Here is a 57,671-nt window from a genome sequence, read left to right on the forward strand (position 1 = left end):
TGGATACATTTTTTCATTTGTCATATAAATAAGTGGTTGGAATAAATCGTTCCAGTTACTTACAAATGCGAACGTTCCAACAGTAGCAATGGATGGAAATGCTAATGGCATATAAATTTTTCGAAAAACATGAAAATCGTTTGCTCCATCCATCCTTGCTGCTTCATCTAATTCCATAGGAATGCCCTGCATAAATTGACGTACTAAAAATACACCCATAATTGCCCAAAGCTCAGGAACTATCAACGCTTGATATTCATTAATCCACCCAAATTTTGAAAACATGATAAATTTCGGAATAATCAGCAATTGCGATGGAATCATGATGACAGCCATGAATGTCCAGAATATAAATTCCCTTCCATAGAATTGCTTTCTTGCAAATATATAGCCTAATAACCCCGCAAAAAACATTTGTGAAAATACCGGGATAACAGTTATAACAACAGAGTTCATAATCCATCGTAAGAAGTTATCATTCCGAAAGAGGTACGTAAAGTTATTGATCGACGGATCACTAGGAATCCAAAATAATGGGTCCATTGCTGCAAATGTCGTTTCTTTAAATGAACTTAACACCATGATCAAAAATGGAAGGAGAAAGCAAAACCCCAAGAAGATCGTGACAATATATTTTATTATTTTAGTAAACAAGTTCTTTCATCTCCCTTACAACTCTCAACTATTAATAGATCCCTTGATCTTTACCAAAATATTTTCTCTGGATAAGCGATATGATTAAGATTATCGCGAATAATACGTAAGATAAAACGGCTGCGTAGCTAAAGTTCAAATTCGTGAAACCTATTTGATAAAGATAAAAAACTATGGTACTTGTCGAGAAATTTGGTCCCCCGTTTGTTAATAGGAATGCAGAATCAAAGATTTGGAAAGAACCAATTGTCGTAATGATTAACACATAGAAATGAATTGGTTTTAATAATGGGAAAGTAATTAACCAAAAGGATTTTAAAGGTGAAGCACCATCGATTTTTGCGGCTTCATACATATCTTTTGGAATGGACTGTAGCCCTGCAAAATAATAAATCATTGTACTTCCAGATACTTTGAAAATACTCAAACCAGCCAATACAATTAGGGCTTGTGAAGAATCAGATAAAAATAATTGGGCATCAACACCTATAAAGCTTAGAAGGTAGTTGATAAATCCTGATTCCGTTCCTGAAAACAACCATTCCCAAATCCCTGCCACAACAACGAATGATGTTACAACAGGTAGGAAAAATATCCCTTTAAAAATTTTCGTAAAACGAATTCCTGATTTTATGACAAGTGCTAGAATCAAACCTATTGCCATTGTAGGGACTATATAATAGAAGGAAAATAAAACAGTGTTCCAAATTGATTTTAAAGCAATCGGATCATCAAATAATTGCTTCCAGTTTCGTAATCCAACGAACTCGGAAGTACCAATAATTCGATAATTAAGAAACGTTAAAACGAAGCTATAAACAAATGAAATGACTTGAAAGATTAAAAAATGGATTAAGACTGGTGTCAGTACAATATAAACAATACCATTTTTTTTCAATTCTTCTTTTATCCTGTTTTTTAAAGGAGGCTTGACCTTTTTAAGAGTTTCTAGAGGTACCTTGTTATGAGTTTCTATGACCTTTTCCAAGCTATCACCTTATTTCTTAATTAATTAACAAAAGTTTTTGTAAACAAAGGACCTTTTAATAAATAGAGAGTCTTATTCACCTAGGAATAAAACTCTCTTTTCGTAAGAAGCTATTTGTTTACGGCTTAGCTAATTCAGCTTCAATTGCTTCAGCTGCTGCATCTGCTGCTTCTTGAGGAGTTTTTTCTCCTGCCATCATTGTTTGTATTTCAGCTTGAATAAATGGCATGATTGCACGGCCTTTTGGATGAATGACACCAGGTAATGCAAATTCTGTGTATGTTGCTAGTTGGCTCATGTATTTGTTTGAATCAAAGATATCTTTTGACTCTTCTTGAGTTGGGATATACTGTGTAACCGTATTGAAAATACGTTGGTTTTCAGCATTCGTAACAGATTTTACAAATTCTGCTGCTGCATCAGGATTATCACTGTTTGAAGGCACAACGAACATTCCTGTCGTACCATATGTTAATTGCTTTTCACCTGTTAAAGGTGGAGCAATAGCAAAATCGAATTTACCTTCTTTTTCCATCATCGTAATACTTATTCCAGATCCAAGTTGTGCCATTATTTTTCCGGCGAACCATAATTCATCTTGTGTGGTTGCTGTAATAGAATCTTCTGGAATATATCCTTTTTGATAGAAATTATTCACCATCTCGAATGCTTTCACACTCTCAGGGCTATTGATTAACACTTCATTCTCATCTGTTACAACATCTCCACCAGCTTGCCAAACCCAAGGATAGATTGTTCCGTTCATGGAACCTCCTCCTAAATAGTTTAATCCATAGAAACCTTTTTCTTTTGCTTTTGCTGCCCATGCTTCAAATTCTTCCCATGTTTTTGGAAGGTTTGCTGGATCTTCACCAATTGCTTTCACGACATCTAGATTATAAATGAATGTATAAGCTTCTTGCAGGATTGGTAATCCATACTTCTTGTCTTTCCAAGTAGTAGATACTAATGCAGTATCAACAAACCCTTCAAGATCAGATTCTTCTAAGTATGGGTCTAATTCTAGAAGCATTCCCACATCTGCATATTGTGGCATTTGGTCAGGAATGGCATAGAATACATCCGGCCCATTGTTTGCTGCTAAAGCCGTTAGTACTTTTTGGTCTCGGTTTGCCCATGGGATTGTTTCTATATTTACCTCTACATCTGGAAACTCTTTGTTGTAATTAGCAGTGATTTCTTTCCACATTTCCTCTTCTTTTGTAGCATCACCTGTATATGGATGTACCCATACTGTGATTTCACCATCAACTTTTCCATCTTCTTTTTTAGGCTCTGTACTTGAGTCATTACTACAAGCTGAAAAAAGTAAGCTACCTGAAAGCAAAAGTGCCATGAACGAAAAACGTTTCTTTTTCATCTACGAATTACCCCCTATTAAGTTCAAAAATAAAATTTGTAAGACTAAAAACCTACCATTATATCTTTTAGCAATCCCCCCTTTACCTAAACCATTTGTCTGAAAACACACATAATTGAAAGCCTATACATTAGATGTTAAAAAAATTCTGCAATTTCAAATACTTTTACTAACCTTATTCTAGTTCGTTTGTAATATTGTGACAAGTCTATAAACTGTCTTTAATAAAAAATTGGAATTAATTTAGTGCCCTTACAATTAAATAGCGATCACACATAATTCAAACCTTGTGGAAATGGATATGGAATCGGAAATAGTTCCTGTATTGATGAATCTAAATCTTTGTTTCCTTTTAAGATCAACTCTTCCAGGTCCCGATTACTGATCGTAATAGATTCCATCGCATATGTAAGACGTTTATTGTTTTCATCTAGATCTGAAATCTGTAGCTTATCTTTAAAATATGGGGCAAGCTGCTGCAAGAGTAACTCAAGATTCATAATCCTGATTGTTCCTGGAAATGGTTGTTCTACTTTTTCCAGTAATGGGTCATCAAGCTTTTGTATCAACTCTTTTTCATAAGTAGGTATATTAAATATTAAGGATTCAATCCCGTATGTAAATGCTTCTTTAAGCAAACTCACAATAGCTATGGGATCCCCTCCCCACTCGATAATTCTAGATTCCACATTTTCTTGTTCCAGGTAAGGTACTCCGAAAATTAAAAATGCTTTAACTTCCTTGTTCTCTTCAGCGACAAGAACCTTGTGCTTCATTTTGAATATACTAGCGAATCCCGCTGACTCATTTAGTTGAGCCATTTCAAATATACTTTGTTCATATCGTATGGTTCGACTATGACTTAGTTTTCTCATTTGAAACCAGTCAATTGACTGAAGCTCACGAACATGATAAGCCTTCTCCGATTTTAGGTCATATTGATGAAGCTTAAATTGATTCAGCTTGCCATAAAATGTACAACCTTGTTTGATGTAGAGTGGTAAATCTCCTGAAATAAAGAGAATGGAAGCACCTGCTTTGTTGACATGATCAAAAATCATTTGTAAAAGGGTGTTGGCTAACCCTCTTTTCCTATATTCTGGCTCGGTGCAAACAGCACCAATTGAATAAGCTTGAACTTCCGCACCTTCTATATGAAGTACAGATGGTACCAATCCAATAAAAGAAACTAATGTCCCATCCATAAATGCACCATAGGATTGATGAAAGGCATGTGAGAAAACTTGTGGAAACGCAATCCCCATGGATACGTGACCTTCCTTACGAAACACTTTATCAGCCAACTCAATTGCCTGTTGAAAATCGCCTTCTTCTAGTAAACGGTATTCAACCATTTAATTCACCTCATCTTTTTACATTTCACTTTCGAGTAACATTTTATAGGAGACAACCTCTTTTCCTTTTGCAAAAAATGTAATCGCTAACAGTTTGAATCATGTTATAATACAACTAATCTTTCTGACTTACTTTCTATTTTATTTGAAATTTATTAGGTGACAAGTCTATTAAGTGTCTTTAATTAAATCCATGTTCATATTTTTTATCATAATGAGGTGGCATATATTGGGTGGCTGGGAAAAATTTAATAATTATGCGGTATGGATGGTAAAAGCGGCTTATGTAAATTTACTGTGGATTGGCTTTACGATTGTTGGATTAGGCGTATTTGGTTTATTCCCTGCGACAGGTGCCATGTTTGCAATTGTTCAAAAATGGCTGCAAAACGAACCAGTTGATCGTATCTTTCATTCATTTTGGAAAACCTTTAGAAAAGAATTTATCTCACTTAACAAGTTTGGCCTATTCTTTATCGTGATAGGCTATGTATTAGTGTATGACTTTATGTTTGTATATAAGAATGTGGACAAGCTACAGTTGCTGTTTCCAATCCTTTTGTTTTTAGCAATTTGTTATTTACTAACGTTACTCTATTTCTTTCCTATATACACACAATTTAAAATGAAATTCTTTCAATATATTAAACAATCATTCCTAATTGGAGCTAGCTCTGTGTTAGAAACTATTCTCATTTTCACAGCATGTATGCTTCTTGGAATTATAATAAACTTAATTCCTGGAATAATCCCATTGTTTACTGGAAGTGTACTAGCCGTTGCGATTACTTGGTGTAGCAACAGAGCCCTAATTAAAATAAAAAGCAAGAAAAAGAGTTTTATTCATCACTAAAATTAGCAGTATGTTTAAGAGGGTCTATCAATGGACACTCTTTTTTTCGTGGGCAAATATGCAGATACATTTTATATCTAGATTTAAAGTCCGTTAAAAGTCTTGATTATTCCTACTATTCTTTTACACTTTAAGTAAGTTTGAAGAAATAGTAGGAATTTTCCATCTAAGGAGGACAACAAAATGGATTTCAGTCAGTTATATTATTATGTACCTACCCCGAAAGCTAGTGAACCAAAGACAATCACGAGAGATTTAATTATCTATGGTGCAACACCCGCTGGAATTACGGCGGCCATTCAGGCAAAACGAATGGGACTTTCTGTTGTCATTGCTGAATTTGGCAGACATGTTGGCGGAATTACAGCAAGTGGTTTAGGAGCCTCTGATATTGGTGCAAAAGAGGCAATTGGTGGTTTATCGAGAGAATTTTTTCAGGAATTAGGAAGTTATTACAATACAAATGAACAGTGGACCTTTGAACCGAAGGCAGCCAAATATGTATTTGAGAAATGGCTCAAGGAGAACGATATTGAAGTTGTTTATAATCAGCATGTAGTTGAAGTTAAAAAAGAGAATAGCAAAATAACAGAGTTAATTATGGAAGATGGAACTTCATATATAGGCGACTTTTTCATTGATACTAGCTATGAGGGTGACGTAATGGCCAAAGCAGGTGTTACTTACTTTGTAGGTAGAGAATCGAATGCCACTTACAAAGAGAGATATAATGGAATCCAATTTGGACACCCCCACCATCAGTTTGAAAAGTGGATTGATCCGTATGTAGTTGAAGGTGACACGTCAAGTGGAGTATTGCCTGGTATTACCGAAACTACTCATGAAACTCTTGGCTATCAAGGTCAGGGTGACACGCGAATTCAAGCCTATAATTTTCGAATATGCTTAACCAAAAACCTTGAAAATCGTGTTGTATTTCCGAAGCCTCCCTCCTATAACCGCGAGCGTTATGCGTTGTTATTACGTTATATCAATGCGGGGGTATGGGATGCAATGAATCTTCATACCTTGTTACCTAATGGAAAAACGGACTTAAATAACTACGGCGGATTCTCTACGGATAACATTGGAATGAATAATGTATGGCCAGAAGGAGATTTTGAAACTCGTGAAAGAATCTTCCAAGATCACTTTACATACAATCTCGGCATGCTCTACTTTTTAGCTAATGATGATCAGGTTCCAAAAGCGATTCGGGACGAGGTCTCTCAATGGGGATTAGCTCGAGATGAATTTGAAGAAACTGGACATTGGCCTCACCAGTTATATATTCGTGAAGCAAGAAGAATGATATCGGATTATGTGATGACAGACCACAATTGTTTGGGAGATCGTAAGGTGGAAGACTCAATTGGACTAGCTTCCTATCAAATGGATTCTCATCATGTTAGAAGATTACTTATTGATGGGCGAGTCTACAATGAAGGTGATGTTGAAGTACCGATATCACCTTATCCAATCTCCTATCGTTCAATTCGTCCAAAAGCTGAAGAGTGCACAAACTTACTCGTTCCTGTTTGTTTATCAAGTTCACATATTGCCTATGGTTCTATACGGATGGAGCCCGTGTTCATGATTTTAGGACAATCAGCAGGAGCTGCAGCCGCTTTAGCCCATAAAAATAATACAACCGTACAAGGCATCTCTTATGAACAATTAAAGAATGAATTACTATCATACGGACAAGTACTACAATGGGATGATTCAATTGAAGATGACCCTGTGTTACGAATGAAAGAAACGTTTGGGAAGAAATAAAGAGAAGGACTACATTTTAATGGGAAATGTAGTCCTTTTTTTCATGTTACGGTAAAACTCTCACCCTAATTGTTTGGCTCCCTTCAATATTTAAGAAATCTTTGCTATTTAAGGAAGAAACCTTAGATTTTTCCAGAATAGAAATACTAGTTGTTTCTATTTTTTTGTTTGCTTTGAATCGAAGTACAGCAATTTTTCCATCTTTTTCGAGTGACTTTCCTGTAGGCAATGTAGCTGAAATCTTTACCTTACCAGACTCCCTTGCCACTTTAAATATTGTACCCTTTTCACTAAATGAACCAGTTCCTTTTGCCTGAATGAACTTTATGTCTTTAGCATTATAATTAAGTCGAGCTATCACTTTATCAAGTTGATTTACCTGATTGGCGTAGAGCTCTATCTCGAATATGTCACCTTTATCAATATTTAACGGACCATTAAGATGTAATTGTCCTGGATGTGTTTTATCAGTAATGCTTACCTTATACATCAATGTTCTATTAGAACGTGGTGAATAATAAAGATGTCCATCTTCTCCTATCGTGAATGCTTCAGAATCCTCAAAGTAATGAAAATCAAGGGTGATCGGATCAATTGCTACTAATCGGCGACCAAGCTGCATGTAAAGAATATCTTGATGCCATTCGACATTATAAGCGCCCCATTGACCCCAAGAACCATCAGATGGGAATAGATTTTTATACTTTATTAAAGCAAGTGATTCAGGATCCAGCGCAAACACAATTCCATTTACAGCTCCCCATAATAACCCATCAGGACCAATTGAAAGTCCGCCAATTGCAGGAGGACTATAAAGCCCAGGAATATCTAAAGAAATTTCTTTGAGTTTCTTTTCATTTTTGATATCCCATACGAAGATTTTAGCTTCAGTCGCCGTTGTTTCAGAACTTAATCCCCCATTAATACTAGTAGAACCATAAATTTTTCCGTCTTTATGTGCTAAAGAAATGATGCTTTGATTTTCAACGATATTACGGTGCACTTTATAGGATTCATTTGGATATTCACCAGCAGTGTCATAGACCATTAATGCCCCACCAAGTTCTCCATAGTCAGGGATCGATCCTAAATAGATTTTTCCTTCGACGTCAATTCCACTGATTGGACGGTCTTGTGTTTCTCCTATATTAAATAGTTTCTTAGGATTATCACCGCTTGCTGGGATATATTCCTCAAATGCTCCTCCGGGATAAACTCCGAAGTAGACTTTGTCTTGATAAGGAATGACTGCTCCAGCTTGCCCCATTGGAAAAAGCTTCAATTCTTTCGTAAACACATCATATTCAGCTGCCTTTGAAGCCTGCATACCTGTAATATAAACTTTTCCGTTTGCCCCCTTCTTAAATACGTGAGTGATAGAAGGTGATGGCGGCAAGAAATTAGTAATGGTTTTTATTTTTCCAGTAGTCGGATTAAAAAAGATATAGCTCCCAGCAAAATTCATCGTAACCAAACTTACACCTGGAAGTTCAGGGTCCGGTGATTCTACCCAATTTACCCCTCTAAATCCTGTTCCGAAATCAACAATTTCAACTAACTCAAAAGTATTGACATCGAAGGAAGCTATTTTCCCGTTAACTGGCATGTAAATTTTCCCATCAAAAGAAGTTTTCGGTAGATGGAGACCGGAACTACTGTTTTCAATTTTAATATCTTCCCATTTTTGCGTCTCTAAATTATACACATACCTTGTTTGTGAAGTTTCAAAGCGTGCAATTAACAGTCTGTCATCGACAATATCTAAATCATATACATAGCCTTTTTCATTAAGAGGAGAAGCTATTTCAACCTTCTCGCCTGATTTCACATCGAGTTTATAAATCTCTCCAAGTGATGTTCCGCCATACACATATCCATTGCTATAATCAATCGAACGGACATATTCTTGGCTAATATGACCCATTAATCGTCCATAATCATGTGCTGTTTGAGTAGATGGATCATACTTAATAATTTTCCCAAGTGGACCTGTAGCTATATATACATTGCCCTCTTCATCATGCTCAAGTGCCCAAAAAACATTCTCGGTACTGTGTGTGTAGACCTTTTTAATATTCTTTGTGACAGGAGAATACACCCACAACTGTCCACCTGCAGCCACATATACGTCACCATTCGGTACAACCGTATGGCTCCAAACATCTCCTGCCCCTTCCATAGGTAAGCTGCGGATAAGTTTGTGCTCATCAATATTGATTACATGGAATACAGGTGGAATTCCTTTAACGGTTGTATACATGACATTAACACCGTCTTCTACACCAGTTCTTCCATCAAACAAACCAATTGTATCAGCAATCGGCGGTTGGAGATTTTCTGGCTGACTAAAAGACAAGTTTCCAAGTTTTTCATGTATTTCGCCAATTGTAATCAAAGACGTTTGATCCCGTTCTAGCTGAAATTTTTTATTCATAACTGTTTCTTTACTTAAGACTGTCCAAGCTTGCCCGGACTCAGAACCCGCTTTGAATTGTAACTGAACAATACTTGAGTCAGATTTTACAGGTTGCTCTTGATTTGTAGAAGCTACAACGCTCAATCTTCCGTTAGACTCCTCAACGATTACTGAAGAAGAATCTATTGCAAAATCCCCTAGTGGTTCATAGCCAAGAAATTGTAGGTTTTCCCGGTCATAATAGACATACCCTTCAATATGATGAAGCTCTTTTACTTTTGAAGCATCTAACGTAACTGTAAAGGTCTCACCTTCAGCGATTTGTGCAGGAGCTGATATCGACAGATTTGCTGGTGATTGATCTGCCTCATGTAGTATAGTTACATCATCATAATAAGCTTCAGCAATTTGATACGATGTAGAATATAAGACGATTCGTGCATAAGCTGCATCATCCGGAGCAACAACTTCTCTGGTATAAATATCGCTCCATTCCTCTACCGGAACGTCTTTTCCAGATGCATAATGCATTTCAGTTGCACCTACATCAATGCGAACATCATCTTCACTATAGAAACGAATATCAATACTTGCTGTACCACCATCTTTGAGATACAACTTGCTGGAACCTGTGTACGTATCTCCGGGAGTAACAGAAACATAATCACTAATTAAAGCTACTGACCCGTTTCTTACCTGGTCATATATCTTCAGACTATAATCACCCGAAGCACTAATTTCGTTATTCAATTCATAATAAAAATCAGATCCAACATTAAATAATGATTCCCAGTATTGAACGTTCCCATTGTACAAAGGCTTTTCAAAACTCGGATTTCGCACATCTTTTCCGATTGGTTCTAATACTATTTCTCCCTCAATTGCTACATCATCAAAGTATGCCTGTGCAATCGCATAGCTTGTTGTATAAACGACTACTTTTGCATATTTCGCATTACTTGGTGCAGGAGCTGATGGTGTAGAGACCTTTGTCCATTGCTCGATTGGAAAGCCTTTTGAGGTTTCACTATGTGTTACATACTCAGTAGTTTGAATCTTACTATTCTTTTCATCATAAAACTCTAAACGAATACTAGCTGTACTATCCGCTTTCATGAACAACATAGCGGTACCGGTATATAAATCCCCTGGTTTAACTTCAACTGAGTCACTCAATAAACCAACTGATTTATCTCTATACTCATCTGAAAGATAAAGGCTGTATTCTCCGGTTGCACTTTGTTCATTCGTTACAGCATAATTGTGTCCTTCTCCAGATTTGAACATAGATGTCCAGCCCGTGATTGTGCCATCGACTACAGGCTCTTCAAAACTACCATTCTTTAATGGGTCTGGGGTATGTGGTTCATCCCCGTCTCCTTGATTAGGCGAATGTACCACCTTCACGTCATCATAATAAGCTTGAGCAATTGCATAACTTGTAGTAAAAACGACAACTCTAGCAAATTTTGCTCCTCCAGGTGCAACGGCAGTAGGCGTTACAACCTTGGACCACTCCTCTACGGGAAATCCCTTAGATGTTTCACTATGTGTTACATACTCTTCTGTTTTAATTTGATTATTATTTTCATCGTAAAATTGAATCCGGAAGCTTGCCGTACTATCAGCCTTTAAATACAACATAGTTGTTCCTGTATACGAATCACCAGGTTTAACTGCAATAGGATCACTTAGCAGTCCTACCGATTGTCCCCTAATCGTATCTGATAGATATAGACTATTTTCTCCTACTGCACTTTGTTCTTTTGATACTTCAAACGTAAATCCATCCCCTGTCTGAAATAATGATGTCCAGCCCGTGATTTTGCCATCGACTACAGGCTCTTCAAAACTACCATTCTTTACTGATATCGTACTTGATGTAGAAGCTGCACTTACTGTTTCTAAAAATAGTGGTGTTCCTTGAAATAAACCTGTAAGCGTTAACAAAACACAAAGCATTAACAATGTTACCTTCCTTTTCCTCGCCAAAAACATAACCCCTCTCCCTTTCTAAATAGAAACGTTAATATCTACAAATCTACTTCATTGTATTGATTTCACAAAAGTGAGACAAGTCTGAAAACGGTCTTTAAGTGTGAATATACTTAAACCCGTCTTTCGTATGATAACAGGATTCTACATCCCTCCTACTATAGACCTAAAATCATTATGGTCATTTTAAAGACTAAGTTCTTTCATTATCCTTTTAATGTAGTCAGAAAATTTTTAATAGTTTATCACCCTCCTTTACACAAAGGGAGTGATGGAGTGAAAGAATGGAGGTGTATTTTGGAATTATATTTTGTGCGGTTTCATTAAAGGAGAGCGGAACAACAGTGAATTTATTTCAAATTGATGCCTCCCTCCCTATCAAAACATGAAAGGATGAAAAGCGCTGAAAACAAAATCAATCATGTATTCTTTGATCACAGTTTTAGTCTTATCGTTATTTTCCAGTGTAATTGGTAATAATCAAACCTTTGCTGAAGAGGGAAATATTCGTGAGATTGGAACTGTTCTTAATTCAGTTTCTGTTCCCGCAGCTGATTATGGAAAAGGTCCAAATGGTGAAGATTGGGTATACGCGGTGGCTAACGGCTCCCCTGCTGTATTTAATGTTCTAGATGCAAAAACGGGAGAGCGTGTTGCGAGTTTTCCACTTGATGGAGCTAGTGGTGCATGGGGTGTCACAGTTGACCCTAAGGGAAATGTCTATATCGGAACAAACTCTAACGGCACATTGTTTAAATATGTTCCAGGTGCAGATCATGTAGAAAACCTAGGAAAACCAATCCCAGGTGAATCGTTTTTATGGCGTCTAAAATCAGATGAAGACGGTCGCATATATGGAGGAACCTTTCCGAGCGGAAAAGTATTTCAATACGATCCTGAGACTAAAAAGTTTCGTGATTATGGTCAAGTAAAGGAAGGCCAGCAATATGCTAGAGGTCTTGATATTTATAAAAACAAAATTTATGTAGGACTTGGAACTCAAGGAGCAAATCTAATCGAAGTTGATATACATACAGGTGAAAAAGTAGAGATTCCACTACCTGAAAAGTATGCGGAAAGAACCTATGTATATGATATTGATGTAATTGGCAATAAAATGTTTGCTAGGGCAACTGGTTCCAGTAATACAATACTCGTTTTTGATTTAAAAACAATGAAAATCGTTGATGAAATTGATGGTGCAAATGGACTTGATGTTTCCGAACCAGGGCCTGGAAACTTGGTCTATTTTATCAAAAACGAACAACTATACTCTTATGATTTAAACTCTTTAAAATTAACACCAACTGGATTTGACAATCTGTTTTCTGCAAGAGATTTTGGTTGGGCAAAATTTGAAACCAGTGAATTCCCTGGAAAGACATTAGTGTCAATTGCTTGGGATGGAAAGATTCGTCACTATAATCCAATCACTGGGAATCATCGTATTTTACAAGGTCAATTGAGTGGTCAACCTGTTAGTATCCAATCCCTAACGCAAGGACCAAACGGCAATATTTTTGTTGGTGGCTATTTATCTGGTGGGCTTGCCCAATATGATTATAAAACCGGTCAAGTTACTGAAAATAAAGGACTTGGGCAAATCGAAGGAATGATTGCCCATCAAAATCGTTTATATATGGGAATTTATCCTGGTGGGTTGTTATATTCCTATGATCCTGCTGAAAACTATGAAATGGGTATTAATCCAGTTGAACATTTCGGCTTGAAATCGGAAGGTCAGGATCGTCCCTTTGCTTTAGCATCAGCTGGAGATTTATTGGCGATTGGAACGGTTCCGGATTATGGACAACTTGGTGGTGCACTAACGATATTTAATCCAGCAACAAATGATTATACTCTTCAACGGAATATCGTAGAAAATCAAAGTGTTATTTCATTGGCTTATCAGGATGGACTTCTCTATGGTGGCACTTCTGTTTGGGGTGGTCTAGGGATTGCTCCAACTGAGGAAGAAGCGAAATTGTTTGTCTATAATGTGCAAACAGGTGAAAAACAATTTGAAACCATTCCTGTTCCTGGTGAAAAAGCCATTTCCGCTCTAACTTTTGATAATGACGGAAACCTATGGGGGCTTACATCAGGCATCTTATTTAAATACGACACGACAAGTAATCAGGTCGTTGAAACGAAGGAATTGTATCAAGTTGATTGGAATTCGATAGGCCATTTATGGCGAGAAGGATTTCTACAATTTGCTGATGATGGCTATTTATATGGTCAAGCTCGCGGAGATATCTTTAGAATCAATCCTAATACATTGGATCATGAAGTCTTAGCAGAAGATACAAAACTTTTTGCAATGGATCCAGATGGAAATATTTATTTTGCTCGAGGAACTAAGCTATATCAATACGAAAGATAGATTAGTAGGCATAGCATTTATACTGCTATCTTTCCTATTACGATTGATTTGAAAAACTGACAGGCAATTTCGTTTTGCCTGTCAGTAATAATTACGAATTCAGGAGGAACATGCTTTGAAAGAAAAATTGAAACTATTTTCTATTATACTACTTGCTACAATACTCGTTTTCTCCACTCTTCCCTATTTTCAGCAACCGAATGTATCAGCTGCAGATGATCAATGGAAGGAATTGAATGTCGAGAATGGTGATTTTGAGGCAAAAACAGCCTCCGAAATTGAACTGCCATCTTGGGTGTATTGGACCGGTGGCTTTAAGACTGGAATGAGTATTTCAGATGAAGTTGTAAAAACCGGAAGTCAGAGTCTTGCTGTCAATAATAACGGGGTTGTTGGCTTGTTCAGTCAAGGTATTGATATAAAAGCAGATAATCAATATAAATTAAATGCTCAGCTATATGTCGAAGAATTAACTGGGAAACCAGGAATTTGGCTTCGCTGGATAGATGAAAATGGCACAAATATTTCAAACGCTGTAAAGTATTTCGATATACAAGAACTTAATAAGTGGCAAACTGTGGAGATTGAGGCAACTGCTCCTGCGGGTGCTAAAAAAGTAAAAATATTTATCTATCAAGCATCCACATCTAATATGAAAGGATACTATGATGATGTTAAATTATTTGAGAAAGAATCGAATATTTTAGACTTTCCAATTGAATACGGAAAGCCTATTAATCACGGGCCAGCTGCATTAGCAGCAAAATCTCAAGGGGTAGCAATTGGAGATGGTGAACTCTACTATGCAACAAATGGTTCACCTGCAACATTTTATGCTGCCGATGCTGAAACAGGTGAAAAAATATTTTCTGAAGCCTTGCCTGGAAGTGATGTTGTGTGGGCAATGGTTGTAGGCCCGGATGGAAATGTCTATTTTGCAGGTACCTATAATGGCATTTTATACAGATATGTCGTGAAGGAAAAACGTTTAGAACAGCTTGGGAAAAATCCATCAGATAATTGGGTTTGGCAACTAGAGGCTTCACACGATGGAAAAATCTATGGGGCAACCTATCCAAATGCAAAAGTGTTTGAATACGATATTGAATCTGCTCAATTTAAAGATTTGGGCACCTTTTACGAGGGTCAGCAATATGCACGTGGACTTGGCATCACGGAAGAAAGTCTATATGTCGGAACGGGTACAACAGCATATTTAATGAAAATGGACCTTGCATCCGGTGAAAGAACGGAAATACAATTACCAATCACAGGTGTATCGACATCTATCTCAAATATTTGGGAATATGGAAATAACATTTTTGTTGCCTATGGAACTTCATTGGTAACGATTGACAAGGAAACGGGTGAAGAAAAGAATACAATGGATTGGCAAGATGAGCATACCTTTGACGGGCTTATCTCATCCCCTTCCCCATATGATGAAAATATTCTTTATTACATTAATAAAAATACACAGCAGTTATGGACCTATGATATGACAACACATGAAACAGCAAAAGTAGAACCGACGGTACAACTTCCTGCTACTCCTGCCAAAGCGATGCGTTGGATTAAGGATAGCGGTGGTAAAGATGTATTAGCCATTTTACATCACCAAATTGAATATTCTATCTATGACCCTACTACAAATAGTGTGAAAGTCAGCTACCCTGAAGTCGATATGCAAGGACTTTTAATGCAAAGCTTAGAGATTGGTGAAGACCAAAAAATCTATATGGGCGGTTATCAAGGTTCCTTTGGAGTCTTTGATACTTCGATTGACCAATACATCCTTCAGGAACGTGATCCACACCAAATTGAAGGAATAGGATTTTTAAACGGCGAAGTCTATTTAGGAACATATGGTGGCGCTAAAATATATAAATATGATCCAAACCAACCATTTACCTTCTCGGGTGGTAAAGCCGGCGAAAATCCAGAGTTGGTACAAGACATCGACGATGATCAAAGCAGACCTTTCACTTTTACATCAGGAGATAACAAACTCTTTGTTGGAACCATTTCTGATTATGGTAGATTAGGTGGAGCGCTTACCATCTATGATGCTAAAACAAATAAATGGAATACAATCCGAAATATCATTAAAAATCAAAGTATCATTGGGTTAGCTTATCATGACGGAAAAGTCTTTGGAGGTTCTACGATTTCTGGAGGTCTAGGTATTGACCCAACTGAACCAAAAGCGAAAATGTTCGAATATGATGTGGCAATGGGTAATCATGAAGCATTCGACCTTCATGTAGATGGTTTAGAAAAGCCAGAAATGATTGGTGAATTGTCTGTTGGTCCCGATGGTAACATCTGGGGTGTAGCATGGGGATTAGATAAAGCTGGTTCCTTTAACACTGTGATTTTTGCCATGAATCCTGATAATCGAGAAATCGTAAAAAGTACTCAACTATACAAAGGAGTTAATCGTGGAAGCCAATGGCGACCTTTCTTCATTCGTTGGGATAACCTAGGATATTTATACACAACAGCTGGTCGTACATTAACGGTTATTGATCCAGAGACAATGAAGAGCAAGCAATTGGTTACAGGTAATGTCAATTTAATGGATGTAGATAAGGAAGGAAATGTTTACTATTCAGCAGATCATAACTTATATCAGCTTACTGTTCCCCTTGAAAGTGGAACATTAACAGTCGATAGTGAGATGATATTACAAGGTACTGAGCAAGAAATTGATTTAACTGTTACACTTGCTAACGGAAATAAAATCGATTTAGCAGGAGCTCAAATAGATTGGATTAATTCAAATACAGATGCAGTTAGCCTTCAGGATGGAAAAATTCGTGGAAAAAATGCCGGAACTACAGAGATATACGCAACTATTTCATACAACGGCGAACAAGTCAAAACGAATACAGTCGTTGTTACAGTCGAAGTTACAACCGAAACGTTAGCTGAGCAAATCAATGAGCTTGAAAAAACAGAAAGCATTCCACATTCAGTGGCTCAACAATTAACTAACCGATTAGCCCAAGCAAAACAGCACTACGATAAAGGTAAGAAAGAACAAGCAGTAAAGCATCTTGAGGATTTCCGTAAACAACTTGACAATAGCAGTATCGATCGCGCGCTCAAAATCACATTACTCAATAATGTTACAGCTATTGAAGAAGCATTTAAAAGATAATCAATGAATTAAAAAGGTCCTCTCCCAATTAATTTGCACTCTTAATCGAACGACGACAATCGATATTGTCAAGTTTGCGATTAAGGGTGCATTACTTTATTATTTTGTGTCCATTTTAAAAAAGTTGTTATAGTAACGAATACATTGATGCCGTCTACTCGATTAAAAGGATGCTAGTTCTTATGCTAACTACAATGTTTCTCCACAAAAACGAAACTATATCTGCTAACGAATTAGCTTTATTGAAATCATTTCTTCCTTTTCTTGGATTCTGCGCATTGTTCTATACTCTTATTTTATATAAAAGCATACGCATCTCTTTTTTCGTATGCTTTTATTGTTTTATTACATAAAAACAAAACACAAATGGATAATTATTGAATTTTTTAGCCTTTTTAGTATCGCTTCTACCTTTTTTTGGTCTTGCGAATGGTTCAATACTCTAAGTCTATAAAAAAGCATACACATTTCTTTTTTGCGAATGCTTTTTTCGTCTTCTCACCTAAAAACAATACACAAATGGATAATTTTCACTTTTATTAGCTTTTTTAGTATTGCTATCACTATTTTTCGGTATGGTGAATGGCTTTATTCTAAAAATCTATTTAAAAGCATATTTATATAGATAGTTACATACAAGATTATAATTAAAAACTAGAGGGGATTGGAACATTCCCTCTAGCTTTTTTGTTAGTACACAATATTCATAACTTAGAACGATCCTTAATTACCAGGATTGTTTGATTTTCCTGGGTTGTTAGGTTTCCCAGGTTTATCCGGTTTCCCTGGTTTCCCAGGTTTAACAGGTTTACCAGGCTTACCTGGTTTATCTGGTTTATCTGGTTTCCCAGGTTTATCTGGCTTGCCTGGTTTACCAGGTTCTTCTGGCTCATCTGTCCAAACAATTGTATACGTTATGGATGATTTTCCATCTATTGCCGTTACTCTTATTTCAGTCTTATCTGTAGAATGTACGATTTCTACAGTGCTACCTGCTTGAGTAGCCTCGGCCACTATATTTTCAGTTTGCTTACCATACAACGTATAGTTTGTAGCACCAGGTTGAAAACCTACAAGTGCTTCCCCATCTATTGAAATCGATTTTAACGTTGCATCTGTTTCAGGCACTGCAATTTTATGAAGCTCACTACCTACTGCATAATAAATGCTTCCATCATTTCCTAGAGTCATGCTGTTTACGAAATCTTCGGCAAGCACTTTATAATTTAGTGTTTCAGGGTCAATCGCAATTAGTTTTCGAGATAAAGTTGTATAAAGCATGCCATCTGGACCCCAAACGAGTTGGTAAGGGAACCATTTACTACTATTATATAAACTTGGTCGAATCACTCTGCTATCCACAACTTCATAGGTTTCTGGATCCATTTTAAAAATAGTTCCTTCAACAGCACCCCATAAGTAACCATCTGGACCGATTGATAAATCACCAATCATGCGAGGTGTAACATCAATTCCAGGAATCTCAGGTGTGAATTCTGTAATCTTCTCACCTTTCTCAACATCCCATACGAAAATCTTAGCTTCAGTTGCTTTCGGATCGATTCCTAAACCACCCCATACCGAAGTACCACCAAATAATTTTCCATCATGATAAGCTAAACTAATTATACTTTGGTCCTGAACAACATTTCGTTGTTGGAACCATTCACCAGTATTCTCATCATAGATGGCTAGAGCCCCACCTAGTACACCATAATCAGGGATTGTTCCAACAAATAGTTTGTTATCCCCTGACGTAATCGCGAATGGACGATCTTGTTCATCCTTAATATCATATTCAAGCTGTGGATTGCTATTTAAGTCTACAGGCAGAGTTGGATCATAACTGTACATAATCGCACCGACATATGTGCCAAAATACACTTTATCATTCAAGAAGCCAATCCCCTCTGGTTGAGCGAAGGAAGAAATATTGACTTCGATTTCATTTGTGAACGGATTATATACACTCATACCACGTTGATAGCCGCCCATATATAGTTTTCCATCTGGGCCAGTTTCAAGTGACTGAATCGCTACTGCTGTTGCAGCTAGATCTAAAATGACGAAATTCAGTTCATTTGTTTCCGGATTATATAACATATATTCTCCGTATTGTGTGACCATTGCTAATACTGTTTCACCGGTAGTTAATTTAATCCAAGCCATGTCCTTTACTCGAGGAGTATCCGGAAGAATTGGAAGACCTTCGATTAGTGTTTCTACGTTTGTATTAAGGTCATATTTGAATAATTGTGTTCCATTTTTATAATAAATCATGTTCGGTTGACTAGGATCTGGTTCAGAAATCATATTACTAAATGAGAACGAACCTTCAACTTCCAAAGTCTCTGGATTTACGACAATCATGCTAACTGTCGAAACGGCCACGAGAAGCTTCCCATTAACAACCCATACATCTTGGATGAATCCATTCTCACCTGAGTGCCCTTCTAGAATAATCTCCTCTTTTTCACCTGTATGTCTATTAATCTTATACAAATGTTTTATTGTCCCAGTTCCAACGTAAATATAATCCCCATCTACAGCGAGTCCACGTGCATAATCCTGGTCTGAAACACTACCAAAATCTTTGAATTTACCAGTTTCTGTGTCATACTCGAATACACCAGAACCAGGATATGTGGCACCATAAATTTTACCATCATCTGTTGCTTCGATATCCCATACCCAAGCTGCGGACGGATTGGCTCCAAGGTCTTGAACTACTTTTAATTCTGGGACATATCGGTATAACTTCCCGTCAGAAGTACTAGCGAAGTATACATTTTTATCTGAACCAATGGTAATCGCCCAAACTGCCTCGGTATTCTGAATAACTTTGGAAAACTTTAGTTCCCCCGTCTCAGCATCCAATACTGAAAACGTACCTGGAGCGCCATTTGAATGATAATATACTTCATTTTCACCTAGGCTATTTTCCTGAATCGCTCCTGCTTGTCCTAATTGGACATGAACCATCTCTCCTAGATTAATAGGAGCCGTATATTCGCGTTCAAATTTACCATCATCCGTCACTTTTTCGAAGGTAACATCGTCAAAATAGACTTCTGTAAAGCTAATTCCTCCCGAATAGAATGCTAGTCTTGCATACGCTGCATTATCTGGAACTACACTAAATACTTTTAAATCCGTCCATTCATTTTTCGGTAGGTTCCCATTTAGTTCTCGATGTTCTGTAATTCTATTATTATCCGCATCAAAATAACGAATTTCAGTTACCACGTTATGGGTCTGACTAACAACATTTGAATAAACCGTTAATAAATAAGATGCACCAGCTTCAACTGCAATTTTGTCACTTAAAGCACTTACACCCGATTGGTCAGTAGTATCATGTAAGTGCAGGCATTGTGCCCCAGTACGAGCTCGGTCCGTACTTACATTAATTCCTGGACCCTCAAATTCGGATCTCCAACCAGGAATGCTTCCATCAACTACCGCTTCTTCAAAGCTAGGATTCAATACTTCCGTATGGATATCGTCAGTTGGAGGCTCTTCAATAGAAGTACCTTCGATCGTTACATCATCAAAATAAGCCTCTGTAATTGAAGGGTGACCCGAGTTGAAACGAAGTTCAACTTGTGTTGCTCCCTCTGGCACCTCAAAAGGCACTTGAATTTCAGTCCACTTGTCTTTACCTAACACAGCAGCACCAAAATTAATAAAAGTTGCACTGCCTACTCTTTGCCCTTCACCGTTATAAAAATGAACCTCATACCCAATACTGTGGGATTGTCTAACAACGTTCACATATGCTTTCGCTAGATAGGAGACACCTTTTGTAACAGGGATTTTTTCGCTTGTTACCTGCAAATTCCCACCTGGATTATTGCTATTTTCATCTTTAAAGTGCAAGCTCCTGATTCCAGTATGAGCTTTTTCATCAGTAAAACTAATACTTGTCGATGGATTATTGGTTACAAGACTCCACCGTGGATTATCAACTTCTTCGAAACTACCATTTGGCACGTCGATTTGTACCGTTTCAGCAGAAACAGGTAGCGAATTAGCAGTAGTAAATGGAGCGATTACACCAAATATTAGAGTAAAACAAAATATGAGCATGATTGATTTCTTCAAGTTTCTATCTCTCAAACAACAAACCTCCCTTTAATTATGTAAAAGTAAAATGTTAATGAACCTCCTTTCTCTATATATTAGGAAGCGATTACAAAGTTTTGAAGGCTAGTAAAAACTTCCTTATTTTGATTCTACTTAACTAATTCACTCATAAAAATAGGTCTTTCTTCCGATACTCTGTCGTAAATAAGACTTTAAATCAAAATGAAGCCTAATTAGCGTTAATGCCAAAACATCATAATAAAGAGGCTGCATTTATGCAACCTCTTTCTATCAAAATGGAAATTAATGTATGGGATAAGGGACCTGTCCCTCTGACCCACTGCATCTGACCGACCTGGCCAATGCCAATTATTTGGTTTGGGCGGTGCGGTCTTGGAGTTGGTGGACGGAGACGTTGCCCCAGCTTAGGTCCTTGACGCGGTAAGTTTCGATTAGGTTTTCGTCTAGTTCGATTCCTAGGCCAGGTACATTACGGTCTGGGACATGGAGATAGCCGTCTTGATATTGAATGCGATTTTTTACGACGTCTCCGATATAGAGTTCCGGTCCTGTTGGATCAGACGTATAATTCAGATTTACTAGATTTGCTCCTAAATGAGCCATTGATGCAGTACCGATTGATAGTTCTTGTGTGGTACCTAGGATGACGCTTTTTCGAGCTACTTCGGCAACTGCCGCTGCTCTTTTTGCTGCGGTTAATCCACCAATAAAGATTGGCGATATATTAAAGATATCTACTGAATCGTGCTTGATCATTTCGTACTGATGTTTCGTGGACCAAACATGTTCGCTGATTGGGTAATCGGTTCTCATCCGTATATGATGCAAGCCCTCGTAGTCATTGGCAAAAGCAGGGCTTTCAATCATCTCAAGACCTAAATCATACTTGGTTAGTCGTTTGACTGCTTGTAATGTTGCTTTCCAATCGAGTAAGTGACTAAAATCAAGGGACTTGATTTTTACTTCGTTACCAAACTCGCTTTTAACAGCTGCTAAAAACGCTTCATCGGCGTCAATATTCTTACCAACATATAAGCGGAATGTATCAAATCCTTGGTGTAATCGTTGACGTACGACCTCTATGTTCTCTTCTACCTCTTCCATAAATCTCATTCGGAAAATCGGGTAGCATACTTTAATTTTTTCTCTTATTCTACCACCAAGCATATCAGCAACCGAAATACCTAGGTACTTCGCACATAGGTCATAGAGGGCAACATCGACTCCATTACGGATGAAGCTCCCCTTTTCATAATAATACATAGCTTCAGGGAAATTACCAGAAAGCTCTTGGTTAAGCTTCATAATATCAAATGGATTTTCCCCAATCAGAATAGACTTTAAGACATTCGTTAAATCCTCAACATCGGGTGCGTAGCGTGGGAGATGCGAAAAGTCGGACATCTCACCAATCCCTACGATCCCCTCGTCAGAAAAAATCTTAACAATAATATGCTTATTCACAAAACCGGTATGACGTGGAATACCAACAACTGTTAATGTAATATCTGTTATTTTCATTTTACCATCATCCCTACTTTACTATTTTTATAGACCTTGCTATGTACGATTCTTATACTGGTGTAATGGTTACTGTTTTAATTGAAGTGAAAAATTCTTTTGCCGCTTCACCTTGTTCTCTTGAATGGGAACTAGATTGCTTCATGCCACCAAACGGTGCCTGTAATTCAACACCCGCACTTTCACCATTTACTTTGATTAAGCCTGCATCAATTTCATTAATATAGGTGAAGGCGTTACCAATATCTTTCGTAAATAATGATGCTGATAAGCCGAATTTACTATCATTTGCTTTTTCAAGCGCTTCTTGCAAGCTATCAACCTTAAATAAACATAGTACAGGGCCGAAAATTTCCTCTTGTGCAATGGCACTTTTATGGTCCACATTTTCAAACACAGTAGGCTCCACATAATACCCGTTTTGATAGTCATTACCCTCTGGCACTTTTCCACCCGTAAGTAACGTTGCCCCTGATTTTTTACCTTCTTCTAAGTAATGAAGTACGGTATTGAGTTGAGATTTTGATGCTAATGGACCCATATAGGTAGACTCCTCTAAACCGGAACCTATTTTTATAGCAGCCACCTTTTCTAGGACTTTCGTTTTAAATTCCTCATACACCGCTTCGTGAACAAAAGCTCGGCTTGTCGCTGTACATTTTTGTCCGGTATGTTTCATGGCCCCGCTTACTGTTAATTCTGCAGCTAGCTCTAGGTCTGCATCATCAAGGATGATCGCTGGGTTCTTCCCGCCCATTTCAAGCTGGTACTTTGCCCCTCGTTCAACACAGCTTAAGGCTACGACTTTTCCGACTTCATTAGAACCTGTAAAACTGATGGCATTCACATGAGGGTGATTGATCAAATGGTCACCAACAACCGAACCTCGTCCCGTTACAATGTTAATAACACCTTTTGGAAACTCTGCTTCTGCAAAAGCTTCAATAATCTTAATCGCTGTAATCGATGTTTCAGAAGCAGGCTTTAAGACGACCGTGTTTCCATACACCAATGCCGGAGCGATTTTCCAGATCGGAATCGCAATTGGAAAATTCCAAGGTGCGATGATTCCAACTACTCCTACTGGTACACGTGTTGTAAATAATAGGTTCTTACTTCCGCCCGATGGGATGTTATCCCCCACTTTTCGATAACCTTCTTGCGCATAATATCGTAAAATCTGAACGGCTCTTGTCACTTCACCCTTTGTTTCTGCTAAGGTTTTTCCCATTTCAAGTGTTGCCGTTCTCGCAATTTCATCTACTTTCTTTTCTAAAATATCAGCTGTCTTATGTAGAAAGTGGCCTCTCTCTAACGCAGAAAGATCCTTCCAGTTTGACAATGCCTCTTTTGCAGCAACCACAACATTGTCGACATCATCCTTGGTTGAACTAGGGAACTTTCCTACATTCTCAGAAAAATTGGCAGGATTACGACTCTCCAAAAACTCACCATTACTGGATTGACACCACTGGCCATCAATAAAATTCATATAAATTTGACTCATAATTTTCCCCTTTCTATTTTACGAGATTGGGTATAAATCCCCATGATTCAAGTAGTTCAGTTAGTTCCTTACGATCTGCTTCATTAAGAGCGGAAACGGGTTGTCTAGTAATCCCAGCATTTAAACCGATTTGCTCCATTGCTTCTTTAATGACAACAACATTATTTCCACTATTGTATTTCGCACGTAAATTTTCAAAAGGTACGACCTCTTTCCATACCTTCCAAACAATTTCTTCATTTTTTGACTTAAGTGCATGTAGCATTTCAAATGATTTTTCGGGAAAAAGATTAACAAGTCCTGAAGTAAAACCAACTGCCCCGGCATTGTAGAAAAATGGTGCCCATTTCTCAGCCGTTCCACAAATCCAGGCAATATGATGTTCGGGTGAAACAGTTTGAACAGTGTTAGTAAATCTAGGGAGGTCGTTTACAGCATATTTAACTGCAACAAGTTTTTCTAAAGGGGCTAATTTGGCAAGTACATCATCACTTAAATTGGGATCTTTAAAATAAATACAAGATGGTAAATCGACACCTTCAATGATCGATTTGAAGTATTCATATGCGCCTTCGTTTGTAATATAAGGGTGGATTGGCATATGAATCATGACGCTATCAGCACCAACGGCTTTCGCGTAATTTCCCATGTCGATGGCCGTTTCAACAGAGTAGCCAATCCCAGCTAGCACAACAGCTCTTCCATTTACATACTCTACTACTCTTTTAATCTCTTCTTTCGCTTCCTTAATAGTAAGGGAGTAAAATTCGCTTGTATTTCCACAAGGAACAATGACCTTCACACCCCTTTGGATGAGAAATTCAACATTCTCTTTTACTCCGTCCCAATCGATTTCTCTTGAATCTTTTTTAAATGGGGTAATGGTAATGCCAGAAATGGTTTCAAATTTTTCTTTCCAGTCAGCGTAATTCATCTTTTCCTCCTCTAATCCTTGATTATTTTTTACGTAGTTCCATTTAACACATCATGCAAGGTTCGTAAAATATGTTCTTTCATAAGATGTTCAGCTAGTTCTGGGTTTTTTGAGATAATCGCATCACCAATTTTGCGATGCTCGGTATAACCTGATCGTAACTCCCCTTTTTCCTTCAGGGCTCTTTTACGAAAAGCTTTATCAAACGATCCGATGTTATCTAGAATTTGGGTAACCATCGGATTGTCAGCAATAGATCTGATCATTCCGTGGAAATTGGTGTTTTCCTCAACCAATCGTTCTACTTCATTTTGTTGCAAGAGGTACTCCATTTTCTCCATTTGTTGCTGTAATTCTATTTTCTGAACTTCATTGAGCTTCATCGCAGCAAGCTTAGCACAAACTCCCTCAACACCAGCTCTTAAGATTTGTACTTCTTGAATATTAACATCCGCTAGACTTGATACATATGTTCCTTTTCTCGGAATGGTTTCAACAAGACCTTCTTGGCTAAGCATACGGAACGCTTCTTTAATGGGAGTGGTACTAACCCCCATTTTTTCTGAGAGCTCCCTTTCTTTTAAATGATCACCGGGTTTGAATTGTCCTGAGATAATCGCTTCACGAATGGATTCAAGAACAACATCACGTAAGGATTTCACCTGCTCTGTTTTCAAAGAGAATAATTCACCGTTCATTTTTTCCACCTCCAATTTGGATATTTTGAATTTTGTGATATCTGATATATCATATATTAGCACCTGTTTTATTTTTTGTAAATAATGAGTAATATAAAATTTCAGATTATTTTATTTGGACGATTTCATTATAAGCCATTAATAAGGGTGCTACACCGTGTCCGTTGTTGTCTACAACCTTCTCACCACGAACATAATAGTCATAGCTACCATCACGTATTCTGCCTAATTCCGGGTGTTTTCCTAAACCTGCACTTCTGCAAATACCACCTAAGAACACTTCCCCATCTTCTTCGCGCATATAGGTTTGTACTGTTCCATCAAATGCAGATACTCCATATTTTTCATAGCTTTTCGATACATACCCAAGGCGTACAGCTTTTAAAATGGCATAGGACATCATGGTTGTTCCGCTTGTCTCTAAGTAATTCCCTTCCTCACCAGGATGTTCCACTACTTGATACCACATTCCATTTGGCTGCTGATAAGGTAACATTCCATCGATTGTTTCTTTTAAAATGCTTTTTAGCTCGTCTGAATCAACATTTTCTCCCTCTAATAATTCAAGTACATCCACTAAAGCCATTGCATACCAACCAACTGCCCTACTCCAAACATGTGGTGAGTGACCCGTTTCCTTATCGCACCAAAACATACTACGGCTCTCATCATAGGCATGAACGTATAGTTTTGTTTGATCATCAAATAAAAACTTGCGAACGTTTTTGAATTGCTCGATTGTATCCGTGAAATCTTTCTCCTCTTGGAACTCCTTGATATATCTTACATAGAATGGTTGCCCCATATATAGCCCATCTAGCCAAATTTGATTTTCATAATTCGTTTTGTGCCAGAAGTTCCCGCTTTTTGTACGAGGATACGTTTGCAACTGTGTATACAATATATCTAAAACCTTTTTATACTTTAAATCTCCTTCTCTATTAAAAAGTGTAAATAAAACGTTTGCCATCCGAATTTGATCGATGTTGTAGTATTGAGTATCAATCTGTTCAATTTCTCCCTCATCATTATAAAGTCTGTCAATAAAATCCTTTACAAATTGATACTCACTCTCATCAACTGTTAGCTCATAACTATCAAGATAAGCTTTTAAAATACATGATTCGATGTAATGCCAACGATGTGTAAACCATTTACCCTCTTGCTTCATATAGTCTTGTTTAAGTTTTTCTACTAATTGATACGTCATACAATTCCCTCCAATTTTATGTAAATCTTAATCTAGAAGATATATCATATTTCTTATAATTTAAATCGATTATGAAATCGTTGTCAACACAGTGATAACTGGATTTTAAAGACTTAAAAGCTTGTACAACCTTTGATACTAAAGGATTTTAGCTACGAACAATCTATCGATAATTTTAAAAAGTTAAAAAATTCTCAAAAAGGTATTTACTAATCAACCATCATCCATTATGATAAAAAACATGATATATCAAATATCACTTAAACGTAGGAGGTTGATGTAATGAAAAAGCCCGGAAAAGTTTTTTCTCTTCTTTGTGCTGCTACACTAGGTATTGGTTCACTTACTGCTTGCAGTGGTGAAAGCGCTTCAAAAGGTTCTGACGAAGAATTTACACTTTCAGCTATGGTTAAACTCCACTCACCAGAAGTCCCTAACAAAAAGATTTTAGAAATCCTCGAAGAAAAAACAGACATGAAACTGGATATCCAATTCGTACCCTCAACAACTTATGTAGAAAAAGTAAATGCCTTATTTGGCTCAGGTTCATTCCCAGACTCTGTTGTTTTAGACTTAGACATGCTTACTCAATACCATGAAGCAATTCAAGATGGTCAGTTTTGGGAAATTGGTCCATATTTAGATGAATTTGAAAACTTGGCTAAAATGAAGGACGAGGTTGTTGAAAATACGAAGGTTGATGGAAAGATCTATATGATTTATGAAGGAAAACCTCTCTCTCGTCAAGGAATGATATATAGAAAGGATTGGGCTGAGAAGCTTGGCTTATCCGCTCCAAAAAATACCGACGAATTTTATGAAATGCTACGCGCATTTACGGAAGAAGATCCTGATGGGAATGGAAAAGATGATACATTTGGTTTAACCGATCGCAACGAATTAATTTTTGGTGCGTTTAAAACGGTCGCTTCTTGGTTCCATACACCAACCAACTTCGGTGTAGAGAACGGAGAAATCAAACCAGAATTTATGTTCCCAGAATACATGCAAACACTTGATTTCTTTAGAGGCTTACATGAAAAAGGTTACATAAATAAGGATTTCCCTGTTACAAGTAAAACTGACCAGCAAGGTTTACTTAAGAATGGTAATGCAGGCGTATACGTTGGCTCAATGGGTGACGTACAATCCCTTTATTTAGACACAGTTGCCAATAATCCAGATGCAGTACTTGATGTTCACAACCAAGTAGCTGGCCCTGATGGAAAATTTACGGTGTGGTCATTACCGGGCTATGGAAATGCAATTCTCTTCCCTAAATCTTCAATTAAAACAGAAGAAGAATTGAAAAAAGCGCTTAGCTTCTATGATTATCTCATGACACCTGAAGGAGCCAATCTCGTATTCTGGGGAATTGAAGGTGAGCATTACACAGTTGAAAATAATGAGGTCATCATTAAAGACCAAAACTTATTTGACAAAGAAGTTTTACCAATTCAAACGCTAGAAATTGCCGAGCAGGAAACGAATGGTCGATTAAAAGCAAAATATGATTATGAACCGATGGCAAAAGCTGAGGAACTATTTATTGATAATGAGCAATACTTAATTCCTGACCCAACGGTTGGTCTACACTCCCCTACCTTCAATGAAAAAAGTATGATGTTACAAAAAATCATTGATGACGCGACATACCAATATATTATTGGACAGCTTGATAAAGATGGGTTTGAAGCTGCGGTTAATGAATGGGTAAAGCAAGGCGGAGACAAAATCATGGAAGAATTTACAGCGGCTTATCAAAAGAAATAATAACGTACAAAGCCTGCATTGATGTGCAGGCTTTGTTTTGTGCGTCTTGAATTTTTAAATTCCAATATATCTTGTGTCATCCTGTTTAAGAGAAAGAGTTTCTAAAAAACGTTGAATTTCCATATCCCAAAATTCCCATGTATGACCATAGCCTTCAGATACATGGTAGCTATAGTCATAGAAATCACTAAGACTATTGAAAAAGTCCCGTACCTTATCATTTAAATCTAACCAAGGATCCTCACTTCCGCAAGCATGATAGATTTTAGGAAGAGCTTGACTTGACTTTGCTGCTTCAATCGCTAAATACTCAAGATCATGATCCGTATTTTTTATATCACCGTCACCGAAGATCTCAATACGCCCTTGTGCTTTCTTAGAACCATCATTATTAAATGGAACATCAGCCTTATTTCCAGCTGAAAAGGCACCGATAGCAGCATAAAGATCGGGTCGTGCTAAACCAATCCGCAAACAGCCATACCCACCATTCGAAAAGCCTGATATGTAATGATCATCACGGTCTGTGGACAGGCGTGGAAACAAATGACGGATAAGACCCGGAAGTTCTTCTGCCATATAGGTGAAAAATTTCCCACCATGTTCCATGTCTGTAAAACAAGAATTCATTCCTCCAGGCATAATTACAGCAATTCCAAATTTAATCGCATACTTTTCGATATTACTCATTCGCAGCCAAGCAGATGCATCACCAGAACCACCGTGAAGAAGCCATAATACCTTAAGTTTTTGTTCTTCTTGATAGGGTTGCCTTTGCTGAGGAAGAATGACATTTAACGTAACTTCCATTCCAAGCACTTCTGAATACACATAAGTTTCAATTAGCGCCATGTTCATTTCCCCCTTCTCGTAAGATCTGGTTTCGCTAAGGTTAACCATGAAATAAATTTTTCTAACGAATGATCCCAATGCTTCCAATCAGTCTGTTCATCAATTGTTTTTTCAAAGGTTGTCTTTACTCCGAGATTTGACAGGTATGTATTGAAGGATTCGTTTTCTTCAAGTAAAGCATTTTCTGCATTACAAGATAAATAGAATTCTGGAAGTGGTTTGTTCAAGTTTAGTAAAGTTTCTGCTGCTACATATAAATTTTCTGTGCTAGTACTTATCTCATCAACTCGTCCGTAAATATCTACGGCTTTCTGTTTATCTAAGCGGTTAACAATCCCCATTATGTCTACTGGACTTGAAAAGGAAGCAGCCATACTAAACGTAAGTGAAGCCGATAATCCTGCTTTTAATGCTCCATAGCCCCCAATACCATTTCCAGCAATAATACGTTCGTTCTTAGATTGAGAAAGCGGAAACATGTTTTCGCAAATTGCAGGCAATTCCTCGGTGATAAAAGTAAAATACGGCTTTCCATGATACATATCCGTGTAGTAACATGTATGGCCGGATGGCATGACCACTGCGAGTGAAAGATCATCAATATATCTTTCTAGGCTTGTTTTTCGTAACCATGAGGTGTGACCTTCCCCCATCTCATGTAATAGATAAAGAGTTGGAAAGGTTTGACGATTTTCAGTAAATGACTGTGGCAATAGAACGGCCATTTCGACGGGCATGCCTAGTATTTCAGAATGATATTTTACATTGAGTAAGGCCATTATAATCACTCCCCTAAAAAAACTATAAGAAAGAGCGATCTCCTACTTGAAGTATCGCCCTTGCTTTTAGATTACTTTTTACTATTATATCACTATTTAACACTTTTCCTTCTCATCCATTGTGTTGCAGCCCACTTATCACCAACGATAACTGGCGCCCCACCATGTAAGGTTTGTTCATTCAAGTCATGGTCATTATAAAAGTATTCAAAGTACACAGCCATCCCCTTTTGTGGAGATACTGAAAAATTCAACTTTGGAAAATACGTTTCCCCGCCATGTTCCACATCGCTTAAATACATGACCATTGTACTGATTCTAGGGTTGTTTATCACCTTATTGGTAGATGTGAAAAAGTCAAAATGAGCTTTATATTCTTGCCCAATTTGATAATTAAGGATTTGAAGACCTTCTCCATGTTGAGTTGGTATATTCATAATCTGTGAGATTCTTTTTTCAATTCTAGTAACAATGATATTTTCACTTTCTTCTAGGAAGGTACTACTACTAGTTCTCATATTATCTACGCGTGCATTGCTAATTTTTGAACGATTTATTTTGTCCTTAGACAAGCTAATTAACTCATCACATTCTTCATCACTTAATACATTACCTAAGATTACGATTAATGGCTCTTCCAACCTAGCAATAATCTTGATCTCCCGGTCCTCTGTTATGATTTTATTGCCTATGTGAGTAAAAATGGTTGGCTCTTTTGTTGGTAAATCTGTAGCATCCATTGTCAACTTTCATCAACCTCTTCAGAAATTTAGATTTGTAAATATTAGATTGATAGTAAACAGAAATAATACTTGTTCTTGGTTCCCTCCTGTTTTCAAAATGGATGTAGATGCTGAATTCGTTCACCAAAACTAATTTTTGCTTTTATATTTTACACTCTAAAAATGTATTTTTCTACTATTTTTTTGAAAAAAATAACAATAAAAACTAGATTGTATTCATTTCAAAAGAAAAAGCCGATGAACCCTTTTCATGGAGTCATCGGCTGAATAGATTTAGATTAACACACCTGTTATTTCTAATGGTGTTAAAGCTTTTGTGTTATTTATAAAGACAAACGCATCATACCGCTCAGATATCACAGTTGGGACATAGTTACCATAATGCTCATACTGCGGATTGTAGACAACGCCAATTGCACGGTGCCCAAGTTCTTTTTTAAATAAATTTCTATTTTTCTCAGTAAAAACAAGAATCTTATCGTATGCTCCCGCTTTATACAGGAGATCTTCCCAGCTGCCAGCAACGGCGGGAGGGGTATTCATTCTTTCAAAATCCACACCCCATTCACTAGCTGCAATCACCGTTCCATGATGTGTACCGAAACCAACAATAAACACATTTTCACTACCTATTTCTTCCCTTATAAGTTGTCCTACATTTACGATTCCTTCATTTGTCATATCAGTGGCTCTTGCATCCCCGACATGTGTATTATGTTCCCAAATGATTCCTTTGGAAAGATGGTGATAGAAAGTATCAATTTTTCGTATAACCTCAACCATGTGACGATCTCTGATATTCCACGATTCATTGTCGTTCGTCATCATCGTTGTATAATAATTTTCAGCATTCGCCGCAATCAGTGCGTTTACTTCTAGGTTTAAACTGCTTTCCTGTGAATCCTGATAGGCATGTTTGTTCGCCATAAGTTCCGTCAAAAGCTGTATGACCTCTTCATGACATCCTTCATTATAGAAAGAAGAAGACAAAGCATACTTTTCCGCTTCTCGATGAAAGGGTTCAAAACAGGCGAAAGCTTTTCTCGCGACCTCAAGATCAGGTGAGTTTCTTTTTTCTAGATACTTTAGGATTTCATCCATTGATTCCCACAAACTATAGATATCAATTCCATAAAATCCAATCTTTTTTTCATTCGGTTTTCCGTGGTTAAATTCTTTTAACCATTCAATTAGATCAATTATTTCTTCATTTGCCCACATCCAGGTTGGCCAACGTTTAAAAGAAGCTAGAACATCTCGGGCATTATTGAATTCATTTGAGTAGCCTTTAATATAGCTATTGACCTGTTGGCATGCTGGCCAATCGCCTTCAACCGCAATAAATGTAAACTCTTTTTCAATGATTAATCTTTTGGTGAGTTCTGCGCGCATTTTATAAAACTCAGATGTACCATGTGAGGACTCGCCCAACAGTATGTATTTGTGATTTGTTATCGCTTTAACAAGTGGGGTAAGATCATTTTTAAAATTTGTTACTGGAATTGAATGTTGTTGGATCGCTTGTATCATTTTATCTACCATATGAGCCCCCTTAGTTAGTTTTTGTATTCTGCCTGATATGAATTCTCGCCTGAATGAACAGAGAGCAACGTATCAGCATAACCAACTAGTCGATTTACAAGTTCATCGGAAATGGCATAAACGAGCTGATGAAGTGACTCTTTATGTAAGGCAGGATCGTCAAATATAATCGTGGTATTGATGAATATTTCCTTTGTATCATATAGGTTATAGTGGATAATGACCTTGCCTGCTGCACCACCAGTAATCGGGTCCCTATAGCTCGGTAAAAAAACATACCATTCCTCTGCAGAAGGAGATCGAAAGTTTTTTGTGAAGGTTAACCCTTTCATTTCTTCCTCTATTTGTTTACTTATTTGTGGATCAATCACATCAAAAATCTTGTTTTCCATAGCTGATTCTTACTCCGCTGGATTAGCATCGACAGCAATCTCATAGGCATCTAACACCATATCACGTTCTGATGGATCGCTTATTCCTGTTAAAAACTGACCATCTTCCGTATTTTCTACCTGCATCACAAATGTATTATTTTGGTCCTGTTCAGAGTGTAACAATGCAAATGTTTTTTCCTTCATATCGAATAAGGCCTCAATTGAAAATTCCTTTTCTTCGCCGTTTTCATCTTTAACAACTATTTTATCTCGATAGACATCGCTCATGTCATACACCTCCTGTAATTTGCATTCATATCTTTTCCAAAACCATCAAAATTACTAAAGGACTTTTGAAAATGCAAAAAGCAGTGTATTTACTTACGAAATACACTGCTTCTAGAGTTATGATGATTTAATTTTTTGCTCAGATTAGTTCGCTACTGCCACCAAAAAAATGGAACTGGGACGAGGGACCAGTCCCTGTGTCCCATTATTCTTCATTGAACCATAGTTTTGTTTTGTCGTCGACTTCGCCGTTGTAGTTGATTAGGATTTCTTCGCCTGCTTTTATGTCTTTGTACGCATAGAAATCAAAGGTGTGATTATCAAAGTTAATATCATAAACGGCATTCGGTTCATAGGAATGATTAAATAGCATTCCATACCCGAGAAGGATTGCCGTATGATTAATTCCATACTCAAAAGCGTAATCAGCGAGTAATGTTTTTTCAATGTGCTCGTGCTGGTCATTCGGATATGAGATCACGGGTGCTTCATGGATGAGTTGTCCTTTTTTAATATCCATTGTAGCAAATACCCCTCTATTGAATTCCCCGTCACTTAGTAAAGATTTTTTTATTTCAATCATGTTGTTTGCCCTACCTCATTTTTGACTTCCTTCTAACTTTAACATTAATTTGCGAAAACAAAAAGGTGCCAGTTTACTGACACCCTTTAAATCATTCCTATTTAAACAAATCGAGCAACTTCGCCCAGAAGCCTTTGACTTCTTTTTCTTCGATTTCTTTTGTCTTTGGTTCTTCGATTTTTATGCTTTCCGTTTTTATGACGAATTGGACGAGGTTAACGTTTTTGTTTTGTTCCGATACAAACGAGACAGCTTCGAAATCTGATTTATCGTACTCAGATATCATGCGGTCGACTTCTTCCTTCATTTGTTCTGGTAAATCACTCGTAGACTCATATAATTCTCGAGTACCATTGTGTAATTCACCTACACCGCTGTCAAGTTCACCGGTACCACGTGACAATTTCACAATTCCCTGATGCATTTTTTGATAGGATTTCGATAACTGACCGACTCCACCTGTGTATTCCACCAATCCTGAATGAAATGTTTGATAATTGGCGGATAATGCAGCAAGTCCTTGCTGTAATTGAGCAAGAGATTCTGTAGCACCTGATGCTTTTAATGATGCTGAAACCTCGGTTGCCAAAGTATCGAGATTTGTTGCCACCTCGGTAAGTCCAGTCATTAACCCCGCTAAGGCACCGTCTACTGCGGTAAACCCATCTTTAACCTGAGAATAAGTTCCTTTAGCCGTTTGTGCTGCCGTATATGTGTTCAGAAGTTGATTGACAACTTCCTGATTTGCTCCGCTCTTTTGTAGCTCTTGAATTTGTTCTTGTGTAATTGTTGCTGCTGGGATAGCCGCTATTGCTTTGTCTAATGCACCGTAAGCACTCGCATAACCTTCCTTAAGCTTGGCTATTTCTGATACTGTCCCTTGTAAACTTAATGAAATTTGCTGAAGTCCAGCAGTTAATTTTTCAAGATCACCAAGATTCACATCTTCAGTTCCAGCATTTAGGGACTTGCTTATCTGTTCAAGAGCTTTCCCAATTTCATTCGAGCCATTGACAAGACCAGAGGAAGCTCTGCTAATATCAGTCATACCTTTATTGTATTGAACAGAACCGTTTTGAAGCTCCAGCACACCACTATTTAGCTTAGAAACGCCATTCTTTAATTCTCCTACTCCATCATGAAGCTGCTTAATGCCGTCTGTTAAAGAGGACATGTCTTCTGTCATTTCATTGATTTCAGGTGCATCAATCGACATCGATGATGGAACACCTGTGATGTTAATACCATCAAGCTCAAAATCGACTACATCTGCTTGAAGTACGAATTCTTCCTCTTTTTCAGGCATTACAGTAAACGTAACTTGTTTGTTCTTCCCTGCATTAGCAAGCATTCCTTTTTCAGCTTCAATATTTGTGTAAAGAGCTGGATCAAGTGTTAATGAAATTTGCAGTAAATAATTTGTAAAGAAGACCGGATTCACTTCTTTATTAGCAGAAGTATTAATTCGTATTTCAATTTTTCCGTCTTGACCAACTAGTTCTTTAGCTGCCATTTCTTTACCGTCTAATATATATGAAACATCAATATTCCAAGGGAGTGCTTTTTCATCGATTGAGCCTTGATAATAGAATTTCCCCTCAGGTGCTTCCATTTCTATTGTGCTCTCTTTTTGGAGAATCTCAGAGAAGTCTGTTAAGTTTTTTATTGCTGAATAAGATCCATAATCAATAATCTTCCCAGCTTTTTCAATATCCAATGTGTTTACCACATATAAATCTTGCTGCTTCCCATTGGCACTCAGCGTTGCATACACGACCTCATCTTTCGTGGAGATCATTCCTTCGGTCGAAGCAGCAGTGACAAGAAATGACGGCAAAACGAGAGTGATAGTAAGTAAGATTAATAGTACTTTGTGTATTCTCTTCATCCTCATTTCTCCTTATAATGTTTTGCTTTCCATGTAGTTTTCTCAATGACCTTATCAAAAACCAATACAAGAGCTGGTAGGAAAAATACGACCATGATGAACGCAAGCAAGGCTCCTCTTCCTAGCAGCAGTCCAATTGACGATACGATTGGATTTGATGAGGTAAACGCTAAAATAAAGCCTACACTCGATAAAATCGCTGCCGAAATCCCAATTGAGAAAATCTTCTCATCAAGTGTTTTCTTAATCGCTTTACGTGCAGACATGTGCTTTCGATTCGTTGTGTAGTCTTCGGTCAAAAGAATCGCATAATCGACTGTTGCGGCAAGCTGTACCGTACTAATGATCAAGTAACCAACATACACCAATGACGAATCTGTAAAATATGGGACAGAGAGATTGATCCAAACAGCAGTCTGAATCGTAAGCAATAACACGATAGGATACGAGATTGACTTGAATGTCACAATAAGGACAAGTGCAATCGTAAGTACCGTTAAGAGATTTACCAATGCGTTATCCTTTTGAATCGTATTTTTAATATCATACAAGGTCACGCTTTCCCCTAGTGATTGTGCTTCGTCTCCATAATACTCTTCTGCAGTTTGTTTAATATGTTCAATTAAGGAAAATGCTTGGTCGCCTTCATTTTTAGTTGTTGTATTAATAATAATGCGACTGTAGTTGTCTGAATAAAATTGCTCAGTGATCGATTCGTCCAAATACTCTGGAGGAATCGCGCTACTAACAGTGTTAACGTACGCCAGAACACTTGATACCTGATCAATCTTCTCAATATCCTGAACGAATGCTTCTTCTTTTGCCATATCCCCTTTTGGTACAAGTATAACCATAGGAGTATAGGCTCCAAATTCTTCCTGGATTTTCATTTTATCACTACCAGCCCTCGTAGACTCTGGTTGATCTCCAAGGCCATAGATGAAATTTGTCTCACTTTGGGCCATGAATGCTGGTACGATTAACAGAGCTACTAATAGTAAACTTGGGATTCGCAATTTCACTACAATGCATCCGACTTTGTTAAAGCTTGGGATCAGTGGTTTGTGCTGTGTTTTATCGATCCACTTATTAAATAACAAAGTTAGAGCTGGTAAAAACACCATAACACTGATAAAGCTTAGTAAAATCCCTTTTACAAGGTTGATTCCAAGGTCTGAACCAATTTGGAAATTCATCAACGATAATGCCATAAATCCGAAAAAGGTGGTTGACGCACTTGCAGTAATTGCAGGAAATGATTTTTTCATCGCAAGCTGCATCGCTTCTTTTGGATCGGCAACTGTCTTTCGATAGTCTGAAAAACTATGAAGTAAAAAGATCGCATAATCGAGCGACACCGCTAGTTGCAGGATCGGTGCAACTGATTGGGTAACGAACGAAACTTCCCCAAGAAAAATATTGGTTCCAAGGTTGATGAGCACGGAAACCCCAATTGCAGTAAGGAAAAATACCGGCTCTACCCAAGAATTCGTAGATAATACCAAGATGATGATAATGATTGGTACCAATAAGAGAGCGGCATAAAATGATTCTTGACCAGCCATCTTCTGTGAAGTGGCTGTATCTAGTGCTTCACCTGCCATCGCATTGTCTTCACCTATTACCTCGTAGATGGCATCCGTTACCGCAACTTCGTCTCCCTTTTCAATACTTAAAGAAAACAGTGCGTTATTTTCTTTGTAGTAAGATTCAACAGTCTCTTCATCTGCCATTTCAATCGGCGTTTTGATATCAATGGCATCATCTAACCAAGTGACATCCGATACGCCATCAATTTTAGAGAGCTTCTCTTTATAACCAAGTGCTTCCTGTATCGTGACGTCAAATATCATGACCCTCGTATTCGGCACAGCCCCTTCAAATTCTTCTTCCATAATTTCCATGGCTTTCACAGAAGGAGCATCCTCCGGCAAATAGTCAACCATATTATAGTTGACGGCAACCCCAAATTGAACAATGGTGGCTAAAAGTGTGAGGAGCATAAACGTTATGACGACGGATTTTTTATGTTTAATAATTCGTGCTGCAATATCTATAATGATTCACCCTCTCTTGCATAACCGACAATTCCACTATAATATTATATCGACACGGTGTTGCCTAATCAACAAACAGTTTATTAAATTGAGTAAGCTTCACGACACATTAAAGGAATATGTCGGATAACTTCAAAAAGAGGGATTACCTATGACTTCAGCTAAACTAGACAGACGTAAACAATATACGCGCATGGTACTAAAGGATAGCCTTATGAAGCTATTAAAAGAAAAACCAATTTCCACGATTACAGTAAAGGAAATCTGTGAAGTAGCAGATATCAATCGGTCTACTTTTTATGCTCATTATTCTGACCAATTTGACCTTCTTGAAAAAATAGAAGAAGAAATTATTGAGGATATGATCACGTATCTAAACAAATATGATTTTGATAAAGAAGATGAAACTCTACAAATGACAGAAAAATTACTGGAATATATCGTCACCAAGATGGATATTTGCCAAACATTATTGAATGAAAATGTAGATACCACCTTCCAGCAAAAGATCATGGATATCGTGCACGGATACCTCATGAAAAACTGGGCCGGAAGCCATCTAGATAAAAATGATTCCGAATATTTTAGTACCTTCATAATCAGTGGAAGTATTTATGCAATCAAAAGATGGTTAAAAAATGGAATGGACAAATCACCAAAAGAATTGGGTGAATTGATTAATAACATCATAAACAAGGGCGTAGCAGCAGTGAAATAAATGGGCTAACCGGTGCGGGTGGGTCGCGGGGACAGGTCCCTTGTCCCAAACATAAAAAAACGGGACAGTGAACCTGTCCCGCTGTCCCTTTATTCGATAGTGATAGTTTGTTCTTTTGTCATTTGATTTGCTTCGACTTTTAGGGTTATTTTTCCTGCTTTTAGGGTTTTTAGTTCCCCTGTTGTGTGGTCAAAGAGTGCAGCGTATTTACCTGAGTTCTCTGCACGGGTTAGTTCTTCTCCACTACCGATAAAGACGTTATCACTGCCTTCCCATTGAACAGTTGCTGGATAATGAAGTGGGAAGTTTAGGTTGTCTTTTTGATGACCAGTCGCCTCAATTTCTACTTTTTCTCCTGCTTTTATTGTTGCTGGTGCTTGAAGAGTAATATCTAATAATAATGGATTCACTTCCGCTTGAATCCAGTCACTACCAGACACAGAACTTTGACCATTTGATTGTTCAGGCCCCATTGCTTTGTCAGGTACAGGAGTTGGATCGACTCCGAACATCGTCCATTCGTAGAAACCACCTGCATCACTGGATCCATATGGTGCTTTTCCTGAAGGTCCTACAACCATATATGGAACACCTTCGACACGTTCAACACTTACAGTATGAGCATGACCACCGACAAATAGTGCTCCTTTTCCACCTGACGTCTGACGGAAATCCGTTAAGAATTGTTCAAGCAGATTAGATTCTTTTCGATCACTAAGCTGACTATTCTTCGTTGGTAGTGGATCACGCGTTGGATGATGCGCCATCACAACTACGTTTTTCACATTTGGATCCTTTGCAGCTTCGGTTAATGCCTTTTTGAGGTCAAGTAGCTGTTGGAAATCACTTGTACGGAAACTTCCTGTTGATGAGTCAAGTAAAATAAATCTTGTGCCCTTGTGATCAAACGTGTATCGGTTATTTTCATAGACTTCTAAGAAGTTATCTAATGTACCCGGTCCCATAATTTCGTGGTTTCCTGGTAGATAATAGATTGGGAGTTTATCTCCGACTTCTTCTTGTAAAATTTGCTCAGCTAGTTCAAAATCCTCTTCCCATGCTGTATCAACTAAATCCCCGTTAATGACAAGGAAGTCTGGGTTTGCTGCAACGATTTGTCTAAGTGATTCTCTTGCCATTTGTACTTGAGAACTGTTTGGATCCTTTGCTACAAACTGGCTGTCAGCTAGTACCGCAAATGTCCAACGTCCTTTTTCAATTTCGCCATTTTGAATAATGAGCGGGTCCGCATCTTTAGTTACTTCTGGAACCTCAATCGAAGTTGGTACTTTAACAGTCACATCATCAAATACTAATTGACCTGTGTATTGATCATTTTTGTTTGTTTCAACTGGATAGATTCTCCATAGCTTTACAGGGTATCGTACCCCTTCAGGTACTGTTGTTTCAACATATTTCCAGCCTGTCCAATCAACTGCGTCGGCAAGTGATAATGTGTATCTTGTGCCTCCTGCATCTTCAATGACAGTTCGAAGCCAAGCTCCATTTCCATCTCCTTTTACCCAAAGACCAATTTTCTGGACGTCACCTGGTAATTCAATTGTAGGAGATGCTTGTAAATAAGCAGCACGAGTTGCGGTAGTTGTTGAAAAATCATATGCTAACTCGATTCCTTTTCCATCCCTACCAGCAACATGATTCATAGATGCTCCAACCTCATTTGGATATTTTGTAAAAGACCATCCACTAATCTCATCAAAATCATCGACTTTCTTTGTAGCTAGACCAATTGTAACCGGCAGATACGTAATTTCATCGTTTACTTTTAGTGTAATTAGCGCTGACGCACCGTCAACTTTAGGAACGACGGTAAAGCTACCATCGACATTTTCCATGATAGAAATTACTGACTCATCATAGTCTAAACTCACATCTCTAGCTTCAATCGGTGCGCTATACCCATCTTTGTCATAACCATTAACAGAAAAACTTGATTGTTGTCCTGTTTCTAAACTAAGGCGCGCTTGTGAAGCTTCAATTCGATCCAATTCACCGAGGACGGTAATCTCCATCGAACCCTTTGAAGATGTCACTTGTGCCTGAGCAATGGCATTACCTGACTTTTTAGCATGGAAAACGCCATTTTCCTCAAACTTACCAACGTCTGCCGGGAGTGCCTTCCATTTCACTTCACCAACTGAAACGGGAGTGTAATTTTCGTCATGCCCTAAACCGATAAATGTTCTTGTTAATCCAGGAAATACACGGTTACTCATATCCGTTTCAAAAACTGTGTTAACTGCAAAGCTCTTTAATTCACCACTTCCAGCTTTTGCAAAAATGCCAATTCCATTCGGTACTGAACGTTCAAAGCCATCTGATGGCTGATTCACAGCCTTCACGTCATTCGTACCAGGCTTTCGTGCAACCATTGTTGTGGAACCTCCACCATCAAGGTTTAAAGCATAATGTGCACCATATTCCTTCATCAGTTGTGCTAATTCTTTAAATGTCATACCACGACTATCTGTTTGACGTCCATCAACTGCTGCTAAAATCATTGTTTTTCGATCCTCTGAAAAGCCGACAGCTGTTCGAGGTGCAGAAGTCGTATCATCCAGATTCGAAATAACCTCTCCATTTTCAATTAGCTTGATATTCCCTCCAACAGCAAAGGAAACATCGATGTCTGTCTTAGGCGCATATTCTACACTTACTTCATCACCAACAGTTAATGCGCTTAAAGCCTCTGCACCTTTTTCACGTCCGACAAGTATAAAAGCATCTTCAGGAATGGCGCCACTCCTTGCCCCTTCTGATACGGCTGAAACCTTTCCATCTACGACCATAACTTCATACACTGGGCTTCCAGCCTGAGATCTTTCAGCACTTCCCCAGACAGATGTGTACAATCCAATACCATCTTTTGAAATTCCATATTGATTGAGTGCGTCCAGTGTGATTTCTCCGCTAGGTAGCTTAACCTTTCCATCTAATAGAATAGTAGAAATATGACCTAACCCATTGTTATCAACACTTGCAGTGAGTGTGTGACTACCTTGTGGCCCCTTTACTATTTTCCCGTTACTAACTACAGTACCTAGAGGTGCTTTCGTATTATTAATATCGAAGAAATCTCCATTGACTCCAGCGATTGCACCTGCTTCCTTAGCCATTTCTGACAATGGTTTGGCAGATGAAACGCTGCCAGGAAAAAGTAAATCCGTTGAAATGCTATCATTTCCTAAGTTAATGGTCATTACTTCACCGTTTAGCCAGCCTCGAGCGTCAAACCTTTCAAAACTAGCAAGCTTAACACCAGGACCAATCGGTGTTGTACTTTCTTTCGAAACAAGCGTCTTGCCAGCTGGACCAACAAAAATGACAGGTTCTGTTCTGTCCGAAGAAGTTGATCGAGCTTGAGCTACATCTGATGGTTCATTATCAGCATGTACAGTAGGTGCTAATGGTACTGTTATGGCTGAGGCTAATACAACATTTCTCCACCACTTTACATTCATTCGTAATTCTCCCCTCTACTAAAATATAATTTTATAATATACGGAATATTCTTGAAGTATATTTTCATTATACCAAGAATCTCTTTACAGAATAACTACTGAATATTAAGGGCTTATGGATAGACTGTAAAGTTTTTACAGTAGAAAAGTAGGAGATTTGTTTACAATAATGGCAGAATAGTAGAAGAATACTATATAAAAGCAGGTCTTTGGATTTGGATTTTTCGGGAGTAGATTTGTTCAAAACACTTGGAATCATTTAAAAAACAGGAAAAAAGGCCTGCATAAATACAGACCTTCTTTAGTAAATGGTTTGGGACAAGGGACCTGTCCCTGTGTCCCATTAGATGATTCCTTGGAATCGTAGGATGATTTCGGCTACGATTGCGGATCCGAGGTAGGTTCCGAGTAGAACGAACATACCAATAACGATTGTTCTCCACCCTAGTTTTTTGAAGTCCGCCCATGAGCGTCCGATGGAAATACCAGCATAGGCTAAGATTGGTGTTGCAATTGCTAATAAATTCACTTGTGCTGTCCATTCTACAAATTTTTCTTGGAATGGCATGCCTGGGATGGTGATAATGAATGCTAGAATCCCAATGTAGGCAATACTTGGAACCTTTTTATATGGAATGGCTTTATGAATAATTAATCCAGCCAAGCTCACTCCAGCTAGAACAAGTATTCCTGGAACAGCTGCAAGTGGCATAACATCATAACCAATCCAGTTCCCTGCAAGAACTGATATAGAACAAATGATAAATAATAAGACCCATTCTTGAATACTTTTTAACATTGGTTGTTACGCCCCCTTCGAAGTAGAATTCGCAGCTTTTTTATCTCTTACTCTTGAAAGAACATTATATAGCTTCACCGTTAATGGTAAACCTATGAAAATACTAGCGTACAATCCTGTTACAGAAGTTAATAGGTTACTTGCTCCTGAGAATGCAGTTATTGTATCTGCCATGTCTGGATAAGCCGCTACAAGTGGCCCAAGTGATGCTGCAGCCATACTTCCACTTCCTACCCCTGTTGCCATTGCAAACGAGTATGGATGGAGTGGTGTAGCTGTTGCCAAGAATCCAGAAATAAGACCTAAGAAAATCGATCCAAACACTGTACCGAAAATATAGATCGCCATTACACCACGACCCTCTGGTGAAGAAAGACCATATTTATCCGTAATAAGGGCTAAGTTTGGTTCTCTTCCGATGGAGTGTGTCATACCAATTGCTTCTCTTTTTAATCCTAAGAATACCGCGATAGGTAACGCAATAAAAATTGTACCTAGGTTTCCTAGTTCTTGTAGCATTAAGGCTGGACCTGCTTCGATTAATTGTGGTAAAGCTGGACCTGCTTGTACACCAAATTTTGCAATCAATAATGTTACGGAAATAAACACAAGATTTTCCGCATTTTTAGACATCTTCTCTGTGACAAGTGGAGTAAAATAGACCGCGATTCCAACGATAACTGCATACAACATGGGTAGTAATAAAATTACCCCTGCTCCAATTGGAATTCGATGTGTCCCTATCAATTCAGTCACCAGCACAATGGCAAATACTAAAAGATGTAATTTCCAATCTTTCCAAAGATTCGTTGCATTTTCACTCATTGCTCTTCCCCCTTTTTAAATAGTGATGCTGTTTATATGGTAGTTATTTTACAGCCTCTTTTGCATGAACTTTCATATATTCTAGAGTTGCTTTTCCAAGTATCTTTGCTGCGATTAAAAGTGCACGCTCATCGATATCAAACTTCGGATGATGGTGAGGGTAAGAGTCCTTCCAATCTGGATTCTCTGCACCTGTAAAGAAGAAGGTACCTTTGACATGCTGTAAATAATACGCGTAATCTTCTCCACCCATAACAGGTTCGGTTTCAGCGACCTTGTTGACTCCTGGAACGTCCTCCGCCATTCTTGCAACAAATTCGGTTTCTTCCTTATGATTGATGAGGGTTGGATAACCGCGTGTATAGGTAAATTCATAATCTGCACCATTCACATCACATGTACCACGAACCACTCGTTCCATTTCTTTTTCGATAAAATTACGAGTCTCTTCTTTGAAAGTCCGAACTGTACCGATCATTTCAGCATAGTCAGCAATGACATTATAAGGATTTTTTGCCTCAAATGAAGTTACAGATACAACGGCTGAATCCAATGGATCTACTTTGCGGCTCACAATTTGTTGTAGGTTGTTAATGAGTTGACCTCCAACGACAATACTATCAATTGTTTGATGTGGGTAGGCACCATGTCCGCCACGCCCTTGAATTTTAATATCGAAACGGTCTGGAGCTGCTTGAATTGCACCAACTCGATAACCGATTTCTCCAACTGGCATTTGAGCTTGCAAATGTGTTCCGAAAATGACATCGACACCATCTAGGCAGCCATCTTCGATCATAGAAATGGCACCACCCGGTGGTAGTTCCTCCGCATGCTGATGGATGAATACAACTGTACCCTCAAGTTCTGATTTCATCCCGTTTAGCACTTTCGCTAAACCAAGTAGGGTTGCAGTATGGCCGTCATGACCACATGCATGCATCACACCATCATTTTTAGACTTGAACGGTACATCCGTTTGTTCTAAAATCGGGAGGGCATCGAAATCTGCACGTAAGGCAACAGTTGGTCCAGGACGATCTCCTTTTAGATAAGCTACTACTCCATTGCCGCCAACACCAGTACGTATTTCATGACCTAATTTTTCATGGTAAGTAGCAATGTATTCTGCTGTTTTAACTTCCTCAAATGATAACTCTGGGTATTCGTGTAAATATCGACGTATGGAGACAATTTCATCATAAATTTCGTCTAATTTTTCAAATAAATTTTCCATTTAAATGCCCTCCTAGTGGTTTTTATTGTTCCATCATTTCTTTTAAAACGGTGTATACCGCTGATGAATCTTGCTGACCCTTTCCTTTGTTCTTCCCTAAGTGGAAGAGTTGATGGGTCATGTCACTGACAAAAGTAGAAACTTGTGAGTTTTCAGCTAATTCACGGTACAAGTGGATATCCTTTGTCATATTGGCAAGTGAAAATTTCACATTGTCAAAAGACTCGTCTAATATGTTTACCCCGAAAACATCCATCGCACGGGTTTGACCAGACCCTTTTTGAAGGATCCCAGCAAGCTTTTCCTTTGATACCCCAGCTCTTTCTCCGGTTAAAAAGGCTTCACTTAATAAGGTAATCACGCCTGCTACGACCATATTGTGACAAAGTTTTACGGTTTGCCCTGCTCCACTCTTCCCAACATATTCGATATGTTTACCAACAGCTTGTAAGACTGGGAGAATCGTTGGAAAGTGGTCCTCACTCCCACCAACCATAATGGTCAACGTCCCGTTCGCCGCTCCTTCAGGGCCACCACTTAGTGGACAATCATAAAACTGAATCCCGTTTTCCTCGGCGGTTTTATGAATTTCCCTTGTCAGCTGTACGTCATTTGTACTCATATCCAAAATGAACGAACCTTTTTTCATTTTAAAAAGAACACCGTTTTGTTCGTGTAAAAGTGTTCGTTTAATAATATCGGGTGATGTAAGAGACATGATTAAAAAATTAATCTCACTTGCCATCTCACTAGGTGTCGCAGCAGCTATTGCTCCGTGGTCAACTAAACTCTTCACCGCAGCTTCATTAATATCAAATACGTGAACTTTGTAGTGATTTTTGAGTAAATTCTTTGCAATTCCACTTCCCATTAACCCGCATCCAATTATACCGACCGCTGTCATCATAATCCTCCAGTCTTGTAAACTAGTATTTATGCTTTGATATAAACTGTCTTGTACTCTGTCCAGAATTCAAGGGCAGTTGATCCTTGTTCTCTTGGACCTAAGGAGGATGCTTTTTTACCACCAAATGGGTACTGGTTTTCAAAGTAGTTAGATGGAATGTTGACATGTGTAACACCCGTTTGAATATGTTTCACAAAATGCATGGCCTTTTCTAGGTCCTTAGTATAAATCGTTGACGATAAGCCAAAATCACTGTCGTTTGCTACTTCTATTGCTTCTTCATAGGAATCTACTTCGATTACCGCAATGACTGGTGCGAAGATTTCTTCTCTAAAAATAGTCATTTCTGGTGTAACGCCACTAATGACGGTTGGTGCTACAAAATAGCCCTTGTCTCGTCCATGGTCTGTCAATCGCTTTCCACCACATTCGAGTGTTGCACCTTCTTCAATTGCTAGATTGACATGTTTTAAATAAAGATTTAACTGACTTTCATCAATCACTGGACCATTGTCAACGTTTTCGTCAAAGCCATCGGTGATTTGTAGCGCATTGGCTGCGTCTACTAGTCTACTAATAACTTCTTTCGAAATGCTTCTTGGAACAACTAATCGGCTTGTTCCGGTACAACGTTGTCCATTATCAAAAAATCCGCTGATAACCACATTTTGTATCGTTTCATCTAAATTAGCATCTTCAAGGATAATGGAGGCATTTTTTCCGCCCATTTCCGCCTGCATTTTTCCGCCACGAGTTGTTACGGCTCTCCCTAATGCTAATCCTACATCAGTTGAACCTGTAAAGGATACGGCTTTGATTTTCTGGTGATTACCAATCGCATGTCCGATCACACCGCCAGGACCCGTTACCATGTTAATAACCCCTTTTGGTACACCGGCCTTTTCAAATAATTCGATAATCTTTACGCTTATAAGTGATGTGTTACTAGCCGGCTTAAAAATAACCGTGTTACCAGCAACAATGGCAGGTGCTATCTTCCAAATTCCAATCCCAAGTGGGAAATTATAAGGAGCAATCACTCCAACAACGCCTAGAGGTTCTCTCACGGTGTAACCAAAAATTTCTGCATTCTTCGAAGGTACTGTTTCCCCTTTTAAACGGGTTGCTTCACCACTGAATTGCTTCATTGCATCAATCGTAATAGTAACTTCCGCTAACGAGTTTTTATAGGTTTTACCGACTTCTTTTGTAATAATGGCTGCTAGTTCTTCTTTTTGTTCTTCAAGTAAATAAATTAATTTAAACAATACATCCCCACGCTCAGGTACTGCAACCTGTGACCATGTCTTAAAAGCTTGTTCCGCCACTTGAATCGCTACCTCAACATCGCGTTCATCAGATTTCTGAAAATAACCTAAAACCTCATCCGTGTTTGCTGGGTTGATACTAGCATATACATCACCAGATTGGGCAGACACCCATTCACCATCTATGTAGTTAAAATACGTTTGAACCATTCGGAATCACCTCTCCTCTATTATTGTTACTAATTATAATATTCTAAATTATAAAGACAAATGTGGCAACCCACAAAATTTAGAATTCATTTTTGTGAGTTGCCACATATAGAGACATAAAAAGGACAAGAGGGCATGTCCTATGGCTATTTATTTTTGTGCTTCACAACATATAATTGAGTGGCAATCATGAGGTCGACCCAGTCTTTTTCATTATTAAGGCTAAATTGAAGAATTTCTTCTATCTTTTTTAGTCGATAGTATAAAGTATTTCCATGGATATGGAGCTCAGCAGCCGTTTCCTTGTGATTTTTATTTTTTGAAATAAAACAAAGCAACGTTTCTAGTAAACTTGCATCTGAATCTAGGAGCTTTCCGATTTTATCCTGAATGTACATATCGATTGTATGCTGTTCCATTTCATGGAATAGTCGTTCCATACCGAGCTTCGAATATTCAATGATGTTTGAGGTTTTATAGGTCTTTGCATAGCTGATGGAACGTAGTGCTTCCTGATAGGATGTGGCTAATTGCTGCAAGGAAGTTTTTCGTCCAATTCCAACTAAGATTTGTTGTTTCCCTAAAATCGACTCGACTTCTCGGATGATTTTTTTGAGTACTGTGTCTGTCACTCCAGGAAGCAGGATAATGAGCTGAAACGTATGGGTCACGACAAAACTTTTATTACAGATGTTATTCAGCATTTTCTCAATTGATAGAACGAGCCATTGCTTTTCTTTTACTTTGTTATTTTTCCAGAGCGAATCAGCGGCACTTTCAACAATTAAACATTGAATGTCATTTGTTTGATCCCATTTTAAATAATGCATAATCCGCCCGACATCATAATGTTGGACTTCATTTAACAACTGATTAAACACTTCATTTCGAAAATGCAGCTCTTGTTCAAGGAGGGCACTATCCTTCGTTATTTCAAGTGCCATGGCTAAGCTTGCATGCTCGATAATGATTTGTTCGTTTTCAACAAATGCAGTAAAAGGTTTCTCCAGTTCAAGTACCCCTAGAATTTCCTGGCCACGTACGATGGGAAAGTAGCGGTCATTCCTCTGAAAAATGTCGGTCTCATGGTAGATGACCCGAGATTGAATCAATTCCTCTAACAACGGGATGATCGACTTGATTCCATAGCCTTCTATAATCACTTGATAGAATTTTTTATGAATCGAGATTGAATCGGTTAATAGTTGATTCTTCATCAACAAATGATTATAAACCCGAGAATGTTCAATAGCGATGGCGCTTTGGTCGGCAATAATTTTTATAACCTCCATATCAGCCATCGAAAAAAGACCATCATGGTTAAAATTGTCGACGATTAAGACACCAAAACAATGATCTTTGTAAACGATTGGAACACAGAATGCGCTTTTAATTTTCCGACCATATACACCCTTCAAATAATAATGATAGTTTTCCGGAGACATCGTTCTCATAGAATCATCAATTTCCTGCTCGGAATTAAATAAAATGGCCATCTTCTCGGAAAATACCTGGCCTGTTATGGATTCACCTGGATCAAGCGCCAGCTTTTTTAAGTATTCCACATCCACACCTTTACCCTCTTCAAACTTAAGCTTTCCAGTCTTTTCGTCATATAAGTAAATAATAAACGTATCAGTAATGTTCACCAATTCACTTGCTGCAGTAATTAAGTTTTGCAACACATCTTGTAAATGTAACGACTGCGTAAGCAACTTATTGATTTCTAATAGTTTCTTAGCTTTATGTAAATCCAGATAGGATGTCTCGATTTGCTGAAAGTTCAAGTTAACTCACCTTTTTCGACAGTTCCAAAATAGTCTGAAGCATGACATTGGCTCCAACCTCAATATCTTCCCATGAACTATACTCATCAGGATGATGACTAAGTCCATCTTTGCTTGGAATGAAGATCATCCCCGCGTGTGTTAGTACTGTTAATGAGTTCGCATCATGATTTGCACCGCTAACCATATAGTGATAATTTACTTTATGGTCTTTACAAGCACTCTCTATTGCTTGTTGGACATTTTTTGATAAGGTATTCGGATACTTTTGTACACCCACTTCTATCTTAACTTGATGGTTTACCTTCATCCAGTCGATTAATTGTTGTTCAAATTCCTTCATTTCCTTCCAATCGCTTCCTCTGACCTCAATCGTTAATTGAACATCTCCAGGTACTACATTTTCCGAATTTGGATAAACCTCTAACTTCCCGACAGTCGCAACAATATCATTGTTTTGCATAGTAGCTCTTTCACTAACGTGCTGGATAATAGAGGCAGCAGATACTAAAGCATCTTTCCTTACGTTCATAGGAGTTGTGCCAGAATGACTTGCTTTTCCAAACACATGAACATGCATTCTTGAAATACCAGCTATGGCAGTCACAATCCCAATCTGGTTGTTAGTCGTTTCTAATACACTTTCTTGTTCAATATGTAATTCTAAAAAAGATAGATAGTCGTTATCACTTTTTCTAGCCTCTTTAATTTTGGACATGCAAAGGTTAAATTTCTTCAAATCGGCATCCGATAAGTCTCCCTCTTTAATTAAGCCAGCGGTTGCTCTGCTTCCAAATGTTCCGCCTAACGGGTTCGCTTCTTCACCTACAAAACTAATCAGTTCAAGTGGAACTCCATTATAGCCATTTTCTTTAAGTACTCTCAGACACTCCAGGCCAACTATCACTCCTAGAGCACCATCATAAAGGCCACCATTTTTAACAGTATCTAAATGTGAACCAAATGCAATTGCAGGTTTATCAAGGCTACCTAATCTGCCATGTACATTCCCAACGGAATCTTCATACACAGTTAGATTTAGATGATTTAACTGATTCTGTAACCACTCATTTGCCTTTTTTTCCTCACTTGAAAAAGCTAATCGATTATAACCAATATTACCGGAATTAATAGATCCTATATCTAATAGATTCTTTTTGATATTTTCTACGTTAACCTTTGGAAAACTCATTACTTCCTCCTCTATCATACCCTTTGGGGTCACGGGGACAGGTCCCTTGTTCCAGAACTCATATTGGGTCAAGGGACCTGTCCCTTCGTCCCATACTAAAACTTGTTTTCATTATAGTGAAAAAATTGTTAATAATCCATTATCTTTTACTACTAGATTTTTATAAATCAGGCAGCTTGCCTGCCAAATAAAAAAAGAGGTTGCATTAGCAGCCTCCAGTTGAACCATTTTAACATTTAATATTTTATATTCAACAAAGGTCCGAAACGTGTTGGGTGGAACGATGGACCTGTCCCTCTGTCCCAACCGCTCTCTTCCAGTGTTGGATTCCGGCATTTAGCCGGATTGCTTGGTATCCCTGTGACACCAGGTACTGCACGGCTTCTGTTGCGTGTACGCAGTAGTAACCACGACAATAGACAATAATTTGACGATCAGTCGGAAGTTCGGTGACTCTATCCATAAAGGAATCATATGGTATAGATATAGCACCCTTGATATGCGAAGCATTATACTCAGTTTCTGGTCGAACATCGACGACCACTACACCATCCGATTCTTCCATGTTTAAAAACTCTTCCAACTCTAGACTTTCGAGTTCTTCTGGCCTTTCGATAAACTCTGTACGCATCTGGCGCACTTCATCAAAACGGTCTTCTGTAACTTTTTGCAATGATTGGATTAAGTCACAGACTTTAGTATTTCCTAATGAGTAGACCATGAAGTTTCCCCGTCTGCGGAATTTCACGAGTTTAGCATCTAGTAGTACCTGTAGGTGCTGTGATGTATTCGCGATGCTCATTTCGGTTTCGTTTGATAGTGCTTCTACTGTTTTGGGGCCTTGCGTCAACAAATCCAGAAGCTCCATTCGTTTCGGACTTGTTAACGCCTTTCCGACCCTAGAAAAATAATAATAGATTGTATCGTTAAATTCCCTTTTATCCATCATGACCTCCTGGATTTATCCCTCCTCATTTTCTACATTCCGAAGGACTTCTACTATATATCTAGTTTAATAGAAAACCTATCTTTTCATACCAACTATTTTTATTTTAAACTAGTTTTTATTCGATGTAATCGATACATCGTAAGGAATCCTAGAAGCGGTCCGGGTACTAGGATCAAAAACGTATATTTCCAGCCAATAATTGATTCGATTAAGGGAACGAGAAAAATGACAATAATCGTAAGCACATAACCTAATGCTAATTGGATTGTTAATGATGAACCGACATAGCGCTGATCAGCGTGCTCGGTGATGAGTGCTGAGAACTGGGCAGAATCTGCAATAATACTTATTCCCCACATGATACCTAAAATAGCAATAATCCAGGGTGAGCTACCGAAGAAAAATCCAATAATGAGTGTGATTGAGCCAGAAACCCCTAATGACCATAGTGTAACTTTTTCTCTGCCAATTCGATCGGCAAAAACACCGCCAAACAAAGCCCCAAAGAATCCAGAACCAATTACTATGAATGTTACAATTGACGCGGGTGAAGAAAAATTAATCATTCCACTTGTTCTGAAGCTCTCTGCTAAAAATAATCCAAACCAGGACCACATCGCGTAAAGCTCCCACATATGACCAAAGTAACCAAAGTTCACAAGGCGAATCTGTTGATCTTTAAATGCACGTGGAATCGAACTTGGATCAAATTTACCTGCGGGCAGTGGATAGGGTCCTACTTTTACAAGAAGCATTATAAGCCCAGATAAAATGGAGCAGATTCCCGTAATTATTAGTACCAGTTCCCATGAGGAGAACCCCATTCCTTTTATAAAATGTGGACCTGCCGTGCCAAGCGTGAGTGCACCCACGACTAGTCCTAATGCCATCCCGCGCCTCCTTTTAAACCAAGTGGAAACAAGTTTCATCCCTGGACCGTATACCCCTGACAAGGCAACGCCTGTGAAAAAGCGGAACAATAATGCAACAATTAAACTTTTAGCTAATAAAGCCGTTAAAATGGTCGAAACTCCTGCGAGTATGGCTGACCAAAAGAATAAAATATGTGGTTCAATACGGTCAGGTAGATTTAAAAATGCCGACACCAGAGAACCGATAATAAATCCTAAATTGACCATAATCGTAATATAGCTAACTTGACTACTACTCAATCCCCATAGATCGATTAAAGTTGGTAAAACAGCAGTCATTGAGAACCATGTTGTCATTGTGCCAAGCATGGCAAGTGACAATAAAACTAACTTATTGGTGTGATATTTTCCAAATTCCAGAGATTCATATTTATTCATCTAAAGCAGCAGTATACGTAACCGCCATCCCTTCTATGCATATTTCATTTTTGCGCCAATTGATAACGCTTACATTTTTAACTACATTGTTAACCCGTTCTTCACTGAGCACCTTAAGAATCGATGGATAATGTTTCACATTTTCAACAATCATCCCATTCCTCCTTATTAGTTACCTATTCAGTTCAAATCTCTTTCGGGTTTTATCGAGTATTAAATAATTCAATTGAATAGTTGTATTACTACAGTATTGGAGGTATTAGGGATTTATTCGAAAAGTTGAGGAAATTAATTCGAAAAGTTTTTAAGAAGTCTGGTTCTTTTAATCATTTAGTTTGAATATACATGGTAGGTTGTAAATTGTGTCTAGCACTATTGTGTTTTGATGAACATTGAAAATCGGAGTACTAGGAACATGTCCCGCATTCTATCAAAAGCCAGTACAATTTCTTGTTATTCGTGTATTTTTACTAGATTTTTACCATATTTTAATAGAAAACAATCTATTGTCCCATTCATTTCGTTCCTTTTAACATACATTATGATTGAGACGTCTCCTACAAAGAAATAGAAAGGAGGTAGCGTTTATGAATCTTGCTGCATTGCTAATCGCAGTGTTTTTTTCCTCGCATTACTGATTGCTGTATTGCTTGGTACTCCAGAACAACGCAACATTGTTATAAATTGTATCAATGAGATTCTAGGAACAATTGCTTAATGATTAATAGACACTAGAAGGTTTCCCTTGGATAGTCTCCTATCTAAGGGCCCCTTTTCTATCAATAGAATTGCGAGTGGGGTGAAAAAAATGAATGAAATGAATAAGAATAATGAACAGATTACGGAAATGAACAATGAAAACATGACAAAAGATATGGATGATCTAATGAAAGTTGCTAATTCTTTGTTTAGCGAAGAAACGCTAAGCAAGCTTTCTGAGAAATTAGAGGAGAATTCCACTGTTTCCGTGAATGAGGATGTCTTATCAAAACTTAATGGTTTAAACGGATTAACTAGCTTGAATGGATTGAATGGATTGAATGGATTAAATGGGTTAAATGGGCTCAATACAACCTCATTATTATCTGGTGCAGGATTAGGTGGATTTGGAAGTTTACTCAAACAATTTTCCACGTCATCTAGTACAAATAACAATAACGAAGTAAATAAGGCACTTAAGGAAATCAAGGAAAGACTTGATCAAATGGAAAATGCTCAAAATAATGAAACACAATCACTATTAAGTGAAATGAATGGAAGATTACTAAATTTGCAGAACGAAACGAATCAATACCAAACACTTCAAAATTCTCTTTCTGACCTTCAGGCTGAGATGGATCATTTACAGTTTCTATTCGAAGAAATGACCGAAAAACTTTCTAAAAAGAAAAAGAAAAAATAAGAAAGATGGTCCTATTCCCTTTTACCGCCATAAAACGAATATCGAACCTATTGCAACAAGGCTCCGCTTCCGACCACCTCTGGGGCCTTTTATTCTGCTTAAAAAGAAGCTGACCCACATGGCCAGCCTCTACCAAACATTTATATGTGTTTTCTTATTACAATAACAAATAAGCTACAAGCGTTCCGATAATCCACATACCGATGGCGAATGGCATATTCTGCACGGTAATGCGGAATGGGCTTTGACCCGTTCCCATGGCTGTTAACGTTACAAGCAATCCGTACGTTCCCACTGTGAAGGTGGCTACCGACCCTGTTATAAGAACTAGGGCAATACTGACTGGATTGATCACGTCAAACATAGGTGTGATAATTCCGGTTAGAATACCTACAGTCGCAATCGGATGAATACCAAACATACTTAATAAAACAAAGATGACTTGGATAAGGAACAAGATTAACATTGGATAATCCGAAACAAAAGCAAGTGGTTTTTGAATCACTTCCAAAAACGATGTATCCCCTATACTAGTCGAAAATAATGACAGAGAGATGAATAATACAATGAAATTCTGCATGGTATTTGTTTTGGTTTTCCAATTATTCCAGCCAATCGTCCAGAAACTTCTCCGTCTTTTCATTAGTAAAGACCAAATGAAAGCAAATGGGAAAATAACGATAGTTACCGTTAACGTAAAGCTTAAATCAAATAGATTTCCTATCACAATAACCAGAACAAGGAACAAGACGAGTGCTATGATGAACTGTACCATCTTTCTCATTAATTGTTTCATATCGATTGTTGGCTGTCTCTTCGTGCTCACTTCGTTAAACTTGTATTTTTTATAAAAAATTCGCCCAAACAGAGAATCTAATATAAACGCAATAACTGCCATAAGGATGAGCCATGGCAAGAGGGTTACATATTCAACACCTGTTGTAAAGATGGCAACTGCGACCATAATCTCCAACGGACTCCACAACAGGGCTAATGAGTAGCCTCTTAGTGAAGCTGTTGTGATAAACGAATTACGAATTTCTTTACTAAAAGAAGATAAAGTGCTCTTAAGTACATCTTGAGAAATGGTTGCAGCCGATAGATTTAAAAAGGCCGCAAGAATATGCGTAATGAGTGAGCTCCTTGGGTATAGTTTCCCTAAATCTGAGACGTTCACTCTCATTAATAGATTCATATTCCGATCAAATCTTCCACTTCTTACGATGCTATTCATCCAAGGAAGCATGGCTAGCAATGTCAAAAGAGATAGATTCGAAGTTAATAAACTAGGAATAAGATGAAAGGATTGACCTGTTGTAAAGAATAAATATCCGCCGATGAATAGAAATGCTCCACCAAGAATTTTGAAAAGCCCTGATGCCAAAGGAAATGACACAATGAGCATGAGAATAGCAAGTACTCCGAGTATGTAATTGATTGTCTCACTACCTATAAAAATATTAATCGTATGGAGTAAAAATACGAATGAATAAAAAATATAAAGATAGCGGAACAATGGATATTGTTTCATTTCTTCCTCCTTCTTAGTTGTTAAATCAAACACATCAAAGTATAGCATAGAAGGAAAAAACTACAAGGATAATTTCCAGATATTCCTTGGAAGTAAGAAAGTTTATTGCTATAGTTATCCTTCAAAAAAATACAGCTCTGCTACCATTTATAGAAATTGCAGAACTGTTAAATCTCTGTATTCAAGCTAGTTTTGGGACAAGGTAGCTGGTCCATATTAGGGGTGTGGAAAGTAGATTCGGAATTGTGTGCCTTCGTTTTTTGTACTGGTCACATCTAATTTTCCGTTCATGAGTTTAATAATTTTTATAACCGCCATCATGCCTAGGCCAGTACCCTCTCTGCCTTTCGTCGTAAAAAACGGCTCTCCTAAACGGGTTAGCTGCTCGTCCGTCATCCCTTCTCCAGTGTCTTTGATTTCAATAAGTACACCATCATTAACTTCTTCAGTACGTATAAATAGATTGCCGCCATTTGGCATCGCCTCAATACAATTTTTCGTAATATTTAAGAAGCATTGTTGTAAAAGCTGCGGGTCTCCTTTCATACGAATCGGTTCAATAATTGTATGAATATCAACACAGGACATATTTGCCATTGGTGTGATTACATTAATGGAACGTTGGAGTTCTTGTTCAAGATCTACTATTATATGTTCTTCCTGTACGGATTTTGCGAACGTTAAATAGTTCCCAATAATATCATTTGCACGATCAATTTCTTGGAGGGAAATTTCAATAAACTGATTTCTCTTCTCTTCCTCCCATTCATTTTTATATAACATCTGTAAAATGCCTTTCACTACCGTAAGAGGATTTCTAACTTCATGGGAAATACTTGATGCAAGGTGACTAACTACCTCTAATTTCTCAGCTTTAATGACTTGCATATTCATGTGCACACTTTCTCGTAGCATTTCGGAAAAATACACGATAAAAAATGTACTAAATAAATGAATGAAGAAAAAGATGAGAATTTCCATATAGAAAGTTAGACTAAAATGTCCTAGTACGATAGCACGCAAAACAAATAAAAATGTGCAGAAAAATAACGAAAAACTACATGCAATTAGGACTCTCTTATGCTTCGTCGCACTTTTAAACGTTTTGTGGATCATTAATAAAGAAATCAAAATAACTATACTTGAAAAGGCTGATGCATAAAAACCGCTGCCTAGGTCTCCTAAATAAAGTCGAATGAATAGAAAAACGGCAACTAATATTACACTCGCTTTTCGGCCAAGGTATAAACCACCAATCATTATAGCAATCGACCGTAAATCCAAGATAATTTCATCGCCGATGTGAAGTGGAAATAGCATACAACTTATCATTGCTATTGTTACTGAAATTAATTGAATTCGCTCTTTTAATTGGCAAGATAAATTCTTCACATTTGTTTCAAAGATATGTGGAATAAATAAGATAAAGACGACTAAAAAAAGCAAATTTAATAATAATGTTTCTACATAATTAAACACAGTAATCCCCCTAATTCTAGTTAGAAAAATCGTCTTATGAACTATCCGACAAAAATTAACAAATAACGAATGTTCTGTGAAAATTTATTATGTTTATGCACTCACCTTTTTTTGTTTTCATCGAATAATTTATTCCACACTTGATGGAAAATTTAAGAGGGGATCATTCGCCACTCTAAAGGATTGCTCCTATAAATTCGTCAAAAAAGAATAATTTCCTTCTTTTTTTACTCATATAATCGTATTTTTATTAATTTTTTAGTAAACAATTTTACATCCTTGCTGAAACCGAAAACTTTTTGTTGTAGATTGCGGAATTGTGATGATTTTGATGACTTAAGAAGTGATAATAATGGAGAAAAAAATAGAATTTTAGTTTGTGAACTGGATTTATCATTCTATTATTGAGAATGCTCCGAGTTTACTGTCACTAGCGAAAATACTGCCACTATTTCAGAATTACTGCCACTATTCCAAATTTACTCCCACTATCTGAAAAATACTGCCACTACAAAAAAAGACACCAACCTGGATGCCTTACAAATTTATAGGTGACTTTTACACGATTACACAGGAAACCTCTTTACTTCGCCTTCAACTGCTCAAACAATCTCGCTACGTTCACTACCCCAACATTTTTATATTTTCCGAGAATCACAAGCTCCTTCGGAAGTTGGCCAACAGTATGGATTCCGTCTTCGTTTAATTGTTTAATAAGGCTTGGTACGCCTTTGAACTCGTCTTTGGTG

General features: G+C 37.8%; 41 protein-coding genes (2 of these 41 running past the window's edge). 7 read left to right on the forward strand and 34 right to left on the reverse strand.

What is annotated here, in order from left to right; genetic code table 11:
* The 4 genes from CKK03_RS15410 to CKK03_RS15425 form a co-directional block, all read right to left on the reverse strand.
* Positions 1-654, reverse strand: the 5' portion of a protein-coding gene (locus CKK03_RS15410; protein WP_099363431.1) for a carbohydrate ABC transporter permease. Its footprint begins 153 nt before the window's first position; 654 of the gene's 807 nt are visible here — the first part of the coding sequence; its start codon is at positions 652-654; the stop codon falls past the left edge of the window.
* 31 nt (positions 655-685) lie between these two features.
* Positions 686-1,552, reverse strand: coding sequence for a carbohydrate ABC transporter permease (locus tag CKK03_RS15415; RefSeq protein WP_245864146.1), 867 nt, complete (start codon positions 1,550-1,552; stop codon positions 686-688).
* A 208-nt stretch (positions 1,553-1,760) separates the two neighbouring features.
* Positions 1,761-3,023, reverse strand: coding sequence for a sugar ABC transporter substrate-binding protein (locus tag CKK03_RS15420; RefSeq protein ID WP_099363432.1), 1,263 nt, complete (start codon positions 3,021-3,023; stop codon positions 1,761-1,763).
* Positions 3,024-3,292: 269 nt separating this feature from the next.
* Positions 3,293-4,378: a GNAT family N-acetyltransferase gene (locus CKK03_RS15425; RefSeq protein WP_099363433.1), complete on the reverse strand. Its 1,086-nt coding sequence runs from the start codon at positions 4,376-4,378 to the stop codon at positions 3,293-3,295.
* Between the two features lie 229 nt (positions 4,379-4,607).
* On the opposite strand from CKK03_RS15425, the gene CKK03_RS15430 reads away from it, so the two are divergent.
* The gene (locus tag CKK03_RS15430) at positions 4,608-5,231 is read left to right on the forward strand and encodes a YesL family protein (protein ID WP_099363434.1); all 624 of its coding nucleotides are present in this window, start codon (positions 4,608-4,610) and stop codon (positions 5,229-5,231) included.
* A 183-nt stretch (positions 5,232-5,414) separates the two neighbouring features.
* The gene (locus CKK03_RS15435; RefSeq protein ID WP_099363435.1) at positions 5,415-7,010 is read left to right on the forward strand and encodes an FAD-dependent oxidoreductase; all 1,596 of its coding nucleotides are present in this window, start codon (positions 5,415-5,417) and stop codon (positions 7,008-7,010) included.
* A 46-nt stretch (positions 7,011-7,056) separates the two neighbouring features.
* On the opposite strand, the gene CKK03_RS15440 is transcribed toward CKK03_RS15435, so the two are convergent.
* A complete protein-coding gene (locus CKK03_RS15440) occupies positions 7,057-11,418 on the reverse strand; it encodes a cohesin domain-containing protein (protein ID WP_142354027.1) in 4,362 nt (1,453 codons plus the stop codon).
* 433 nt (positions 11,419-11,851) lie between these two features.
* On the opposite strand from CKK03_RS15440, the gene CKK03_RS15445 reads away from it, so the two are divergent.
* Positions 11,852-13,807, forward strand: coding sequence for a WD40 repeat domain-containing protein (locus CKK03_RS15445; protein ID WP_142354028.1), 1,956 nt, complete (start codon positions 11,852-11,854; stop codon positions 13,805-13,807).
* Between the two features lie 115 nt (positions 13,808-13,922).
* Positions 13,923-16,970, forward strand: a complete 3,048-nt coding sequence (locus CKK03_RS15450) for an FIMAH domain-containing protein (protein WP_099363438.1) — start codon at positions 13,923-13,925, stop codon at positions 16,968-16,970.
* 723 nt (positions 16,971-17,693) lie between these two features.
* On the opposite strand, the gene CKK03_RS15455 is transcribed toward CKK03_RS15450, so the two are convergent.
* From CKK03_RS15455 to CKK03_RS15480, 6 genes are all read right to left on the reverse strand, one after another.
* On the reverse strand, positions 17,694-21,089 hold the full coding sequence (locus CKK03_RS15455; RefSeq protein ID WP_099363439.1) for a carbohydrate binding domain-containing protein: 3,396 nt from the start codon (positions 21,087-21,089) through the stop codon (positions 17,694-17,696).
* A gap of 336 nt (positions 21,090-21,425) precedes the next feature.
* The gene (locus CKK03_RS15460; protein WP_099363440.1) at positions 21,426-22,598 is read right to left on the reverse strand and encodes a mandelate racemase/muconate lactonizing enzyme family protein; all 1,173 of its coding nucleotides are present in this window, start codon (positions 22,596-22,598) and stop codon (positions 21,426-21,428) included.
* 52 nt (positions 22,599-22,650) lie between these two features.
* Positions 22,651-24,105, reverse strand: a complete 1,455-nt coding sequence (gene gucD / locus CKK03_RS15465; protein WP_099363441.1) for an alpha-ketoglutaric semialdehyde dehydrogenase GucD — start codon at positions 24,103-24,105, stop codon at positions 22,651-22,653.
* Between the two features lie 13 nt (positions 24,106-24,118).
* Positions 24,119-25,039 (reverse strand): dihydrodipicolinate synthase family protein, encoded by a 921-nt coding sequence (locus tag CKK03_RS15470; protein ID WP_099363442.1) that lies wholly within the window; start codon positions 25,037-25,039, stop codon positions 24,119-24,121.
* A 29-nt stretch (positions 25,040-25,068) separates the two neighbouring features.
* Positions 25,069-25,737, reverse strand: coding sequence for a GntR family transcriptional regulator (locus CKK03_RS15475; protein WP_099363443.1), 669 nt, complete (start codon positions 25,735-25,737; stop codon positions 25,069-25,071).
* Positions 25,738-25,843: 106 nt separating this feature from the next.
* A complete protein-coding gene (locus CKK03_RS15480) occupies positions 25,844-26,947 on the reverse strand; it encodes a glycoside hydrolase family 88/105 protein (protein ID WP_099363444.1) in 1,104 nt (367 codons plus the stop codon).
* A gap of 282 nt (positions 26,948-27,229) precedes the next feature.
* Here CKK03_RS15480 and CKK03_RS15485 point away from each other — a divergent pair, with 282 nt between their 5' ends.
* Positions 27,230-28,720: an extracellular solute-binding protein gene (locus CKK03_RS15485; RefSeq protein WP_099363445.1), complete on the forward strand. Its 1,491-nt coding sequence runs from the start codon at positions 27,230-27,232 to the stop codon at positions 28,718-28,720.
* Positions 28,721-28,774: 54 nt separating this feature from the next.
* Here the strand turns inward: CKK03_RS15485 and CKK03_RS15490 are convergent, their stop codons facing one another.
* The 9 genes from CKK03_RS15490 to CKK03_RS15530 all read right to left on the reverse strand — a co-directional run bounded on the left by CKK03_RS15490 (position 28,775) and on the right by CKK03_RS15530 (position 37,772).
* Positions 28,775-29,572, reverse strand: a complete 798-nt coding sequence (locus tag CKK03_RS15490; RefSeq protein ID WP_099363446.1) for an alpha/beta hydrolase — start codon at positions 29,570-29,572, stop codon at positions 28,775-28,777.
* Positions 29,573-29,574: 2 nt separating this feature from the next.
* Positions 29,575-30,351, reverse strand: a complete 777-nt coding sequence (locus CKK03_RS15495; RefSeq protein WP_099363447.1) for an alpha/beta hydrolase — start codon at positions 30,349-30,351, stop codon at positions 29,575-29,577.
* A gap of 92 nt (positions 30,352-30,443) precedes the next feature.
* Positions 30,444-31,091 carry a 2OG-Fe(II) oxygenase gene (locus CKK03_RS15500; protein WP_099363738.1) on the reverse strand — a complete coding sequence of 216 codons (648 nt, stop codon included), beginning with the start codon at positions 31,089-31,091 and terminating at the stop codon, positions 30,444-30,446.
* 276 nt (positions 31,092-31,367) lie between these two features.
* Positions 31,368-32,636: an erythromycin esterase family protein gene (locus CKK03_RS15505; RefSeq protein WP_099363448.1), complete on the reverse strand. Its 1,269-nt coding sequence runs from the start codon at positions 32,634-32,636 to the stop codon at positions 31,368-31,370.
* Positions 32,637-32,650: 14 nt separating this feature from the next.
* On the reverse strand, positions 32,651-33,028 hold the full coding sequence (locus tag CKK03_RS15510) for a hypothetical protein (RefSeq protein ID WP_099363449.1): 378 nt from the start codon (positions 33,026-33,028) through the stop codon (positions 32,651-32,653).
* Positions 33,029-33,037: 9 nt separating this feature from the next.
* Complete coding sequence (locus tag CKK03_RS15515) at positions 33,038-33,298, reverse strand: DUF1292 domain-containing protein (RefSeq protein WP_099363450.1); 261 nt, start codon at positions 33,296-33,298, stop codon at positions 33,038-33,040.
* Between the two features lie 205 nt (positions 33,299-33,503).
* Positions 33,504-33,881, reverse strand: a complete 378-nt coding sequence (locus CKK03_RS15520) for an SET domain-containing protein (RefSeq protein WP_099353065.1) — start codon at positions 33,879-33,881, stop codon at positions 33,504-33,506.
* A gap of 97 nt (positions 33,882-33,978) precedes the next feature.
* The gene (locus CKK03_RS15525) at positions 33,979-35,769 is read right to left on the reverse strand and encodes a hypothetical protein (protein ID WP_099363451.1); all 1,791 of its coding nucleotides are present in this window, start codon (positions 35,767-35,769) and stop codon (positions 33,979-33,981) included.
* A gap of 2 nt (positions 35,770-35,771) precedes the next feature.
* Entirely contained in the window at positions 35,772-37,772 is a 2,001-nt protein-coding gene (locus CKK03_RS15530) for an efflux RND transporter permease subunit (protein WP_099363452.1), read from the reverse strand.
* Positions 37,773-37,977: 205 nt separating this feature from the next.
* Between CKK03_RS15530 and CKK03_RS15535 the strand changes: the two genes are divergently transcribed.
* A complete protein-coding gene (locus CKK03_RS15535) occupies positions 37,978-38,544 on the forward strand; it encodes a TetR/AcrR family transcriptional regulator (RefSeq protein ID WP_099363453.1) in 567 nt (188 codons plus the stop codon).
* Between the two features lie 89 nt (positions 38,545-38,633).
* On the opposite strand, the gene CKK03_RS15540 is transcribed toward CKK03_RS15535, so the two are convergent.
* The 11 genes from CKK03_RS15540 to CKK03_RS23765 all read right to left on the reverse strand — a co-directional run bounded on the left by CKK03_RS15540 (position 38,634) and on the right by CKK03_RS23765 (position 52,664).
* A complete protein-coding gene (locus CKK03_RS15540) occupies positions 38,634-42,026 on the reverse strand; it encodes a phosphodiester glycosidase family protein (RefSeq protein WP_099363454.1) in 3,393 nt (1,130 codons plus the stop codon).
* Positions 42,027-42,369: 343 nt separating this feature from the next.
* Positions 42,370-42,825, reverse strand: a complete 456-nt coding sequence (locus CKK03_RS15545; RefSeq protein WP_099353070.1) for a hypothetical protein — start codon at positions 42,823-42,825, stop codon at positions 42,370-42,372.
* Between the two features lie 6 nt (positions 42,826-42,831).
* Positions 42,832-43,650, reverse strand: a complete 819-nt coding sequence (locus tag CKK03_RS15550; protein WP_099363455.1) for a DUF3100 domain-containing protein — start codon at positions 43,648-43,650, stop codon at positions 42,832-42,834.
* Between the two features lie 43 nt (positions 43,651-43,693).
* A complete protein-coding gene (locus tag CKK03_RS15555; RefSeq protein WP_099363456.1) occupies positions 43,694-44,887 on the reverse strand; it encodes a M20 family metallopeptidase in 1,194 nt (397 codons plus the stop codon).
* 22 nt (positions 44,888-44,909) lie between these two features.
* The gene (locus CKK03_RS15560; RefSeq protein WP_180271268.1) at positions 44,910-45,791 is read right to left on the reverse strand and encodes an NAD(P)-dependent oxidoreductase; all 882 of its coding nucleotides are present in this window, start codon (positions 45,789-45,791) and stop codon (positions 44,910-44,912) included.
* Between the two features lie 29 nt (positions 45,792-45,820).
* Entirely contained in the window at positions 45,821-47,272 is a 1,452-nt protein-coding gene (locus CKK03_RS15565; protein WP_099363458.1) for an aldehyde dehydrogenase family protein, read from the reverse strand.
* Between the two features lie 146 nt (positions 47,273-47,418).
* Positions 47,419-49,059 carry a helix-turn-helix domain-containing protein gene (locus CKK03_RS15570; RefSeq protein WP_099363459.1) on the reverse strand — a complete coding sequence of 547 codons (1,641 nt, stop codon included), beginning with the start codon at positions 49,057-49,059 and terminating at the stop codon, positions 47,419-47,421.
* 1 nt (position 49,060) lies between these two features.
* Positions 49,061-50,251 carry a M20 family metallo-hydrolase gene (locus CKK03_RS15575; protein WP_180271269.1) on the reverse strand — a complete coding sequence of 397 codons (1,191 nt, stop codon included), beginning with the start codon at positions 50,249-50,251 and terminating at the stop codon, positions 49,061-49,063.
* Between the two features lie 250 nt (positions 50,252-50,501).
* A complete protein-coding gene (locus CKK03_RS15580; RefSeq protein WP_180271270.1) occupies positions 50,502-51,197 on the reverse strand; it encodes a metalloregulator ArsR/SmtB family transcription factor in 696 nt (231 codons plus the stop codon).
* Positions 51,198-51,298: 101 nt separating this feature from the next.
* Positions 51,299-52,510, reverse strand: a complete 1,212-nt coding sequence (locus CKK03_RS15585; protein ID WP_099363462.1) for an MFS transporter — start codon at positions 52,508-52,510, stop codon at positions 51,299-51,301.
* Positions 52,503-52,664, reverse strand: a complete 162-nt coding sequence (locus tag CKK03_RS23765; RefSeq protein WP_180271271.1) for a hypothetical protein — start codon at positions 52,662-52,664, stop codon at positions 52,503-52,505. Before CKK03_RS23765 ends, CKK03_RS15585 begins: the two co-directional genes overlap by 8 nt.
* A 654-nt stretch (positions 52,665-53,318) precedes the next feature.
* On the opposite strand from CKK03_RS23765, the gene CKK03_RS15590 reads away from it, so the two are divergent.
* Complete coding sequence (locus CKK03_RS15590) at positions 53,319-53,912, forward strand: hypothetical protein (protein ID WP_099363463.1); 594 nt, start codon at positions 53,319-53,321, stop codon at positions 53,910-53,912.
* A gap of 157 nt (positions 53,913-54,069) precedes the next feature.
* Here CKK03_RS15590 and CKK03_RS15595 read toward each other — a convergent pair whose 3' ends face one another.
* The 3 genes from CKK03_RS15595 to CKK03_RS15605 all read right to left on the reverse strand — a co-directional run.
* Positions 54,070-55,443 (reverse strand): hypothetical protein, encoded by a 1,374-nt coding sequence (locus tag CKK03_RS15595; RefSeq protein WP_099363464.1) that lies wholly within the window; start codon positions 55,441-55,443, stop codon positions 54,070-54,072.
* 216 nt (positions 55,444-55,659) lie between these two features.
* Complete coding sequence (locus CKK03_RS15600) at positions 55,660-56,922, reverse strand: ATP-binding protein (protein ID WP_099363465.1); 1,263 nt, start codon at positions 56,920-56,922, stop codon at positions 55,660-55,662.
* Between the two features lie 583 nt (positions 56,923-57,505).
* Positions 57,506-57,671 carry the 3' end of a DUF4145 domain-containing protein gene (locus tag CKK03_RS15605; protein WP_099363466.1) on the reverse strand. 941 nt of this gene lie beyond the right edge of the window, so 166 of the gene's 1,107 nt are visible here — the last part of the coding sequence; its start codon lies beyond the right edge, outside the window; it ends in the stop codon at positions 57,506-57,508.

It is taken from the genome of Fredinandcohnia onubensis (assembly GCF_002734215.1).
GTDB classification, from domain to species: domain Bacteria; phylum Bacillota; class Bacilli; order Bacillales; family Bacillaceae_L; genus Ferdinandcohnia; species Ferdinandcohnia onubensis.

What these genes read in the sequence shown, in the direction of transcription:
- CKK03_RS15420 (WP_099363432.1), bottom strand. Translation starts at nt 3,023, where the DNA reads ATGAAAAAGAAACGTTTTTCGTTCATGGCACTTTTGCTTTCAGGTAGC.
- CKK03_RS15425 (WP_099363433.1), bottom strand. Translation starts at nt 4,378, where the DNA reads ATGGTTGAATACCGTTTACTAGAAGAAGGCGATTTTCAACAGGCAATT.
- CKK03_RS15435 (WP_099363435.1), top strand. Translation starts at nt 5,415, where the DNA reads ATGGATTTCAGTCAGTTATATTATTATGTACCTACCCCGAAAGCTAGT.
- CKK03_RS15460 (WP_099363440.1), bottom strand. Translation starts at nt 22,598, where the DNA reads ATGAAAATAACAGATATTACATTAACAGTTGTTGGTATTCCACGTCAT.
- gucD (WP_099363441.1), bottom strand. Translation starts at nt 24,105, where the DNA reads ATGAGTCAAATTTATATGAATTTTATTGATGGCCAGTGGTGTCAATCC.
- CKK03_RS15470 (WP_099363442.1), bottom strand. Translation starts at nt 25,039, where the DNA reads ATGAATTACGCTGACTGGAAAGAAAAATTTGAAACCATTTCTGGCATT.
- CKK03_RS15475 (WP_099363443.1), bottom strand. Translation starts at nt 25,737, where the DNA reads ATGAACGGTGAATTATTCTCTTTGAAAACAGAGCAGGTGAAATCCTTA.
- CKK03_RS15480 (WP_099363444.1), bottom strand. Translation starts at nt 26,947, where the DNA reads ATGACGTATCAATTAGTAGAAAAACTTAAACAAGACTATATGAAGCAA.
- CKK03_RS15485 (WP_099363445.1), top strand. Translation starts at nt 27,230, where the DNA reads ATGAAAAAGCCCGGAAAAGTTTTTTCTCTTCTTTGTGCTGCTACACTA.
- CKK03_RS15490 (WP_099363446.1), bottom strand. Translation starts at nt 29,572, where the DNA reads ATGGCGCTAATTGAAACTTATGTGTATTCAGAAGTGCTTGGAATGGAA.
- CKK03_RS15495 (WP_099363447.1), bottom strand. Translation starts at nt 30,351, where the DNA reads ATGGCCTTACTCAATGTAAAATATCATTCTGAAATACTAGGCATGCCC.
- CKK03_RS15500 (WP_099363738.1), bottom strand. Translation starts at nt 31,091, where the DNA reads ATGGATGCTACAGATTTACCAACAAAAGAGCCAACCATTTTTACTCAC.
- CKK03_RS15505 (WP_099363448.1), bottom strand. Translation starts at nt 32,636, where the DNA reads ATGGTAGATAAAATGATACAAGCGATCCAACAACATTCAATTCCAGTA.
- CKK03_RS15510 (WP_099363449.1), bottom strand. Translation starts at nt 33,028, where the DNA reads ATGGAAAACAAGATTTTTGATGTGATTGATCCACAAATAAGTAAACAA.
- CKK03_RS15515 (WP_099363450.1), bottom strand. Translation starts at nt 33,298, where the DNA reads ATGAGCGATGTCTATCGAGATAAAATAGTTGTTAAAGATGAAAACGGC.
- CKK03_RS15520 (WP_099353065.1), bottom strand. Translation starts at nt 33,881, where the DNA reads ATGATTGAAATAAAAAAATCTTTACTAAGTGACGGGGAATTCAATAGA.
- CKK03_RS15525 (WP_099363451.1), bottom strand. Translation starts at nt 35,769, where the DNA reads ATGAAGAGAATACACAAAGTACTATTAATCTTACTTACTATCACTCTC.
- CKK03_RS15530 (WP_099363452.1), bottom strand. Translation starts at nt 37,772, where the DNA reads ATGCTCCTCACACTTTTAGCCACCATTGTTCAATTTGGGGTTGCCGTC.
- CKK03_RS15535 (WP_099363453.1), top strand. Translation starts at nt 37,978, where the DNA reads ATGACTTCAGCTAAACTAGACAGACGTAAACAATATACGCGCATGGTA.
- CKK03_RS15540 (WP_099363454.1), bottom strand. Translation starts at nt 42,026, where the DNA reads ATGAATGTAAAGTGGTGGAGAAATGTTGTATTAGCCTCAGCCATAACA.
- CKK03_RS15545 (WP_099353070.1), bottom strand. Translation starts at nt 42,825, where the DNA reads ATGTTAAAAAGTATTCAAGAATGGGTCTTATTATTTATCATTTGTTCT.
- CKK03_RS15550 (WP_099363455.1), bottom strand. Translation starts at nt 43,650, where the DNA reads ATGAGTGAAAATGCAACGAATCTTTGGAAAGATTGGAAATTACATCTT.
- CKK03_RS15555 (WP_099363456.1), bottom strand. Translation starts at nt 44,887, where the DNA reads ATGGAAAATTTATTTGAAAAATTAGACGAAATTTATGATGAAATTGTC.
- CKK03_RS15560 (WP_180271268.1), bottom strand. Translation starts at nt 45,791, where the DNA reads ATGACAGCGGTCGGTATAATTGGATGCGGGTTAATGGGAAGTGGAATT.
- CKK03_RS15565 (WP_099363458.1), bottom strand. Translation starts at nt 47,272, where the DNA reads ATGGTTCAAACGTATTTTAACTACATAGATGGTGAATGGGTGTCTGCC.
- CKK03_RS15575 (WP_180271269.1), bottom strand. Translation starts at nt 50,251, where the DNA reads ATGAGTTTTCCAAAGGTTAACGTAGAAAATATCAAAAAGAATCTATTA.
- CKK03_RS15580 (WP_180271270.1), bottom strand. Translation starts at nt 51,197, where the DNA reads ATGGATAAAAGGGAATTTAACGATACAATCTATTATTATTTTTCTAGG.
- CKK03_RS15585 (WP_099363462.1), bottom strand. Translation starts at nt 52,510, where the DNA reads ATGAATAAATATGAATCTCTGGAATTTGGAAAATATCACACCAATAAG.
- CKK03_RS23765 (WP_180271271.1), bottom strand. Translation starts at nt 52,664, where the DNA reads ATGATTGTTGAAAATGTGAAACATTATCCATCGATTCTTAAGGTGCTC.
- CKK03_RS15590 (WP_099363463.1), top strand. Translation starts at nt 53,319, where the DNA reads ATGAATGAAATGAATAAGAATAATGAACAGATTACGGAAATGAACAAT.
- CKK03_RS15595 (WP_099363464.1), bottom strand. Translation starts at nt 55,443, where the DNA reads ATGAAACAATATCCATTGTTCCGCTATCTTTATATTTTTTATTCATTC.